At 64.6% G+C, this 48,269-nt stretch carries 51 protein-coding genes, 1 pseudogene and 1 riboswitch; of the genes and pseudogenes, 24 read left to right on the forward strand and 28 right to left on the reverse strand.

What is annotated here, in order from left to right:
* The first annotated feature begins 104 nt into the window (after positions 1 to 104).
* A riboswitch (TPP riboswitch) is annotated at positions 105 to 217 on the forward strand.
* From RFM68_RS23655 to RFM68_RS23670, 4 genes and pseudogenes are all read left to right on the forward strand, one after another.
* Positions 208 to 816 carry a YkoF family thiamine/hydroxymethylpyrimidine-binding protein gene (locus tag RFM68_RS23655; protein WP_320235431.1) on the forward strand — a complete coding sequence of 203 codons (609 nt, stop codon included), beginning with the start codon at positions 208 to 210 and terminating at the stop codon, positions 814 to 816. It overlaps the preceding riboswitch by 10 nt.
* A gap of 139 nt (positions 817 to 955) precedes the next feature.
* Positions 956 to 1,783 (forward strand): ABC transporter permease, encoded by an 828-nt coding sequence (locus RFM68_RS23660; protein WP_320235432.1) that lies wholly within the window; start codon positions 956 to 958, stop codon positions 1,781 to 1,783.
* Positions 1,780 to 2,556 (forward strand): ABC transporter ATP-binding protein, encoded by a 777-nt coding sequence (locus RFM68_RS23665; protein ID WP_320235433.1) that lies wholly within the window; start codon positions 1,780 to 1,782, stop codon positions 2,554 to 2,556. The genes RFM68_RS23660 and RFM68_RS23665 overlap by 4 nt, the downstream gene beginning before the upstream one ends.
* Positions 2,553 to 3,561, forward strand: a pseudogene (locus tag RFM68_RS23670) (ABC transporter substrate-binding protein). Before RFM68_RS23665 ends, RFM68_RS23670 begins: the two are co-directional and overlap by 4 nt.
* Before the next feature lie 83 nt (positions 3,562 to 3,644).
* Here RFM68_RS23670 and RFM68_RS23675 read toward each other — a convergent pair.
* The 3 genes from RFM68_RS23675 to RFM68_RS23685 all read right to left on the reverse strand — a co-directional run bounded on the left by RFM68_RS23675 (position 3,645) and on the right by RFM68_RS23685 (position 6,352).
* Complete coding sequence (locus RFM68_RS23675) at positions 3,645 to 4,613, reverse strand: tetratricopeptide repeat protein (RefSeq protein WP_320235434.1); 969 nt, start codon at positions 4,611 to 4,613, stop codon at positions 3,645 to 3,647.
* Positions 4,610 to 5,482: a DUF2167 domain-containing protein gene (locus RFM68_RS23680; protein WP_320235435.1), complete on the reverse strand. Its 873-nt coding sequence runs from the start codon at positions 5,480 to 5,482 to the stop codon at positions 4,610 to 4,612. The genes RFM68_RS23675 and RFM68_RS23680 overlap by 4 nt, the downstream gene beginning before the upstream one ends.
* A 225-nt stretch (positions 5,483 to 5,707) precedes the next feature.
* Entirely contained in the window at positions 5,708 to 6,352 is a 645-nt protein-coding gene (locus RFM68_RS23685) for a LexA family transcriptional regulator (protein ID WP_320235436.1), read from the reverse strand.
* Between the two features lie 199 nt (positions 6,353 to 6,551).
* On the opposite strand from RFM68_RS23685, the gene RFM68_RS23690 reads away from it, so the two are divergent.
* From RFM68_RS23690 to RFM68_RS23710, 5 genes are all read left to right on the forward strand, one after another.
* Entirely contained in the window at positions 6,552 to 7,076 is a 525-nt protein-coding gene (locus tag RFM68_RS23690; protein WP_320235489.1) for a hypothetical protein, read from the forward strand.
* Between the two features lie 128 nt (positions 7,077 to 7,204).
* Complete coding sequence (locus RFM68_RS23695) at positions 7,205 to 7,999, forward strand: GcrA cell cycle regulator (RefSeq protein ID WP_320235437.1); 795 nt, start codon at positions 7,205 to 7,207, stop codon at positions 7,997 to 7,999.
* Between the two features lie 257 nt (positions 8,000 to 8,256).
* Positions 8,257 to 8,853 (forward strand): DUF6456 domain-containing protein, encoded by a 597-nt coding sequence (locus RFM68_RS23700; RefSeq protein ID WP_320235438.1) that lies wholly within the window; start codon positions 8,257 to 8,259, stop codon positions 8,851 to 8,853.
* Positions 8,854 to 9,030: 177 nt separating this feature from the next.
* The gene (locus RFM68_RS23705; protein WP_320235439.1) at positions 9,031 to 9,609 is read left to right on the forward strand and encodes a hypothetical protein; all 579 of its coding nucleotides are present in this window, start codon (positions 9,031 to 9,033) and stop codon (positions 9,607 to 9,609) included.
* On the forward strand, positions 9,606 to 9,836 hold the full coding sequence (locus tag RFM68_RS23710) for a hypothetical protein (protein ID WP_320235440.1): 231 nt from the start codon (positions 9,606 to 9,608) through the stop codon (positions 9,834 to 9,836). The genes RFM68_RS23705 and RFM68_RS23710 overlap by 4 nt, the downstream gene beginning before the upstream one ends.
* A gap of 251 nt (positions 9,837 to 10,087) precedes the next feature.
* On the opposite strand, the gene RFM68_RS23715 is transcribed toward RFM68_RS23710, so the two are convergent.
* The 4 genes from RFM68_RS23715 to RFM68_RS23730 all read right to left on the reverse strand — a co-directional run bounded on the left by RFM68_RS23715 (position 10,088) and on the right by RFM68_RS23730 (position 12,986).
* Positions 10,088 to 11,320, reverse strand: a complete 1,233-nt coding sequence (locus RFM68_RS23715) for a DUF763 domain-containing protein (protein WP_320235441.1) — start codon at positions 11,318 to 11,320, stop codon at positions 10,088 to 10,090.
* 352 nt (positions 11,321 to 11,672) lie between these two features.
* Positions 11,673 to 11,957 carry a hypothetical protein gene (locus tag RFM68_RS23720; RefSeq protein ID WP_320235442.1) on the reverse strand — a complete coding sequence of 95 codons (285 nt, stop codon included), beginning with the start codon at positions 11,955 to 11,957 and terminating at the stop codon, positions 11,673 to 11,675.
* 218 nt (positions 11,958 to 12,175) lie between these two features.
* The gene (locus tag RFM68_RS23725) at positions 12,176 to 12,517 is read right to left on the reverse strand and encodes a hypothetical protein (protein WP_320235443.1); all 342 of its coding nucleotides are present in this window, start codon (positions 12,515 to 12,517) and stop codon (positions 12,176 to 12,178) included.
* Positions 12,518 to 12,668: 151 nt separating this feature from the next.
* Positions 12,669 to 12,986 carry a hypothetical protein gene (locus tag RFM68_RS23730; protein WP_320235444.1) on the reverse strand — a complete coding sequence of 106 codons (318 nt, stop codon included), beginning with the start codon at positions 12,984 to 12,986 and terminating at the stop codon, positions 12,669 to 12,671.
* Positions 12,987 to 13,208: 222 nt separating this feature from the next.
* On the opposite strand from RFM68_RS23730, the gene RFM68_RS23735 reads away from it, so the two are divergent.
* Positions 13,209 to 13,562, forward strand: a complete 354-nt coding sequence (locus RFM68_RS23735; protein ID WP_320235445.1) for a cupin domain-containing protein — start codon at positions 13,209 to 13,211, stop codon at positions 13,560 to 13,562.
* Between the two features lie 57 nt (positions 13,563 to 13,619).
* Here the strand turns inward: RFM68_RS23735 and RFM68_RS23740 are convergent, their stop codons facing one another.
* From RFM68_RS23740 to RFM68_RS23760, 5 genes are all read right to left on the reverse strand, one after another.
* Positions 13,620 to 15,731, reverse strand: coding sequence for an acyltransferase family protein (locus RFM68_RS23740; protein ID WP_320235446.1), 2,112 nt, complete (start codon positions 15,729 to 15,731; stop codon positions 13,620 to 13,622).
* A gap of 132 nt (positions 15,732 to 15,863) precedes the next feature.
* On the reverse strand, positions 15,864 to 16,079 hold the full coding sequence (locus RFM68_RS23745; RefSeq protein WP_320235447.1) for an alkylphosphonate utilization protein: 216 nt from the start codon (positions 16,077 to 16,079) through the stop codon (positions 15,864 to 15,866).
* Positions 16,080 to 16,138: 59 nt separating this feature from the next.
* Entirely contained in the window at positions 16,139 to 16,636 is a 498-nt protein-coding gene (locus RFM68_RS23750; RefSeq protein WP_320235448.1) for a RidA family protein, read from the reverse strand.
* 393 nt (positions 16,637 to 17,029) lie between these two features.
* A complete protein-coding gene (locus RFM68_RS23755; protein WP_320235449.1) occupies positions 17,030 to 17,260 on the reverse strand; it encodes a hypothetical protein in 231 nt (76 codons plus the stop codon).
* Positions 17,261 to 17,292: 32 nt separating this feature from the next.
* Positions 17,293 to 17,475, reverse strand: a complete 183-nt coding sequence (locus RFM68_RS23760; protein WP_320235450.1) for a hypothetical protein — start codon at positions 17,473 to 17,475, stop codon at positions 17,293 to 17,295.
* 387 nt (positions 17,476 to 17,862) lie between these two features.
* Between RFM68_RS23760 and RFM68_RS23765 the strand changes: the two genes are divergently transcribed.
* The 3 genes from RFM68_RS23765 to RFM68_RS23775 all read left to right on the forward strand — a co-directional run bounded on the left by RFM68_RS23765 (position 17,863) and on the right by RFM68_RS23775 (position 20,046).
* Positions 17,863 to 18,798, forward strand: coding sequence for a hypothetical protein (locus RFM68_RS23765; protein ID WP_320235451.1), 936 nt, complete (start codon positions 17,863 to 17,865; stop codon positions 18,796 to 18,798).
* A gap of 675 nt (positions 18,799 to 19,473) precedes the next feature.
* Positions 19,474 to 19,596, forward strand: a complete 123-nt coding sequence (locus RFM68_RS23770; RefSeq protein ID WP_263497842.1) for a hypothetical protein — start codon at positions 19,474 to 19,476, stop codon at positions 19,594 to 19,596.
* Between the two features lie 135 nt (positions 19,597 to 19,731).
* Positions 19,732 to 20,046, forward strand: coding sequence for a hypothetical protein (locus RFM68_RS23775; protein ID WP_320235452.1), 315 nt, complete (start codon positions 19,732 to 19,734; stop codon positions 20,044 to 20,046).
* Positions 20,047 to 20,435: 389 nt separating this feature from the next.
* Here RFM68_RS23775 and RFM68_RS23780 read toward each other — a convergent pair whose 3' ends face one another.
* Positions 20,436 to 21,365, reverse strand: a complete 930-nt coding sequence (locus RFM68_RS23780; protein WP_320235453.1) for a LysR family transcriptional regulator — start codon at positions 21,363 to 21,365, stop codon at positions 20,436 to 20,438.
* A gap of 134 nt (positions 21,366 to 21,499) precedes the next feature.
* Between RFM68_RS23780 and RFM68_RS23785 the strand changes: the two genes are divergently transcribed.
* The 4 genes from RFM68_RS23785 to RFM68_RS23800 all read left to right on the forward strand — a co-directional run bounded on the left by RFM68_RS23785 (position 21,500) and on the right by RFM68_RS23800 (position 25,898).
* Entirely contained in the window at positions 21,500 to 22,921 is a 1,422-nt protein-coding gene (locus RFM68_RS23785; RefSeq protein WP_320235454.1) for an MFS transporter, read from the forward strand.
* A 274-nt stretch (positions 22,922 to 23,195) separates the two neighbouring features.
* Entirely contained in the window at positions 23,196 to 23,504 is a 309-nt protein-coding gene (locus tag RFM68_RS23790) for a hypothetical protein (protein ID WP_320235455.1), read from the forward strand.
* Positions 23,505 to 23,778: 274 nt separating this feature from the next.
* Positions 23,779 to 25,143 carry an NfeD family protein gene (locus RFM68_RS23795; RefSeq protein ID WP_320235456.1) on the forward strand — a complete coding sequence of 455 codons (1,365 nt, stop codon included), beginning with the start codon at positions 23,779 to 23,781 and terminating at the stop codon, positions 25,141 to 25,143.
* Positions 25,140 to 25,898 carry a slipin family protein gene (locus RFM68_RS23800; RefSeq protein ID WP_320235457.1) on the forward strand — a complete coding sequence of 253 codons (759 nt, stop codon included), beginning with the start codon at positions 25,140 to 25,142 and terminating at the stop codon, positions 25,896 to 25,898. Before RFM68_RS23795 ends, RFM68_RS23800 begins: the two co-directional genes overlap by 4 nt.
* Before the next feature lie 193 nt (positions 25,899 to 26,091).
* Here the strand turns inward: RFM68_RS23800 and RFM68_RS23805 are convergent, their stop codons facing one another.
* From RFM68_RS23805 to RFM68_RS23815, 3 genes are all read right to left on the reverse strand, one after another.
* Entirely contained in the window at positions 26,092 to 26,592 is a 501-nt protein-coding gene (locus tag RFM68_RS23805; protein WP_320235458.1) for a hypothetical protein, read from the reverse strand.
* Positions 26,593 to 26,729: 137 nt separating this feature from the next.
* Positions 26,730 to 27,116 carry a VOC family protein gene (locus tag RFM68_RS23810; RefSeq protein WP_320235459.1) on the reverse strand — a complete coding sequence of 129 codons (387 nt, stop codon included), beginning with the start codon at positions 27,114 to 27,116 and terminating at the stop codon, positions 26,730 to 26,732.
* 38 nt (positions 27,117 to 27,154) lie between these two features.
* Entirely contained in the window at positions 27,155 to 27,364 is a 210-nt protein-coding gene (locus RFM68_RS23815) for a hypothetical protein (protein ID WP_320235460.1), read from the reverse strand.
* A 151-nt stretch (positions 27,365 to 27,515) separates the two neighbouring features.
* Here RFM68_RS23815 and RFM68_RS23820 point away from each other — a divergent pair, with 151 nt between their 5' ends.
* A complete protein-coding gene (locus tag RFM68_RS23820) occupies positions 27,516 to 27,833 on the forward strand; it encodes an SgcJ/EcaC family oxidoreductase (protein WP_320235461.1) in 318 nt (105 codons plus the stop codon).
* A gap of 369 nt (positions 27,834 to 28,202) precedes the next feature.
* Here RFM68_RS23820 and RFM68_RS23825 read toward each other — a convergent pair whose 3' ends face one another.
* Genes RFM68_RS23825 through RFM68_RS23835 form a run of 3 tightly spaced genes read right to left on the reverse strand, consistent with a single transcriptional unit; the run spans position 28,203 to position 31,974 of the window.
* On the reverse strand, positions 28,203 to 30,497 hold the full coding sequence (locus RFM68_RS23825; RefSeq protein WP_320235462.1) for a xanthine dehydrogenase family protein molybdopterin-binding subunit: 2,295 nt from the start codon (positions 30,495 to 30,497) through the stop codon (positions 28,203 to 28,205).
* Positions 30,494 to 31,477 carry an FAD binding domain-containing protein gene (locus tag RFM68_RS23830; protein ID WP_320235463.1) on the reverse strand — a complete coding sequence of 328 codons (984 nt, stop codon included), beginning with the start codon at positions 31,475 to 31,477 and terminating at the stop codon, positions 30,494 to 30,496. The genes RFM68_RS23825 and RFM68_RS23830 overlap by 4 nt, the downstream gene beginning before the upstream one ends.
* Positions 31,474 to 31,974 carry a (2Fe-2S)-binding protein gene (locus RFM68_RS23835; RefSeq protein WP_320235464.1) on the reverse strand — a complete coding sequence of 167 codons (501 nt, stop codon included), beginning with the start codon at positions 31,972 to 31,974 and terminating at the stop codon, positions 31,474 to 31,476. Before RFM68_RS23835 ends, RFM68_RS23830 begins: the two co-directional genes overlap by 4 nt.
* A gap of 485 nt (positions 31,975 to 32,459) precedes the next feature.
* Here RFM68_RS23835 and RFM68_RS23840 point away from each other — a divergent pair, with 485 nt between their 5' ends.
* Positions 32,460 to 33,059 carry a TetR/AcrR family transcriptional regulator gene (locus RFM68_RS23840; RefSeq protein ID WP_320235485.1) on the forward strand — a complete coding sequence of 200 codons (600 nt, stop codon included), beginning with the start codon at positions 32,460 to 32,462 and terminating at the stop codon, positions 33,057 to 33,059.
* A gap of 46 nt (positions 33,060 to 33,105) precedes the next feature.
* Here RFM68_RS23840 and RFM68_RS23845 read toward each other — a convergent pair whose 3' ends face one another.
* On the reverse strand, positions 33,106 to 33,378 hold the full coding sequence (locus RFM68_RS23845; RefSeq protein ID WP_320235465.1) for a hypothetical protein: 273 nt from the start codon (positions 33,376 to 33,378) through the stop codon (positions 33,106 to 33,108).
* Between the two features lie 222 nt (positions 33,379 to 33,600).
* Here RFM68_RS23845 and RFM68_RS23850 point away from each other — a divergent pair, with 222 nt between their 5' ends.
* Positions 33,601 to 34,431 carry an aldo/keto reductase gene (locus RFM68_RS23850; protein ID WP_320235466.1) on the forward strand — a complete coding sequence of 277 codons (831 nt, stop codon included), beginning with the start codon at positions 33,601 to 33,603 and terminating at the stop codon, positions 34,429 to 34,431.
* 93 nt (positions 34,432 to 34,524) lie between these two features.
* Here the strand turns inward: RFM68_RS23850 and RFM68_RS23855 are convergent, their stop codons facing one another.
* From RFM68_RS23855 to RFM68_RS23870, 4 genes are all read right to left on the reverse strand, one after another.
* Positions 34,525 to 36,126 (reverse strand): bifunctional AfsR/SARP family transcriptional regulator/alpha/beta hydrolase, encoded by a 1,602-nt coding sequence (locus tag RFM68_RS23855; RefSeq protein WP_320235467.1) that lies wholly within the window; start codon positions 36,124 to 36,126, stop codon positions 34,525 to 34,527.
* Between the two features lie 492 nt (positions 36,127 to 36,618).
* Positions 36,619 to 36,765 carry a hypothetical protein gene (locus RFM68_RS23860; protein ID WP_320235468.1) on the reverse strand — a complete coding sequence of 49 codons (147 nt, stop codon included), beginning with the start codon at positions 36,763 to 36,765 and terminating at the stop codon, positions 36,619 to 36,621.
* A 38-nt stretch (positions 36,766 to 36,803) separates the two neighbouring features.
* Positions 36,804 to 38,006 (reverse strand): ABC transporter substrate-binding protein, encoded by a 1,203-nt coding sequence (locus RFM68_RS23865; RefSeq protein ID WP_430694918.1) that lies wholly within the window; start codon positions 38,004 to 38,006, stop codon positions 36,804 to 36,806.
* Positions 38,007 to 38,562: 556 nt separating this feature from the next.
* On the reverse strand, positions 38,563 to 38,862 hold the full coding sequence (locus tag RFM68_RS23870) for a hypothetical protein (RefSeq protein ID WP_320235469.1): 300 nt from the start codon (positions 38,860 to 38,862) through the stop codon (positions 38,563 to 38,565).
* 147 nt (positions 38,863 to 39,009) lie between these two features.
* On the opposite strand from RFM68_RS23870, the gene RFM68_RS23875 reads away from it, so the two are divergent.
* Both RFM68_RS23875 and RFM68_RS23880 read left to right on the forward strand, forming a co-directional pair.
* On the forward strand, positions 39,010 to 39,909 hold the full coding sequence (locus RFM68_RS23875) for a VOC family protein (protein WP_320235471.1): 900 nt from the start codon (positions 39,010 to 39,012) through the stop codon (positions 39,907 to 39,909).
* Between the two features lie 37 nt (positions 39,910 to 39,946).
* Positions 39,947 to 40,549 carry a sulfotransferase family protein gene (locus tag RFM68_RS23880; protein WP_320235472.1) on the forward strand — a complete coding sequence of 201 codons (603 nt, stop codon included), beginning with the start codon at positions 39,947 to 39,949 and terminating at the stop codon, positions 40,547 to 40,549.
* Positions 40,550 to 40,703: 154 nt separating this feature from the next.
* Here RFM68_RS23880 and RFM68_RS23885 read toward each other — a convergent pair whose 3' ends face one another.
* Both RFM68_RS23885 and RFM68_RS23890 read right to left on the reverse strand, forming a co-directional pair.
* A complete protein-coding gene (locus tag RFM68_RS23885; RefSeq protein ID WP_320235473.1) occupies positions 40,704 to 41,480 on the reverse strand; it encodes a DUF2270 domain-containing protein in 777 nt (258 codons plus the stop codon).
* A 123-nt stretch (positions 41,481 to 41,603) separates the two neighbouring features.
* Entirely contained in the window at positions 41,604 to 41,810 is a 207-nt protein-coding gene (locus tag RFM68_RS23890) for a hypothetical protein (RefSeq protein WP_320235474.1), read from the reverse strand.
* A gap of 279 nt (positions 41,811 to 42,089) precedes the next feature.
* On the opposite strand from RFM68_RS23890, the gene RFM68_RS23895 reads away from it, so the two are divergent.
* Positions 42,090 to 44,309: a cation:proton antiporter domain-containing protein gene (locus tag RFM68_RS23895; RefSeq protein WP_320235487.1), complete on the forward strand. Its 2,220-nt coding sequence runs from the start codon at positions 42,090 to 42,092 to the stop codon at positions 44,307 to 44,309.
* Between the two features lie 140 nt (positions 44,310 to 44,449).
* Here the strand turns inward: RFM68_RS23895 and RFM68_RS23900 are convergent, their stop codons facing one another.
* A complete protein-coding gene (locus RFM68_RS23900) occupies positions 44,450 to 45,559 on the reverse strand; it encodes a helix-turn-helix transcriptional regulator (protein ID WP_320235475.1) in 1,110 nt (369 codons plus the stop codon).
* Between the two features lie 185 nt (positions 45,560 to 45,744).
* Between RFM68_RS23900 and RFM68_RS23905 the strand changes: the two genes are divergently transcribed.
* Positions 45,745 to 46,194, forward strand: coding sequence for a cupin domain-containing protein (locus RFM68_RS23905; RefSeq protein ID WP_320235476.1), 450 nt, complete (start codon positions 45,745 to 45,747; stop codon positions 46,192 to 46,194).
* 221 nt (positions 46,195 to 46,415) lie between these two features.
* On the opposite strand, the gene RFM68_RS23910 is transcribed toward RFM68_RS23905, so the two are convergent.
* Positions 46,416 to 47,624 (reverse strand): MFS transporter, encoded by a 1,209-nt coding sequence (locus RFM68_RS23910; protein ID WP_320235478.1) that lies wholly within the window; start codon positions 47,622 to 47,624, stop codon positions 46,416 to 46,418.
* Positions 47,625 to 48,269: the final 645 nt, after the last annotated feature.

The raw sequence follows: 48,269 nt of genomic DNA on the forward strand, positions 1-48,269 counted from the left end.
ATTTGAACGATTCGCTTCTGCATCTCTTAGAGGGAGATGAGGCGCCCGGCCCGATTGCTCTCGCAAAAAAAGCTTTCCGATTCGCTCAACCGGTGCTTTAACGCCCGTATCCACAGGGGTGCTCCGTACGGTCGGGGCTGAGATGGGGGCGGCAAGCCTCCGGACCCTAAAGCTGATCTGGATAATACCAGCGGAGCGAGGCGGGCCATGTTTTCCGGCGCACAGATTTCCCTATATCCGATGGCTGACGATTTCGTCGGCGTCATCCTTGGCGCGCTCGGCGCGCTCGAACCCTACCGCGACAGGCTGAGGATCGAGACCGACGACATCTCGACGCTGCTGGTCGGGCCGCCCGAAGTGCTGTTCCCGGCGATGCGCGACCTGTTCGTGGCGGCGGCGAGAAGCGGCAGGCACTGCGTGCTGTCGGCCGCCGTCTCGCGCGGCTGCCCCGGCGAACCGGACGACCCGATCTGCCGCTCCGATGAGATCGGCGGCCCGGCGATCCCGCTCGACGAACGCAAGCTCGCCGCGCTCGGCGCGGTGCAGGCGACGCCGTCCGCGGACCAGCCGGTGGCGGCGCAATTCTCGCTCTATGTGATGGGCACCGGTGACCACATGGACGAGATCTGCGGCTGCATCGATTTCCTGAAAAACTCCGGTGTCTTCGAGCGCTCGAAGCATTTCTGCACCAAGCTGCGCGGCGATGCCGGCGCGGTGTTCGCCACGCTGAACGAAGCCTTCTGCCGCTTCGGGCCGAGTGCGGGGCATGTGACGCTCGACATCACCATCTCGGCAAACAGCCCGACCGCGGTTTGAGCCCGCGGTTCAAGCTGTCGAGGAGATTGTCGTGGTTGTTTGGTACGATCCATCCGGGGGAAGTGTCCCCAATCCTACTTCGCAAGTAGGGCATACGTCGGCGACTGGCGAAGCCCGTCGCGACAGCCAATCTCCCCCCTTGAGGGGGAGATCAGCCTTCACCACGGCCTGCGCCAAAGCTGCCCCTGCTGCCCTCGCTTTCGCCCTTCTCCTCATCGCCTGGGAGCTCTACGCCCGGCTCGGCGGCATCGCGCCCACTGTCCTGCCCGCACCCTCCCGCGTCCTGCAGCAGGCCTGGGAGAACCGAGCGGCACTGGCGCAAAACACGGCTCCCACCATCCGCGCCACGCTGGCCGGTTTTGCCTGTTCGCTCCTCGCTGCCTTCATCCTCTCCGCGCTGGTCGATTTCCGGCCCCGCTTGCGCCGCGCGCTGTTTCCGCTGCTGATTGCCAGCCAGACCTTGCCGCTGGTGGCGATCGCGCCGCTCGTTGTCCTTTGGTTCGGCTTCGGGCTCTTGCCAAAAATCCTGCTGGTGGCTTTGGTCACTTTTTTCCCGATGATGGTGGCGCTGGTCGAGGGCTATACCGCCACGAGCACGGAAATCGGTCAGATGCTCGCCGCCATGGGGGCAGGGCGCTGGCGCATTTTCTGGCTGGCGCGGCTGCCCTCGGCGCTGCCCTATTTCTTCGCCGGCTTGCGCATCTCCATCACCTATGCCGTGGTCGGCGCGATCTTTGCCGAATATGCGGGTGCCGCGAAAGGGCTGGGCATCTACATGCTCGGCGCCAAGAACAATTTTCGGCCCGACCTGGTGCTCGCCGCCGTCGGCGTCAGCTCGGTTTTGACGCTCGTTCTGTTCGGACTTGCCGTGCTGGTGCAGCGCCTCGCCATGCCCTGGGAAAATGCAAGGAGCGAGAGGGCGGGGCGCGAGGGCAGGTCCGAGCCTTCGAATGAGGATCGGCCATGACCCGCCTCGAGCTCCGCAACGTCCGCAAAAACTTCGGCCCGCTCGAGGTTCTGGCCGGTATTTCGCTGCGTGTCGGCGCGGGCGAGTTCGTCTCGATCCTCGGCCCCTCCGGCGCCGGCAAGTCGACGCTGTTCCAACTGCTCACCGGCGCCCTCAAGGGCGAGGGCGAGATGCGCTTCGACGGCGCGCCGCTCGACAACACCCGCTTCGCCTTCATGCCGCAGCGCGACGCGCTGATGCCGTGGCGGCGCGTCATCGACAATGCGACGCTGGGCCTGGAAGTGCAGGGCGTGAAGCGCCGGGTCGCGCGGCAACGTGTGGCGCCGCTGTTCGCCGAGTTCGGCCTCGCTGGCTTCGAGCGCGCCTGGCCGTCCGAGCTTTCCGGCGGCATGCGCCAGCGAGCGGCGCTCCTGCGCACCGTGGTGCAAGAACGCGACATGCTGCTGCTCGACGAGCCTTTTGGCGCCCTCGATGCGCTGACCCGCGCCGCCATGCAACGCTGGCTGGAGACGATGTGGGAGAGCCATCGCTGGACGGCGATGCTGATCACCCACGAAGTGCGCGAAGCAGTGCTTCTGTCCGACCGCATCTATGTGCTGTCGGCGCGGCCCGCGCGCGTCGTACGCGAGATCGCGGTGCCGCTGCCGCGCCCGCGCACCCAGAGTGCCGCACTTGCCCGTGAGGCGGCCGCGATCGAAGCCGGCATCCTCGACACCCTGCTTGGCCAGCCGCCGACCCGAATTCCCCGATCATCCGATGGAGAGACGAAATGACTGACCTGACCCGCCGCCAGGCGCTGTTTCTGGCTCTGGCCGCCGGCCTGCCGCTCGCAGGGGCCGTCTCACGCGCCCGGGCCGCCGCGCAAAAAATCACCGTAGCGCTCGACTGGACCGTCAACACCAACCACATCGGCCTGTTCGTCGCCCGCGACAAAGGCTTCTATCGCGACGCCGGATTGGAGGTGGAAATCCTGCCCTACGGCGACACCGGCTCGGGCACGCTGGTCGCCAATCGTGTCGCCGATTTCGGCGTTTCCGGTTCGCTCGGCCTGTTGACCCAGAAGAGCGCGGGCGCCGACCTGAAGGCCGTCTACGCCGTCGTCCAGTCCGAGACCGGCCGCGTCGTCTTCAACGCCGACCGCGCCGCGATCACGAGCCCCAAGAATCTCGATGGCCTGACTTATGGCGGCTTCGGCAGCGCCTGGGAAAACGCGCTGATCTCCACCATCATCCGCCATGACGGCGGCAAGGGCGTCTTCAACACGGTGACGCTCGGCACCTCGGCCTACGAGGCTTTAGCCAACGGCGCGGTCGACTTCACGCTGGAGGTCTCGACCTGGGAAGGCGTCGAGGCGGAGCTCAAAGGCCTGAAGCAGCGCAGCTTCCGCTACGCGGACTATGGCGTGCCGGACGAGCACACCACGCTGATCGTCTCCAGCAACGCCTTCCTCGCGGCCAACCGACAAGCGGCTGCGGCCTTCGTGCAGTCGACACGGCGCCTTCGCAGTCGACCACGCGAAAGAGGCGGGCGACCTGTTGATCGCGGCCAACAAGGACACGCTGACAAATCCGGCGCTGGTATACGCCTCGCTGCAGGCGCTGAACGATGCCCACTTTCTGAAGAGCGCGACCGGCGCCATCGGCACGATGGAGAAGGCAAAGATGGAGGCGATGGGCGGCTATCTGTTTGCCTCGGGGATACTCCTCGATGGCGACGGCAAAGCGCTGAAGGAGAAGCCGAATTTGGCGACTTATTTCAAGAATGAGTTTTTGGGGTAGGGGACGTCGAAACCGCCAATTTCCCCGGCGGGGAGGTTGGCTGTGCGGCGGCCGGTGCCAATCGCCAACGCATGCTGTTCGGTCTATTTCGCCCCAAGACCGTCAGCCGTCTTCAGGTCGGCCTCCGCGCGTTCGCGGTTGCCTTTGGCCTTCCACGACCTGCTTCGGGCGTTGTAGAAATCGGCGGATTTCTGATTGAGCGCGATCGCCTGGTCGTAGTCGACAATGGCCTGGTCGTGATCACCCTTATGCGCCCAGGCGAGGCCCAGCGCGTAGTAGGCATCGGCCATTTTCGGATCCAGATCCACGGCCCGAGCGTAGTCGGCGATGGCGCGGTCGTCGTCGCCCTTGAATGACCAGGCGACGCCTCGGCTATAGTAAGCGTGGACATCGCCGCCTGTCGGGTCGACGCCCATTCCCTGCGTAAAGTCGGCGATGGCGCGATCGTAATTGCCGCTCTGTCCCCAGGCCTCGCCCCGGGCGTAATAGGTGGCGGCTTGTTTCGGGTCGATATTAATCGCACGATTGTAGTCGGCGATTGCGCGCTCGTATTTGCCCGTGGATGCCCAGGCTGCGCCTCTGTTCTGGTAAGCTTCGACGCCGTCGAAACCTAGGCTGATTGCCTGGCCGAAATCGGCGATAGCCAGGTTGACGTCACCCTTTCTCCACCAGAAAATGCCGCGATTGTAAAAGGCGGTGGCATATTCTGGATTCATATCTATCGCATCGTCGCTGTCGGCGATGGCGCGGTCGTAATCACCTTTTGCCGCCCAGGCATAGGCGCGCTTGAAATAAGCTATCGCGCGTTGGTCGGTGCGCCCAGTCTTGTCCTCGACAATAGATGTGCAGGCTTCGAGCCGGCGGGCCGGGTCGGTCGCATTGCCGATGCAGGCCGCATAGGTCAGATTGGCGGCGATCCCCATGGCGCCATGGACGTCGAGCGCGACAAGACCGGCCAGCAGCAGCAACAGCGGGAAGCGCCATTTTCGAACCAATTGTATCAGCCGACTTTCATCCGCCTGACCTGCCATTGCCCGGTTCTCCCGGATCAACTACCGGTCTTCTTCCTGCTGAACAGCCTTCTCAGCCACACCAGCGGCAACAGCACGAGGAAGGCGCCCTTCTTCAGCACCACCAGCGCCAGCGCGATGAGCCCGGCGCCGGCGGCCCCGCCATATTTGACGCCGAGCATCGTCGCCAGCACGCCCAGCGCGCCATAGCCGGCCACCTTGTCGCCGCTGGAGAATTCGAAATAGGAGCTGCCGGCCTTCGGCTTGTAGGCGGCCGCCGATGCCTCGACGATCTTCTGCACGGCATCGCTTGTGACGTTACCGTTCACCGGCACGATCTTGATCGGGACATAGCCTTGCCGGTCGAAGATCGAGACCGAGATGTTGATCGTCCGGTCGCCGCCCCAGTTCAGGATATTGGCGTAGTAGAGGATGTTTTTGCCCTTATCGATCTGCGGATAGACCAACCAGCCGTCGAAGCGGATATCCTGGCCCAGCCGCTGCGACTGCGCCTTGACCGAGTCCTTGAAGCTCTCCTCAAGGGATCTGATTTCTTCGTTGCGGTCGGCGCTGTCCCAGTCCGCCAGGCTGACATAACCGTCCGACACCGGCTTTTCGACGGTCAGGTTATCGATCTCCGGCGTGAAGCCGAAGATCAGCTGGTCGATCGAGCCGCACTGGTCACGGTCCCAGCCGAACTCCTTCACCACCAGGTCGCAGCGATCCTCCGGCTTCAGGTAGATGGCGCCGCCGCCAGCCGGAGTGATTGTGCCTCTGGCGGCGCTCAGAGGCTGGGTAAAATTTTGCGGATGATAGTCCGTGTCCTCGGCATGCACGATGGCCGGCTGAGCCAGGAAGCAGGCATGCGCCACCAGGACGAAAATCAGATTTTCCCTGACCGATTTGTTCATGACCCCCTCCCGGCAGACCGGGCCCCAACCTCACGCACCCGTGATCTAAGAGGATTTCGAAGACAAGTACAAGACGGAAAGGTTCTTTTTTTGTTCTTGGCATCCGGGGCAACACGATAATCCTTCGTGCCAGCCTTACTTGACCTCATGCCAACGCGTATCGGACATCTGCGATAGGCAGGCGCGAAGGCGCGCGGCGTTTCACATAGCTGCTCCGCGCCCACCTCACATATCGATCATCGACCGCTTCACCCGCCCGATAATGGTGATCGCGCCTTCCAGCTCCGGCGGGGGAATATCCAGATACGACGCCGGCTGGAACGGCGGATTGTCGTTCGGCCGCCAGCGCTTGTAGGTGGCGCGGCCGGTTTCGTCGGAGATCACGTAGCAGCCATTGGTCACCAGCCGCTTGTCGCGCAGGTTGACGAAGATGATCGAATCCGGCGGCGAGATCTTGTTCATCGACGGCCCGTCGACGCGCAGCGCGATCCATTCGCCTTCCTCGAGGTCGGCGGTGGGGATGGTCGGATAGTCGGAAAGGTTGACGACGCTGTCCTGGCCACCGAGCTCGCCGGCGCTGATCCACGACACCATCGGCACGTCGACAGTGACGGCCGAGGGCAGATGGCTGACCGCCGCCGCCTCGGCGCCATCCGCCCCCAAACCACCGTTGAACAGCAGCCAGCCAGGGTCGACGCCGAACAGCCGGCCATATTTCTCCGCCGCCTTGCGCGACAGCGGGCGGTTGCCGTTCTCGTGGCTGATCAGCGTGTTCTTGTTGATGTCGCGCAGCGCCCGCGCGGCATCGCTGGGCGAGGCATAGCCGGCCTGGGCGCGCGCCTGCTGCAATCTGTGCCGAGAATCCATCATCGTACAAAATGCCTGAAAATTATCGTCCAAAGTGTACGATTTCGCTTGCGCGTCATTCGTACATAACGTACGCTTAGCGCATGAATGAGCATCCCGCAAGCATTTCCGCACTGCCTGTGATTCCGGCGCTGCCGATGAGCGTCTCAGGGCTTGTCGATTCCTGGCAGAGCACTTTCGCCGCCATGCAAGGGGAGGCGGCATGAACGCGCGTCCCTCGACTTGTCAATTCCAATCGTCCGGACAGTCCTCCCCGGTCCGGACGCATTCCGGGGCGCTTGCCCCGGATCCGGCTGAACCGCCCGCACCCCGGTTCACCGGAACGGCCGGAGCCGTTCCTCCCCCGGCTCCGGCCCCCAATTCGGGCACAAGCTGCATCCGCACCGAGGACGGCACCGTCATCCTGTTCGACCGGGTGACGGGCCGGGCGGTGTCGGGCCTGACGCGGGCCGCCGCCGAGGCCGCGCTGCTTCGACTGCCAGGTGCGGCGCCAGAGCAATTCCAGGAAAAGTGCGAAGCGGTTTTCCGTCAGGAATTGCGCCAGGACAACGAGACGCAATTCCAGGAAAAGTGCGAAGCGGTTTTCCGCCAGGAATTGGGCCAAGACAACGAGACGCAATTCCAGGAAAAGTGCGAAGCGGTTTTCCGCCAGGAATTGGGCCAAGACAACGAGACGGAGCGCCTTGCCGTTTCCGTGAAACGGCGAAGCGATCCAGGCGCCGACTGACCTCCAACCCTTTCGCTGACCTGACTTGCGGCCTCGCGGCCGAACCCTGGCGCTTGGCCCGAGCCCAACTCTTCGCAACTCCAAGCCCTTCGCAAGCCCAAGCCTTTAGCAATCAACGGAATGAGAAGATGGCAGCCGCCTACACTGAAAAAGAAATCGATGAGATCGCCGCCTGGCTGAAGGAGGGGCTTTCGGCCTCGCGCATCGCCGGCCGCTTCAGCGCGCTGCGCGGCAGCCCGGTCTCGCGCAACGCCATCATCGGCATCGTCCACCGCAACGCCGGCCTAAGCGCCATCGGCTTCGCCAACCCCAAAGGCGGCCGCTCCGGCGGGAGACCGAGGAAGGCCGCGCTGCTGCAGGCGCAGGGCAGGGCTGGCCGGCGGGGCGGGGTGGCCGCTGGAAGTGTCACACTCTGCGAGCCGGCTGCTCTTTCCAGGCATGTCGAGCTGGTGGAAGGTCGCGGCGCGGAAGCTGCCAATCTCCCCCCAAGAGGGGGAGATGCCCGGGAGGGCAAAGGGGGGCGCTGTCCCGCCGACGTATCAGTCGTTGAGCCCGTAACCGCCCGCACCCTCAAGCCGAAAAAACCTAACACCCGAAAACCCGCGCGCACCTTGCCTCCCGCTTGGCTTACCACCGGCGAGCGCGAAAAATCCGAAGCGCGGCGCTACAAGCTTCCCGCACCGCCGCCGCCGATGCCGCCCGGCCGCCAGCCGCATGTCGCGGCGATGCGCTTCCTCGATTGCCTGTTCGGCCGCTGCCGTGCGCCGGTCGACCTCGCTTTGCGCGAAGAGCCGGAAGACGACCCGGCCGGCGCGCGCCCGGGTCCGGACATGCTCTGCTGCGGACTGAGGACCGCAGGAGCGCGGAGTTATTGCGCGCATCATCATGCGCGGTTCCACGGCCATCGCGGAAGGGGGATTTGACGAGCGCGGCATTGGAGCTGCCAATCTCCCCCCTTGGAGCCCTCTTGGAGGGAGATGGCAGTTCCGCCTGCGGCGCTTTTCCTGCAGCGTCGGCGATTAGCGAAAGCCGCGAAGAGATTGATCTCCCCCCAAAAGAGGGGGAGATGCCCGGTCCACCCTCCGTAGCTGCAGCGCAACTGCTGCGGAGGAAGGGCAGGGCAGAAGGGGGCGCCGCGCGCCAACCTCCCCAATTATCCTCTGAAACCAAGGACCCACGCATGCCCCGCAAAGCCTCCAAGAAACCCCAACCCCCGAAACTCCCCAAGGGCGAGGCCGAGCAGGTGCGCATCCGCCGAGATGTCGGCCATGACTTCGCGCTCAAGCAAGACGCCTTCGGCCGCCAGCGCCTCACCCCCGGCACGGCGGAAGCGCGCCGCGTCTACGAAGTCTCGAATGGCGGCTACACCTCCACCGGCGGCGTCGTGCGGCTGCGCAATGTCGATCCGCTTACCGGCATCACCTCGCTGTCGCGCCAGCAGCGCGAGGCTGGCCAGCGTTTTCGCGACGATTTCGAACGCTCCCAGCGCGAGGGCCTGCAGCCGCAATCCTGGAGCGAGCGCGTCGACGGCGGCCGGGTCGGCGGCGGCATCCCCGACCGCGTGCTGTCAGCCGGCCGAGCCTATGCCCACGCAGCGGCAGCGCTCGCCCATTGGGAGGTGGCCGACGTGGTGCGCAAGATCTGCCTCGAAGGCCAATCGGTGAAGGCGCTCGCCGAGCGCGCCGGCGAGGGGCGCGACGTGGTGGTCAAGCTGCTGAAGGTCGGGCTGGATCTGCTGGCGGTGCACTATGGGATGATGGGGAGGAGGGCGGGATGAACATTAGAAAGTTCTGGTTGATCGCGGAATAACCATGAGGAGAGAATATACGTCCAATTGGCGAAATATGCTTGTTGCCATGATGAATTGGTATTGCTGCAAGATCAGTAACGGGCTCAGAATGCAGTGTCGCCAGCCATCGATTGTCCTTAGCTTTTGGTCATAGCAGGCATTGAAATGACCAGCCAGATCGAATTGCTCCCGTATGTTTCTATGCATACCGACGGCAAACCGGATTTGTGGCGGCACATCATCATGCCTGGGCATCGATCGGCACCGACGGGGGTCGGTGAAGTCACCTTGAGGGTCCGGCCGGACATCGGTGAGGACTGGTTCTTGACGATAGCGAAGGGCGGCTGGGCGTGCTCGAAGTCGGTCCTGATAACAAATCGCGAAGGCCGGAAGATCATAGCCATTTGCTATGAAGGGTTGATCGTTTTCGGCTATCTCGACGATCCATTTTCTTTCCGGGACCTTCAGATTGTGGGTTGCTTCCTGCTGGAGCCGATGATGGACGCGTCTGCAATTGTTGGCGTCGGATATTCAACAGTTGGCCTGATAGAAGGCGGCTTGAAGGTCGAATATGTAGAGCACAACGCCTTTGATATCTCGAAAGTTGAGAAAAAGGACGAGTTTCACATTGTTATTGATTCCGACGATCCAATATTAGGTAAGGAGTATATTGCGGTCGAATTCGATCTTAATCGAAAGACAGCAGTTACCAGAAACCCGCCTTTGATGAAGACACCCCAATGAAATACCCCGATGGAACCCTTGCCAGGCTTGGCGACAAGATCCTCGTCTGGGAGGGGAACGAAGGCGTCGTGGTCTGCTCCATGGATACCGACGAATATTCCGAGGAGTACCCCAGGGAAGTCCTTGGCTATCTGGAACGAGGGATCATGGTCCTGTCCGAAAAGGCGGGGCTAATTCATTATGTGAATCCCGAAATCGACATGCGCCTGCTGGAGCGGAAGAAATGACGTCCGCCGAAGCAAGTTCGGGCACAGCCTCGTTGCGTCCAAAAATCACACGCTCGGCGCTGCCCCTCATCCGCCCTTCGGGCACCTTCTCCCCGTAAACGGGGCGAAGGAGAGGCGCGGCGCCGGCGACAGCCTCTTTCTCCCCGTTTACGGGGAGAAATGCCCGGCAGGGCAATGAGGGGCGGCGCTGACCTTTGGTGTTATTTGCGGAGAGCGCGCCTCAACTGCCCTTCTTCAACGGCGTTGGACCTTCATGGAGGCGGCTCCCACCCAAACACGCTCCGTCCGCCCAGCAAATGCGACTGGTCCATTTCCCCCGCCACGATCTCCTTCAAGCTCGGCCCCGTCACATACCGCTCCATCCTTCGCGACTCTTCGTCCAGCCGCTTGAGCGCCTGCAACTCCTCGTCGCGCCCGAGTCTCGCCTTGCCCACCGCCGATTTCAGCACCGAGATCGTCTCGTCATAGACCTTCAGCGGCACGGGGAAGGGGTGGCGGTCCTTGCCGCCGTGGGCGAGGGAAAAGCGCGCCGGGTCGGAGAAGCGGTAGGGCGTGCCGTGCACCACTTCCGAGACCATGGCCAAGGCCCGCACCGTGCGCGGCCCGACGCCGGGGACGAGCAGCAGCTCGGGGAAATCCTTCGGGCCGCTTTCGATCGCGGCGGAAATGTTGCTATGCAGGCGGTGCATGACGATGTCGCTCTCGCGCACGTCGTGATGCGCGGGCATGACGAGGTTTGGCAACAGCGGTTGCGCGGCGGGTTCTTGCTCGGGCCGCGGCTCCAGCACGGCAAGCTCGGTCAGGATCTTTTCCGGGCTCATGGTCTTCAAAAGCTCGATCTGGCCGCCGCGGGCTTTCTCGGCACGGCGGTCGGTGAGGTTGACGATCACGCCCTGCGTCTCGCCCTCGATCGCCGCATGCGGCTGGTCGACGAAGCTTTCCAGCCCCTCCGACAGCCAGTGGTAGCGGCGCGCCTGGCGGGCGTCGCCGTTCATGCCTTGCTGCACCACCACCCAGCGCCCGTCATCGGTGACGATGAAGCCGTGCAGATAGAGGTCGTAGCCGTCCTGCACGGCGGCGCTGTCGACCTTGGCGACGAGGCGGCTGGCGGTGGCGAGAGCATCGCCGTTCAGGCCGACGCGCTCGCCGATGGCGATGAGCTCGCCCGGCGTCTTGCGCGAATGCGCGCCGCGCCCGCCGCAGACATGGATGCCGAGTTCGCTCGCCATCGGGTTCAGCCCGCGCTTCAGCGCGCCGATGACCGAGGTGGTGATGCCGGAGGAATGCCAGTCCATGCCCATGACGGCGCTGAAGGACTGGAACCAGAAGGGATGCGCCAGGCGGCGCAGAAGCTCGTCGCGGCCGTAATGGTGGATGATCGCCTCGCACAGCACGGCGCCGAGCTTCGTCATGCGCTCGCCCAGCCATTTCGGGACCCGCCCGCCATGCAGCGGCAGGTCGGCGCTGCCGCTTCGCTGCGTCACGTGGTTTTCTCCGTGGATGCCGGCGACTTAGATGGCATTTTGGCCGGGATTTGCAAGGCGGAGCCTCTCGCTTCGTCATCCTAGGGCGGAGCAAGGAGCGAAGCGACGCGCGCAGACCCTAGGATCCATGCCGCGACCTGCGAGCGTTGCAACGGTGCAGAATTCTGATGGGCCGCATTTCTCGGCCTGCGTCACAGGATCCTCGGGTCAAGCCCGAGGATGACGAAGGCGCTTTCGGCTTCGCCCTCTTGGTAACGAAGGGCCGGCCTCGTCAATACCCATACATCGCCCATCTTCCGGTATGGTGACGCCGGTGCGTCACCGTACCGTATGGCAGCGATACGCCTGCCACCTAGTACCTGTGGTGGTGGTGCCTATAGTGGTGCCTGTGATGGTACCGGTGGTGGTACATGTAATAATGATACCTGTAATAGTGCCGATGGTACCGGTAGTGCGGGTAGCGCACGACATAGCCGGGGTAATAGTCGTCGTAATAGTCGCGGTAGCCGCCATAATACGGGCCATAGTCGTCGTAAGGGCCGACGCCGATGCCGAAGAACACCCGCGCATCCGCCGGCGCAACCGTAGCCACCGCCGAGGCGATGGCGATCACCGAGGCAAGTAGAAGCTTTTTCATGGCAACCTCCTCCTGAAGGTTGCATTGACAACGCTTTACGGGCCGAAAAGCTGCTTGGCGCCTGCGCGAAAATTACCGGGATTTGAAGCCGTGCCTGCTACCTGGCGGTCGATACGGCCAGAGCGTTTCACCGTTTCACGGAAACGGCGAACCGCTCTAACTCTTGTTTTTACGCAATTCCGGACGGAAAACCGCTACGCACTTTTCCTGGAATTGCTCTAGCCGCAGACGCGTACCTCGCGGCTGAACCTGCGGTCATGGCTGCGGCGCGTCACCGTTTCCATCCGGCAATGGCGGCCGTAGCGCACGACATGATAGCGGGTCGGCGGGGCGACATAGCCGCCGTCATAGTCGTCCTCTTCGCCGGGGCCATAATTGAGATAGGGGCCGCCCCAATAGGAGCCATAGACTGGAGCGTTGCTGTAGCTGTCGTAAAAATCGCCGAAGGGGCCGTAGTCGAAATAACTGCCGCCAAGGAATACGTTGCCGGCATCCGCCGGCGTGACGATGGCAGCCGCCGAGGCGACGGCAACCACCGAGGCGAACAGAAACTTTTTCATGGCAACCTCCTCCTGAAGGTCGACCCACGATAACGCGCGGCGCGCCGAAAGCTCGCGCCGCCGCAGGGATCAGCAAGATTTGAAGGCTTCGCGAGCACCCGAAGCGCGCGGAACGGCCAAAAGCCGTTTCGCGCGATTCAGACAGGCTCGTTTAGTAGCCGTTGTAGCCGTTACCGCACACCCGCACTTCCTCCATCACACGGTGGTGGTGGCGCCAGTGGCTCACCAGCTCGGTGCGGCAATTATGGCGGTGATGGTAGCGAACCACATAGCCGCCATTGTCATAGTTATCATTATAGACATGACGGTAATAGCGGTGCGGGTAATAGCCGCCATAATAATCGTCGTAGTAACCGTTGTCATAGCCCGGGCCGACGCCGATACCGAGTTCAACACTGGCCGCGCTGGCCGGCGCGATCGCAAACGCCGAGGCGATGGCGATCATCGAAGCAAGCAGAAGCTTTTTCATCGCTGCCTCCTTGAGGTTCGATGGATGATGCCCCTTCTACGGATAAACGGTTTCGAAGCCGGCGATGTTCCCAGGAAAATGCGCTGCGTTATATCTCTCCACTTGGCCACACGGGGGAGAATAGGGCGCATCACCATACCGTCGCGCCGTGTCGCGGCCTCGCCTGCGACCCGCAGTCCGATCCGCTATCTACCAATCCCAACTCAAACGCAGGAGCTCTCCATGACCAAGCAGACCATCCTCAAATTCGGTGCCGTCGAACATGCCGAGGGCGGCGATCTGCCGGGCTGGATCGCGGTTGAGGGGTCGCCGACCATGCAGACCGCTGTCCAGCACACCACAAAGGACGGCAAGGTGATGTCGGGCACCTGGCGCGCTTCGCCCGGCACTTATCACGCCACCTACACCGACTATGAATTCGTCCACATGATCGCCGGCCGCATCGTCATCACGCCCGACGGCGGCGAGCCGGTCGAGGTCGGCCCAGGCGACGCCTTCGTCGTCGAAGCGGATTTCAAGGGCACCTGGAAGATACTCGAGCCGGTGACCAAGCATTTTGTCGTTGTGGTGGGCTGAGGGCGCGGCGCCGAAGCTGCTGATCTCTCCCTTGCGGGAGATCATGCGCTCCGCCACCTACCTTCCCACCTTCGAAATCACCCTCTTCTCCACCTCCGGCTCCAGCGATTCCGCGAAGGGCGTGGCCAAATGGTGCTGGTCGCGGAAGGCGAGCTTGCCGTTGATGAAGACGTGGCAGACGGTGGCGCTGCAGAAGCGGTCGGTGAGGTCGACGTAGGAGGCGCCGGGCACGCTGTCGACGATCTCGCGTTCCACCGCCGCCATCTTGTCGTTGGCAGCATAGGCGCGCGTCTGGTCGCAAAGCGAGGGTGTCTTGTCGCGCCACAGCGCCCGCGCCACGCAGGTGTCGACATTTTCGTTGTTGAACGGCACGTCGCGGATGAAGGCGACCTTCAGGCCGGCCTTGCTGAGACTGGTGAGCGTGGAGCGCAGGCCGGCACGCCAGTCGGCGTCCTGGCTCTCCGTGTCGCCGGCGCGGCCCGCCATCTTGCGCCCGCTGGTCAGCGCCAGTTCCGAGATCACCACCAGCGCCGGCCTTGCCTCGATGATCTCGTTGATCGCCTGCTCGCGCCAGCGGTCGCATTCCGCGTAGGCGCGCTTGAGCTCGGACGACCAGACGCTGATGCGCGAGGCGCGGCAGGAGTTCTTCAGCCAGGTCACCACCCGGTAGCCGTTTTTCCGGCCCGCCTCGATCAGCGGCGTCGACCAGTGGTCGGCGTGGGAGTCGCCGAACAGGGCGATGATGCGCTGGCCATCGCCGAACACGCAGGGTTTCGGCGTCGCCGTCTCGTAGTCCTGAACGCAGCCCGCTTTGGCGCGGGCCGTGGAAGGCTCGGCGGCGCTTGCGGCGATGATGCGCTGCTCCGCATCGAGATCGTGCACGGCCAGCCTGGCATTGCCATAGGCGGCTGCGACGCCGGTGCCGGTCAGGAGGAGGGCCGGCACCAGCGCCCGCGCCGCATTGGCCATCAGCCAGCCGTTGCGACGGATCGGGTTCTCGATGAGGTGGTAGCTGAGGGCCGACAGCGCCAGCGTCAGCGCAAGGCAGGCGAGCCGTTCGGCCGGTGTCAGCTCCGGCGCCAGCATGCCGGCGTAGACGATGACCGGCCAATGCCAGAGATAGAGCGAATAGGAGAGCTTGCCGATCCACTGCAAAGGCGGCAGCGCCAGGGCGGCATTCACGTAATTCCAATCGGAATTGCGCATGTCGTCCCTGGCGCCGGCCGCTCCCGCCTTGAGCAGAAGGACCGTACCGGCCACCGGCAGAAGCGCCAGAAAGCCGGGGAAGGGAGCGTCCTCGCTGAAGGTGAGATAAGCGGTCCCGATCATCGCCAGGCCGGCCAGGCTCAACGCCCGCCCCAGCCGCGGACGCTCCTGCAGCAGCCGTGCCGGCGCCATCGATGCGAGGCCGCCGGCGGCAAATTCCCATGCGCGTAGCGGCGAAAAGTAGAAAGCCCAGGGCTGCGACACGCTCGTCAGCCAGGCGCAGAAGACGAAAGAGACGAGGCCGACAACACCGATCGCAACGACGATGGCGCGCTTGCCGGGCTTCAGAGCAATTCCAGGAAAAGTGTGAAACGGCTCGGCTCGGCGACTTCGCCGTACCCTTCCATTCGGAATTGCGTCAAAACGAAAAGCTGGAGCGGTTCGCCGTTTCCGTGAAACGGCGAACCGCTCCAGCCATGCGGCCAGCATCAAGAGCGCCGGCCAGGCGAGATAGAACTGCTCCTCGACCGACAGCGACCAGTAATGGATGAACGGGTTGCTCGTTGCGTCATTGGCGAAATAATCGAACGACCAGCGGATCAGCCATAGATTGATCATATACGCCGAGGCGAACATCGCACCCTTGGAATAGAGCGCCTGTTCCTCCGGCGAGAGGATGACCGCGCCGGCGGCGAGCGTCGCGGCGATGACGAAAAGAGCGGCCGGCAGCAGGCGCCGCGCGCGCCGGGCGTAGAAACGCAAAAGGTCGAGCCGGCCGGTGTCGGCAATCTCGGCGGCGAGATGGCGGGTGATCAGATAGCCCGAAATGACGAAGAAGATGTCGACCCCGGCAAAGCCGCCGGGCAGGGCAGTCAGGCCGAAGTGAAAGGCGATCACGCCCGCCACGGCCAGCGCCCGCAACCCTTCGATGTCGGGCCGGAAATCCTGCGCTGATGTCGACACGAATACGAACCTCGCAATGGTCGTTCGTATCCCGCCTGCGGCAAAGCCTCGACCCTATGCGCCGATATCGCAATGCAACAAATCTAACGCAGCGCAACATAAGGGGAGGAGATGGGAGCCCGGCCCCGAAAATCACGCCTTCTTCAAAAACTCCGTCTTCAGCACCAGGCCCTTCACCTGCTTGGTGTTGCATTCGATCTCGCCGGGATTGCCGTTGAGGCGGATGTTCTTGACCAGCGTGCCGCGCTTGATCGTCTCGGACGTGCCCTTGACCTTGAGGTCCTTGATCAGGGTCACGGAGTCGCCATCCTTCAGCGGCGTGCCGTTGCTGTCTCTTACGTCTATCATGGCGTGTCTTTCATCGGTTGGATAGCCTGCGCCCGCCTATCGCGCCGACCGCGGCCTGGTCAAGCCGCGCTGGAACTGCCGATCATCACCTCGGCCTCGATCTCGACAGGGAAATTCAGGGGCAGGGCGGCGACGCCGATTGCCGTGCGGGCGTGGCGGCCGATCTCCGGCCCGAAGACCTCGAGGATGAGCTCCGAAAAACCGTTCATCACCGCCGGCGTCTCGGTGAAGCGCAATGCCGAATTGACCATGCCGTGCACGCGGCACCAGCCGGTGATCCGGTCGAGGCTGCCGAGCTCGCGTTTCAGGCTGCCGAGCATCGACAGCCCGACCTTGCGGGCCGACGCCCGCGCCTCCTCCAGCGACACGCTTTCGCCGACGGCGCCGAACGGACCGGCAAGCGAGCCGTCCGGCTCCTGCGGCCCGTGGCCCGAGATATAGGCCCGGTCGCCCCGCACGTTCACCCAGGGAAAGGGCAGCACCATGCCCGCCGGCAGTTTCAAGGGCGGCGGCAGCACGATGCCGAGGGCGGCAACTTTTTCGTCGGCACCCGGCATGGCATGGCCTCCCTCGGAACTCGTCTTGCAGCGCCATTGCAGCACCACGGCCGAGCTTTTCGCTTCGCCGTCCATTCGTCAAGGATGACTTGGATCTGAAGAAGTTGGATCTGAAGAAGATTGACGTGGGGTGACAATGACCTGGGGACTTGGCCGTGCGCTTGGCCCGCGCGGACCGCGGCCTTGCGATCCGCACCAGCAGGCGCCGCCCGCCGGCGGCGCTGAGCCCCAGCCCTAGGCTGGCCGGGTGGCTATTGGCTGGGCCGTTCGACCGCTGCTCTTTCCTCGCCGATCCCGGATGGTCGACCGCTTGGGACTGCCAGAATGGCTACCTTTTGACTTGCGCGGTTCCGGACCAAAACCGCCGAGCACGTTGCCTGAAATTGCTCACATCTAGAAGTGCAGGTCCAGCGGCCGCGGATAGGCTTGGCCCGGGTCGGCGTCCTTCGACGTTAGGCCCGCCGAAGGCACGATGCCGCCGGTGGCCTTCTCATCGAGCAGCGGCCGGCTCTTCTCGTGGCCGGTCTTTGTCTCGGTCCCCAGGATTTTCGTCTTGGCCTCCGCGGCTTGCGACAGGGCAAGCGTGAGGAGAAGCGCCGATAGCGCCGACAGGATGATTTTCATTGACGATGTTCCCGCTTGGCTTTGCCGCCTCCTCACTGTTTGAAACCGGACCCGTCGAGCAGGGCGACCTGCTTGCCGTCGATGTAGAAGCGTATCGCGTGCGCGTCGTTGTCGATGTCGATGCGCGTCGGCTGGGTGGCAAGCGCCACCGGGGCCGGTCGCACATACTTCGACGGAAATTTGCCGACCGGCGCATATTGAAAGAGCAGCGCCAATGCTATGCATCCGGCAGCAAATACAATGAGGGCCAGTCTGGAAGGATTGTTCGAGGTCATCAGGTCGTTCCTTCAGGTTGAGGTGGCGTTGCGGTTCGGTTGCTCCAGGCTCGCTCAGCCTGGTTTCGCCGTTGCTCGGTTAGAGCAAGTCACAGCTCTGCGAAGGAAGGGAACGACGTGCGCGGCCCCACATTCAGCGCCTTTTCCCGACAGTCTGCCCCTTGCCCGTCGTGAGCTTAGCGCAGGTCCGCGAGCCGAGAAGGCAGCACTTGCGGAATGCCGTGGAATTCTCTGGAATTCCTGGAATTTTAGCTTGTGGAAAAGTACAATGGGAGGATGTGCCGGGGCATGTTATGGCTGATAGCGGGCAGCAAGAGGGGCAGCCGCATGGCACAGCATATCGCGCAAAAATTGCGGCTGACTTCGGCACTGCTGGGAACCGTCACCCGCAAAGAACTGGCCGCGGCGTTCCGCGCCGTCAATCCGAGGACCGCGTTCGATCTCGGCCGCGCCGACAAATGGCTGCAGGGCCGCGCCCAGCCGCGCGAACACAGCGTCTATGACGACTGGGCGAAGCTGCTTGACCTGGAGCAGTCGGGCGCCTGGCTCGCCGACAGCGACCTGACGGATTTCACCGCTGCAATTTCGGCCCGCCACGGCGTCGACAGGGCAGAGCTCGAACGCCGCGCAAGCGCCCAGTCCGAGGCTGCGTCAGGGCACAACGACAAGGGCATCGGCTCCGCCCTTGCCGGGACCTATGCCTGCTATTCGCGCGCCTGGTCGCCCTATTTTCGCGGCCAGCTCATCAAGGGCCGCCTGTCGATCGAGGCGGGGCCCGGCGTGCATGGACTGACGGCCACCTATCGCGAGACGTTGCCGACCGGGCAATTGGAGCTTGGCGGCCCGGTCACGCCGGCCAAGCGCGCCCTTTACGTGCATCTGAAGGAGGTCGGCGGCGACGCCCAGTTCTTCATCAGCCTGTTTTCGCAGTCGCAGCCGGGCAGTGTGCTTGGCGGCTACATGTGCGGCACCGCCATTATCGGCCCCGAGGCGCTGCCGTCGCTGACAAGGATCCTCATCGTGCGGCTGCGCGATCCGGCGGCCGGCGCGGCAGCGTCGGGCGGGTACCTGCTGCCCGACCAGTCGATATCGGCGGATCTGGCTTCCCTCGGCATCTCCATCGGGCAGCCGGAGCAGGTCGACCGGCAGCTCACGCGATTCCTCGTCGGGGGCAGCGACGGCGGCGTCCATCAGGTCCCGCCGGCCGAGTTCCGCGCCATCCTCGACGTGTTCGACCGCCATTGGCTGCGGCACGCTGGATAACCCGAGACCATCGTGAAGCCGCATATTGCAAACCGAAGCTTGCCAGACGTGACGGGCTTTCGACGGTGACCGCCACCGTGCTGTCCTCCGGCTTTTCGTTCTGAAAATCCCAAGGGCTGAGATCCCAAGAGGGCGCCGGCGATCTCAGGCAGTTTTAAAGCAAGCGATTTTAAAGCTGGACGCCGGCCCGGCCAGGAGCGGGCGGTACACTTCGCAGGTGCCCGCCCGTCCGGCGCCGCCGCCAAGCTGCTGAAACCCCGTCCGTCCCCAACAGCAACGGTCATGGCGTGACCAGTGGCTGCGGAGTGCCATTGGCATGGTGTCCTGTCAACGCCGCCGAGGGCGGCGTGGAAGCGCCTTTTAGCCGCCTTTTCCTGCCCGAAGCGGCCTTTTCAACCACGCTGAAGCCGCGGCGAAAGACGGCGAAATGGCGGAATTCCGGCTTTCCAGCGGCCTGGAGGCTTCGCCGGACGTATATGCCTATCTGCTTGAATAAGCTGATTTTTCGCCGGCTGGTACTTCGCCTCAACCCCGACTTTTTTTGGGTGCAATTCGGCGGTGCAGCATTGGTGACCCGCGACGGTCCCCTGAGGCATCGGATGCTACTGTGAGACGTTTCATGATGTGCTCATCAAAGACGTGATATACTGCCAGATGGCGAACGGGGAGGTTGCGATGGCCAATCGGTTGTTCGAGGTTCTTGCCAGACGGCGGTCATGGCTGGATCGGGTCGCATTGGGGCTGCTTGTCTTCCTGGCGACACTGGTCGCCGCGCTGATGGGCGGCGCCAGCACCTAAAGCAATTCCAGGAAAAGTGCGCAGCGGTTGGGCTCGGCGACTTCGCCGTAGCTTTCCGTCCGGAATTGCGACGACCAAGAAGCAAATTCCGGAAAAGTGCGAGGCGTTCAAAGCAAAACGGATCGCCTCTTTCCTTTGTCCGATCGCCTTGAATTCAAACGTGACGGGCCGCAGCTTGACCGGCCTCGGCCGCTCGGTGAGGTCGACGACGCGGACCCACCTATCGGCACCGGCGCGCAACGTCACTTTCTGGCCAAGCGCCTTCTCAGCCGCCTCGAAAGGCGTCTTTGCTTCGGCCGCATGGACCGCGATGATTGCCTCGCCGTCTATTTCCTCGACGCGATAGGTTTTCATGCGCGCCTCCCGGGGCGCTTTGCCTTTCGTTTCTCTCGCGTGGATGTCTTTATATTAGAAATCACAAATACAACGCAAGGTCCCCAGGTGCCGTGATCAGGGAAGCCGGGCAGGGCTAGTCCTGCAGAACGGAGGGCGCGCTGTAGCCGCGCAAGCCGGTTCCGTTGCAGGCCTGGCAGGGAACCCGTTGGCCCGGGCAATTGTCGTGCAACGCGCCTGGCGGACAGCACGTGCCGTTCGACGCCACCTGCTTTTCGCATTCGAACACCTTGCCGGCGCCCAGGCACCGGGGGCAGGTGAACTTCCTGAATTCGCTCAAGCGAGCCTCCGGCTGTTTCCCAAGCGCCCGGCAACGCGCTGACCATGCCGCGGGTTCCATGACGGACGCGGTTTTGTCCTGCGCGTGACATTATATGTTAGTGGTGGCTAATGTTCTAGAAATATCGGCTGCAACGCGCGGTTGGTTGGAAGCGGCGTGACGAATGTCAGCGCTTGGGTTCCTCGCTCCCGCCAAAGCGGAGGCGAGGAAGGCCGCACACCTCTTTCACCAGCCCGCGCAGCCAGCGATGCGCCGGATCGGCATCGAGCCTCGGGTGCCACAAGAGCGAGATCGTCAGCGCCGCAAGCTTCACCGGCAGCGCGAAGGTGAACAGGCCCTCGCGCAGCGTGCCGGTATAGCGCTCGGGCACGGTGGCGATGAGATCGGAGCCCCGCGCCAGCGCCAGCGCCTCGGCAAAGCCGCCGACCACGGTCGCGATTGTCCGCGTCAGGCCGACGAGCTCCAGCGCGTCATCCACCGGCCCGCGGTCGAGGCCGCGCCGTGAAATCAAGATGTGGCGGCCGGCGGCAAAGCGGGCGGCGGTGATCCTGCCATCGCTCAAGGGATGGCCGGCGCGGACCACGCCGACGAAGCGGTCGCGGAACAGCGCCTGCGCGCGCACCTCCGGCCCGGTCGAGCCGCCGACCACGCCGGTCTCCAGATCGACCGTGCCCTCGCGCATCGGGCCGCTATCCTTGTCGGGCTTGGGCACGAAACACAGTTGCACGCCCGGCGCCTCTCGCAACACGCGGGCAATCAGCGCCGGGCCGAAATTCTCGACGAAACCGTCGCTGTTGCGCAAAGTGAAGCTGCGCGTGAGCCGCGTGAGGTCGAGCCGCTCGGCGGGCCGCAGCACGGCTTCCGCCTCCTTTACCAGCCGGCCGACCTGTGTGCCGAGCTCGACGGCATGCGGCGTCGGCACCAGGCCGCGCCCGGCGCGCACCAGAAGCGGATCGCCGGTCGTCTCGCGCAACCTTGCCAGCGCCCGGCTCATCGCCGAAGGGCTGAGCTTCAGCCGCCGCGCGGCCTTGGCGACGCTGCCTTCGGCAAGCAGCACGTCCAGCGTGACGAGCAGGTTGAGATCGGGTCGCGGCATGACGCGACCATAGCACGGATACGTCGAAGCGATATGGCGTTTCATGCACTGATTAAGTGCAAACGCTGCGCGTTCCGCCATATCAGCCGCAGGCTTATCTTTCCCCGGCAAGTTCAACCGACGGAGAAGAAATCATGGCCGACATTGCCGAAACCCTCGTCGCGCCCGAGCGCCATTCGACAACGGGCGCGCTGGCCAGCCTGTCTTTGGCCATGCTCATCTCCTCGCTCAGCACCAGCATCGCCAACGTCGCGCTGCCGACGCTGAGCCTGGCCTTCGCCGCGTCCTTCCCGGCGGTGCAATGGGTGGTGCTTGCCTACCTGCTCGCCATCACCGCGCTGATCGTCAGCGTCGGGCGTCTCGGCGATCTCGTCGGCCGCCGGCTGCTGCTCATCGCCGGCCTTGCGCTGTTCAGCGCCGCTTCGCTGGCAGCCGCGCTGGCGCCGTCGCTGGCGCTGCTGATCGCCGCGCGCGCTATGCAAGGGTTGGGCGCGGCGGTGATGATGGCGCTGGCGATAGCTTTCGTCGGCGAGACGGTGCCGAAGGAGCGGACCGGCAGCGCCATGGGCCTGCTTGGCACCATGTCGGCGATCGGCACGGCGCTGGGGCCGTCGCTCGGCGGCGTGCTGATCGCCGCTTTCGGCTGGCGCTCGATCTTCCTCGTCAGCGCCGCGCTGGGCGGCGTCGCGATGCTTGCCGCCTGGCGCTTCCTGCCCGGCGACTCCAAGCGCGAGGCGAGGGGAGCCGCGCGCTTCGATACGCTGGGTACGTTGTTGCTCGCCGCCACGCTTGCCGCCTATGCGCTGGCTATGACCACGGGCCGCGGCCATTTCGGCGGCCTGAACGTGGCGCTGCTCGGTGCGGCCATCATTGGCGCGGCGCTGTTCGTTGCCGCCGAGGCCAAGGTTGCGTCGCCTCTGGTCAAGCTCGCGCTGTTGCGCGACCGGGTGCTGGCGCCGAGCCTTGCCATGAACGCGCTGGTCTCGACGGTGATGATGGCGACGCTGGTTGTCGGCCCGTTCTTCCTGTCGCGTGCGCTCGGCCTCAGCGAAGCGGCGACCGGGGCCGCGCTGTCGATCGGACCTGTGGTCTCGGCGTTCTGCGGCGTCATTGCCGGGCGCGCCGTCGACCGCCTCGGCGCGGCCGCGATGGTCATCGCCGGCCTGGCGCTGATGGTCGCCGGCTGCGCGGCACTTGCCGCGCTGCCGGGCCTTTTCGGCGTCGCCGGCTACGCGGCGGCGATCGTCTTGCTGACGCCGGGCTACCAGCTCTTCCAGGCGGCCAACAACACCGCCGTCATGGCCGATGTCGACAAGTCCGAACGCGGTGTAGTGTCGGGCATGCTCAGCCTCTCGCGCAATCTAGGTCTCGTCACCGGCACGGCGGTGATGGGCGCGGTGTTTGCCTTCGCCGTGGGCACGAAGGATATCGCCGCGGCAGCGCCGGCAGCCGTCGCAGGCGGCATGGGATTCACCTTTGCGGTGGCCGCGGGACTGGTGCTGGTCGCGGTGGCGATCGCGGTCGTCGGAGATTGGCGGAGGCGCCAGAGTGCCTGATCTCCCCTCGCGGGGAGATTCCAGGCTTCCGCGATCACGCAATTTCATCGGTGCATGGGAGGCCTATCCTCGGCAGCCGGCGGAGCCCATTTCGCCTTCGGCCGGAGCCTTGGTTACCCCAACAAACCCACCCACCGCGGCTCCGGCCTCATGTCCTCCCATCTCTCGATCGAGCGCCGGCAGCGGACGGCCTTGTCCGCCTCGTACAGGAACCAAAGCGGCGAACATCGGTTTATCCCGGCGAAGGGATGATTCAGGAATTAGGAATAGAGCAATGAAAACAGTGCTCCTTGCTGCCCTGGCGCTCTGTGTCGCCGCACCCGTCGTCGCTTCCGCGGCCGAGGCCGATGTCGTCATCAGGACGCATCACAGGCATTACTACCACCACCATCCCGCCGTCATTATCAACGAGGAAGGCCACCGCCTGCATCACCGCCATCACGGCACGGTCGCCTTCTATGACAACGGCGAGCGCGGCTGGCGCTATCGCCATCACCGCCGGGACACTGTCATCGTCACGGGTTCGATCGGACACCGGCACCATCATCGCCCGGTCGTCGTCGAGGGCGGCTCCGACTACTGATGTCCCGCGGCCCGGCTCGTGCGCGATGAAGCACGGGGCCGGGTGCGTTCTCCCGGGAGGTTGCGCATGCAATGCCCGACCTCCTCTTGTCTCGTACGGCGTTGCGACATCTGAGGCGACCCGTCCGGCTTGCCGGCCATCTCCCCGCCGCAAGGGGGAGATTGGATCTCGCGACGGCTTTCGCCGATTCAATCTAGCAGGTGGAGCGCCTCGGCCGCCCTCATTGGACTTCGCTCCAACACAACCCCATATTGTACCCAAGGAGCTTTTGAGCGTGAGACACGCGCGGGTGGCCCTTCTGGCAGCGGCCTTCGTGGCCGCGGTCCTTTTCCCCTTCTCGTCGGCCGGAGCGACGGCTGAGAGGGTTGCTTTCAGCATAGCGATCGACGGCGCCATCGGTCCGGCGAGCGCGCGCCAACTGAAGGAGGCGCTTAAGGCCGCGGCCGAGCGGAACGCCGAGGTCCTCATCCTTCAACTCGACACGCCGGGCGGCTTGGTCACATCGATGCGCGAGATGATCGCCGACATCCTGGCCTCCCCTGTTCCCGTCATCGGCTACGTCGCGCCGGCCGGCGGCCATGCGGCAAGCGCCGGAACCTATATCCTCTACGCCACCCATGTCGCGGCGATGGCGCCCGGGACCAATCTGGGCGCGGCGACGCCCGTCGAGATCGGCGGGCTGCCCTCGCTTCCCGGCGGCGAGAAGGACAACAAGGGCAGCGAGCAGCCATCCGCGGACCCGATGATGGCCAAGGTGACCAATGACGCGGTGGCGCTCATCCGCTCGCTCGCCGAGCTGCGCGGACGCAATGGCGACTGGGGTGAGAAGGCCGTGCGCGAGGCGGCGAGCCTCTCGGCAAGTGCCGCGCTGCAGCAACATGTCATCGACTTCGTCGCCCGCGACACGACCGAGCTCCTGCAACTGGCCGACGGCCGCACCGTCGACGTGGCCGGCAAGAAAGAGGTGCTGGCGACCAAGGGCCTGGCCGTCGAGATGCTGGATCCCGGCTGGTTCATCCGGCTTCTCTCCGTCATCACCGATCCGAACGTCGCCGTCCTCCTGATGTTGATCGGCTTCTACGGCATCGTGTTCGAGGTCACGAGCCCCGGCGCTGTGGCGCCGGGCGTCATCGGCACCATCTGCCTGGTGCTCGCCCTCTATGCGCTCGATCTGCTGCCGATCAATTATACCGGGCTCGCCCTGATGCTGCTCGGCGTCGCCTTCCTCATCGTCGAGGCCTTCAATCCGACGGTCGTACTGGGGCTCGGCGGCGCGGCCGCCTTCCTGCTCGGCGCGGCCATGCTGCTCAAGGTCGAGGGGCCTGGCTTCGCCATATCCTGGGCGATCATCGGACCCGCCGCCGCGCTGACGCTGGGGCTCGCGCTGCTGGCCGGCGGCTACCTCTGGGCGGCGCGGCGCAATCCGCCGCGCATCGGCGGCGATGCCATGCGCGGCCTCCCGGTGCAGATTCTCGACTGGGAAGGCGGCGAGGGCCATGTGCTGGCGCTCGGCGAACGCTGGCGGGCGAAGGCCGACGGGCCGCTGGCGCCCGGAGACAGCGTCGAGGTGGCCGCCGTCAGCGACCTTGTGCTGACGGTGCGACGGCGCAACTCAGGAAACGACGGAGCAAAACAATGACAATCGGTTATGTCGCCTATCTGGTCCTCGCGCTGCTGGTGATCATATTCCTGTCGGCGGCAATCCGCATCCTGAGGGAATATGAGCGTGGCGTGGTTTTCACGCTCGGCCGCTTCACCGCGGTCAAGGGGCCGGGTCTCATCCTGCTCATTCCGTTCATCCAGCAGATGGTGCGGGTGGACCTGCGCGTAGTGGTGCAGGACGTGCCGCCGCAGGATGTCATCTCGCGCGACAACGTGTCGGTGAAAGTCAACGCCGTGCTCTATTTCCGCATCGTCGACGCCGAGCGGGCGATCATCCAGGTCGAGGATTTCCTCGCGGCCACCAACCAGCTGGCGCAGACCACGCTGCGCTCGGTGCTCGGCAAGCACGAGCTCGACGAGATGCTGGCCGAGCGCGACAAGCTCAACAGCGACATCCAGGAGATTCTCGACCAGCGCACCGATGCCTGGGGCATCAAGGTCTCCAATGTCGAGATCAAGCATGTCGACCTCAACGAGAGCATGGTCCGCGCCATCGCCAAGCAGGCCGAGGCGGAGCGGCTGCGGCGCGCCAAGGTCATCAACGCCGATGGCGAACAGCAAGCCGCCGCAAAGCTGGTCGAGGCTGGCAAGATGCTGGCCGAGGAGCCGCAGGCGATGCAACTGCGCTATTTCGAGGCCCTGCACGACATCGCCGGCGAGCGCTCCTCCACGGTGGTGTTCCCGCTGCCGGTGGATTTGCTTGGCCAATTCCTGAGCGGGCAGAAGAAGTGAGGCGCTTCCCCTTCCCACAAGAGGCACAACAGGAGTAGGGGGAGCGTTGCTCCGGCGCCTCGCCAGCTTTCCAGCGTTCGAGATTGGCGAAAGCGGTTGGGCGCGTAATCTCCTTGGGGAGATGGCCGGCCGGATAGAGGGGGTGATGCCCGTCGGCGTCTCAGGAATCCCTCTGAGGGGAGAGCTCCGCGCCTCAATCCGCCGCGCCGCCCGAACCCTTGCCGCACGCGGCCAGTACCTTGCCGATCGCGGTGCCGGAACCTTTCAGCGGAAACGTCGCTTCGCCATATTTGTCGGCTGAGACCGTCACCTCGCCCTTGCCGCGCAAGAGCGCCAGCAGCGGGTCGGACGGGCCGGAGAGCTCGGCGGTGAAGTAGTTGTACATCGCCTCGAGTTCGAGCTTCTTCGTCAGGCTCTTGTCGCCGGCCTTGAAGGTGAAGGATCCGCTGATGCCGGGTTCGAGCTGCCCGCCCGCGGTGCCGAGATCATAGCTCAGCACCGGTTTCTCGAAGCAGGCCAGCATCAGATGCGCATCCCCCTTCTGCCCGCCGCAAACCGAAGCCGTCATCACGCTGCCGCCCTCGTCCTCTTCCATCTTGGCGGACCAATTGCAGGAGGCGGCATGGGCGGGCAGGGTGACGAGCAAGGCGGCCGGGAAAAGTGCGAGGACGAGCTTTGTCGAGATGCGCTGCATGATCTTTCTCCATCTGGTGGTTGCGGATCATACAAAACAAAAGATCGGGTGGCACCACTTGCGGCGCGCGAGAGCTGCACTTCAGAGCGCTGGCCAGGGCAACGGGCCTCTCTGCCCGCCACCACGCGGGATTGCGATCACCCCTGGGCCGGCTGGAACAGTTCCACCAGATTGCCGGAAGGATCGACCAGCAGAATTTGTGAGCCGCCCGGACCCGTCACGATTTCATTGCGGAAGCTGAGGCCAGCCTCCCGCAGCCGCGCAACCTCCGCCGCAAGATCCTCGACGATCAGGTGGATCCGGTTCCAGCCCCCGGGGCCTGGCCGCTCGCCGTCGGGCATCGGCCGGCCCGCCGAACTGGTCGGGCCGCTGAGCAGCAGCCGAAGGGCTCCGCGCGTGACGTCCGCGAAGGCCGGCGCATGGTTCGAAAGCGGCTTGAAGCCCAGGTGCTTCGTGTACCAGGCCACGGCGTCCTCGACGTCGTCGACCATGTATCGGACATTTACAGTCGCGGACGCGGCCATCGTCTTGCCTCGCTGATCTCTTTCAGGGCCAAGCCCGACTACCGCCAGGCTGCTTCATTCTTCAGCTCATAGTCGCGGAACGCCTTGATCAGACCTCCCAGGACCTCCGCCGAGGTTTCGAACATCGCCTTCAACTGGGGCTCGTCGACCTTTGTAATGTCTTCCCGCAGGTGGTCCTGAATCTCCCGGAATGCCTTTTGCATTTTCTGCGTGTGGTGCCGCGGATCGCGGTCGGCTGCGCTTGCCATGGTCCATCTCCATTCGCTCTGTTGCAAACGCGGGCGGTTGCGCGCGGGTTCCGTCGGCGGGCATTGCCGGCGGCGGCAATTGCACCACGTAAGCGGCAGATGCTCCACGTATTGGTCGCGATCCGGCCGTTGTAGCAAGGGAGACGAACCAATGACCGATGACGAAACCGCGATCCGCCATGTGGTCGAAACCTGGATGGCGACAAGCCGGAACGGCGATCTGGACACCGTGCTTGGCCTGATGACGGACGATGTCGTGTTCATGGTTCCCGGCGAGGAGCCGTTCGGCAGGCAGGCGTTCGCGGCGGCCGCCATGGGCATGGGTGAGACCAGGATCGACGGCACCAGCGAGATCGTCGAGCTCCGGTTGCTCGGCGACTGGGCCTTTATCCGCAACGGCGACGCCGCCCGGTGGCGAGCCGGTGCCGCGGTCGGGCTATACGCTGACGATTTTGCGGAAGGAGCCTGATGGGCAATGGCGCCTGGCAAGGGATGCGAATTTGCTGGCGGCGAAGGAGTAAGGTGGCGTCGTTGGAGCTGCCGATCTCCCGCACAAGGGGCAGGGCAGTCGCATATGATTCTTGCGAAGAAGGACCCCCACCCTAACCCTCCCCACAAGGGGGAGGGAACGCTGCCGCGCGCCTTTAACGCTGCCGCGCGCCTTTATTGACCATATCAGCGTCGAACTTTGGCAATTTGCCGAGATCAGCGTCCGCGAGGTCCCCCTCCCCCTTGTGGGGAGGGGTTAGGGGTGGCGGTATTCGTAGGGCGAAAGCCTCGGCCTTCCATATGCGATTGCCCTGCCGCAAGGAGGTTACGCGCGTCCAACGACGGCTCCCTAAATCAACTTCTCCAGCGTGATCGGCAGATCCCGCACCCTTTTCCCCGTCGCGTGGAACACCGCGTTTGCAATCGCCGGCGCCACGCCGACGATGCCGAGCTCGCCCACGCCCTTGCCGCCGAGCGCGGAGGAGTGCGGGTCGGGAATGCCGACCGAGATCGTCTGGATGTCGGCGATGTCGGCATTGGTCGGCAGCATGTAGTCGGCGAAATTGCCGTTGACGATGCGGCCGTGGCGGCGGTCGACGATGCCTTCTTCGAGCAGCGCCTGGCCGATGCCCATGATGATGCCGCCCTTCCACTGGCTTTCGGCCAGCTTCGGGTTGTAGAGCCGGCCGGAATCCAGCGCCGATACCACACGCGACACGCGCACCGTGCCGAAATCCTCGTCGACGCGCACCTCGACGAAATGCGCGCACCAGGAATGGCGCGAATAGTCGCCCTCGGTGTGCGGGATCGCCATGGCGATGGTGGTGTAGTTGTTGTAGCGCTGCTCGGGCGTGAAGCTGGCCGGAACGGTGTCGCCCTTGGCCTCGATCCTGTCGCGGCCGATGGCCGACAGGAACTCGGCGATCGAAAGCTCCGGCCCTTCACCACGCGGCGAGGCGATGCGGCCGTCCCGCACCGAAAGCGTGTTCGCCTGCAGCCCATGGAAGGGTGAGCGCGGGTCGGAAAGCGCCAGCCCGATCAACTCGTCCAGTGCCTGGCCCGCCGCCTTGTAAACGGCGCCGGTCATGACGCCGGCAAGCCGCGAGCCGCCGGTGACGCCCGCGCGGGCGAGGCGCGAGTCGCCGAGCTTCACCGACACCTGCTCCACTGGCACGCCGAGCGTCTCGGACGCGGTCTGCGCCAGGATCGTGTAGGTGCCCTGGCCCATGTCGATGGAGGAGCTTTCCACCTCGACCGTACCGTCGGCGAGGATCTTTACCACCGCCTCGCCATGGGCGCGCCGCACCGGGTAGGTGCCGGCGGCCACGCCCCAGCCGATGAGCTGGTGGCCGTCGCGCATCGAGCGCGGCTCGCGCGAGCGCTTCGCCCAGCCGAAGGCTTCGGCGCCGGCGGCGAAGGCCTCGCGCAATTGCCTTGTCGACCAGGCCTTCTTCGCATGTGGATCCTGTTCGGCATAGTTGATCAGCCGCATCTCTAGCGGATCGATGCCCAGCTCATAGGCAAGCTCGTCGATGGCGCATTCGATGCCGAAGGCGCTCGGATTCTCGCCCGGCGCCCGCTTTGCACCCGGCACCACCGTGTTGACCCGCACGACGTTCTGCTTCGAGGAGAAATTCGGCGTGGCGTACATGATCGAGGTGACGGAGCCGAGCGGCTCGACCCACATGCCGTCGACGGCCGTCTCGTTGACGCCGCGATGCACGATCGACTGGATCTTGCCTTGCATGTCGGCGCCGATCGCAACCGTCTGCCGCGTCGCGGCACGGCCGCCATAGGAGGTGAAATTCTGCGGGCGGTTGAGCACCAGCTTCACCGGGCGTCCGAGCATCTTTGCCGCCGCAGCCGCCACCGCGCTGTGCGCCAGCGCCAGCGCCTTGGAGCCGAAGCCGCCGCCGATATAGGGCGAGACCAGCCGCACATTCTCGAACGGCACGCCGAACCACTCGGCATAGGTGCGCGCCATGCCGTCGAGCCACTGGCTGGGCTCCCAGATGGTGAGCGCGTCGCCTTCCCAGCGCGCGATCAGCCCGTGCGGCTCCATCGCCGCCTGGAATTCGCGCGGCGTGTTGTAGGCCGCGCAGATGCGCACCGGCGCCTCGGCGAAGGCGGCTTGCGCGTCGCCCCATTCCTTGGTCATGGCGTCGATCGGGATGCCGTCGCCGGCCTTGCCGTCGCTCAGATCGACGATGGCCGGGATCTCGTCATACCAGACCTTGACCAATGCCGCCGCCGCCGCCGCCTGCTCGAAGGTCTCGGCCACCACCGCCGCGACATGCTGGCCGGAAAAGGTAACGTCGCGGGCGAGGGGACAGTAGGTCGACCGCGCCGGCGGGTTGCCGAACCAGTCCGACGCGCCTTTCAGTTCCATGATGGTATCGGGCGTCAGCACCGCAAGCACGCCGGGCGCTGTTTCGGCCGCGCGTGTGTCGATGGCGGTAACCTTGCCGGCGGCGATGGTCGCGCCGACCAGCACAGCATGCGTCAGCCCTTCGAGCTTCTGCTCGAAGGCGTAGTGGGCGGCACCGGTGATCTTGGCCGGGCCGTCGACGCGCGACAGCCGTCCGCCGACCGCTTCGAGGCGCGCGCTGTCGGACGCTGCGTGTTTCATGTCATGAACGGTCATGCCGTCTCTCCCAATTCGAGAATGGCTCTGGCGATGACGCGCGGCGCCAGCGCAATCTTGTAGTGGTTGGCGCCATGGTCGACGGCGCCCTCCATGGCGAGATCGCTCGCCTCGCGGACCGTGGCTTCGTCGAGCGCTTTGCCCTTCAGCGCCTCCTCGACAGCGCGCGCCCGCCACGGCTTCGTCGCGACGCCGCCGAGCGCGACGCGGATGTCGCGGATGGTGCGGCCATCGCCTTCGAGCTCGATCCCGACGGCGGCACTTGCCGCCGCGAACTCATAGGACTGGCGGTCGCGCACTTTGACGTAGGTCGAGCGTCTGGCCGCGGCCGAGCCGGGGATCTCGATGGCCGTGATCACCTCGCCGGGGCGGATGTCGTGCTCGCGCTCGGCCGTGGCGCCGGGTGCAAGAAAGAAGTCCTCGACCTTGAGTTTCCGTTCGCCGAGATCGACCTCCGCATCGAAGGCGACGAGCGCCACCGCGAGATCGCCCGGATAGGTGGCGATGCAGGCCTCGCTGGTGCCGAGCACCGCATGGCCGCGCGTCACGCCGCCGATCGCCGAGCAGCCGCTGCCGGCCAAGCGCTTGTTGCAGGCCGGGAAGTTCTGCGGATCGCGGAAATAGGGGCAGCGCGTGCGTTGCATCAGATTGCCACCGATGGTCGCCATGTTGCGCAGCTGCGCCGAGGCCGCTTGCCAAAGCGCTTCCGACACGGCGGGGAAGTGGCTCTTCACCGCGGCGTTGTCGGCGACATGGCTCATCTTCGTCAGCGCGCCGATGATCGCTCGATCGGCACTGACATCGATGGCGTCGAGCCCCTCGATATGGCTGATGTCGATGACGGTCGAGGGTTCGGCGACACCGCATTTGGCGAGGTCGACCAGCGTCGTGCCGCCGGCGAGCAGCATGGCGCCGGGCAGCGCCGAGGCGTTGCGCGCGGCTTCGATATTGTCGGCGCGGACGTAAGCGAAATCTCTCATGAGCGCAGCTCCTGTGCGGCCTGGCGGACGGCGGCGACGATGTGCGGATAGGCGCCGCAGCGGCACAGATTGCCGGCCATGTATTCGCGGATTTCCTCGTCGGAGCCGGCGTGACCCTCGCGGATGCAGGCCACCGCCGACATGATCTGTCCGGGCGTGCAATAGCCGCACTGGAAGGCGTCCTGTTCGAGGAAGGCCGCCTGCACGGCGTTGAGCGTGCCGTCCTCGCCGGCCAGCCCCTCGATAGTGGTGATCGCGCGGCCTTCGACCTGGGCGGCCAATGTCAGGCAGGCCAGCACTCTTTGGCCGTCGACATGGACGGTGCATGCGCCGCACTGGCCCTGGTCGCAGCCTTTCTTGGTGCCGGTAAGGTGCAGCCGGTCGCGTAACGCATCGAGCAGCGTGACACGCGGCTCGATGTCCAGCGCGTGCTCGCGGCCGTTGATGGTGAGATGGATGGAAAGCGTGGTGGGACTGATGGTGACTTGGTCATTCATGGGCGTCGGGCTCCGATTGCTGGACGCTAGGCGGATGGAAATGGGGCTTGGGAGGAGAGGGGCAAGGGCAACGGTGGCAGCGAGGCAACCTCTGCATTCGTCATCCTCGGGCTTGACCCGAGGATCCATGCCGCGACGTTTGCCGAGGAACGCAGCGAGCCAGAATTCTGCACCGTGGCCGCGCTCGCTGGTAACGGCATGGATCCTAGGGTCTGCGCCGCGTCGCTCCGCTCCTTGCTTCGCCCTAGGATGACGAACTCACGGGGGAAGTTGTTATCCGCAAGCGACGCAAAAGGCGCCCCGACTCTCCAGCGGGCAGGGGAAGCTTTCCGTCCTTCGACACGTGACATACGGCTTCCCCTGGTTATATGATAAAAGCACTCCACTAAATCGGAGGTGCCTCCGTTTATTTAACTGGGGTCTGGCCAGTCATGGTTCAACCCCCCATATTGCGCTGAGTGGAGAAAAAAGTGCCCGACCAGGAAATGACCGCTGAGGCGACGCGCGATGCGCCGGCGCCAAAGCCGTTGCGCGCCGATGCGCAGCGCAACCGCGACAGGCTGGTCGAGGTGGCGGCGCAGGCTTTCGCCACCGACGGCGTCGACGCCTCGCTGGAGGACATCGCCAAGCGGGCAGGGGTCGGCATCGGCACGCTCTACCGGCACTTCCCGACGCGCGAGCACCTGGTCGAGGTCGTCTATCGCCGCGAGGTGGAAGGGCTCTGCCACGCCGCCGAGGAACTCGCCCGCGAGCATCCGGCCGATGTCGCGCTGGAACTCTGGATGCAGCGCTTCGTCGACTACATCGCCACCAAGCGCGGCCTGGCGACCAGCCTGCGGCTATTGCTCACCACCAACTCGACGCTGTTCTCCGACACCTCCGGCCGCGTCTCGGGCGCCATGCGAGGCCTGGTCGAGGCGGCGGCCGCCTCGGGAAAAATCCGCGCCGACGTCGACGCCTCCGATGTCATGCACGCGCTCGGCGGCATATACTCGGCACCGAACACGCCCGACTGGCGCGAACGGTCGGGACGGCTGGTAAAGCTGTTGATGGATGGGCTGCGGTTCGGGGCGAAGAACCAGTAGCGACGGGTGCTCTACGAATAATTCTCCCGCTAGCGTCTCAGGTCGCCTAGCCCTTCTCTTCAACCAGGATGACCAGCGAATCCGGTACCACGCCGTCGAATTCCATGGCATCGGCGGCTGCCTTGCTCTGCATCAGGGCCGCAAGCTTATCCATATCCGGAACGTCCATCATCACCGCCACCCGCTCAGGGTTTTGCGGATCGACGAAGGTGCGGATGTTGGTTATGCCAAGCGCGCCGAATATCTCCTTGCGCTTCGGTGACGTGAGCCAGTGCTTGGCGCCTTTTGTGATGTTGTGGTGGCCGATGACAGTTGGCATGAAATCCTCCCGAGGTGACGCCGGCGGGCCAAATCGACCGCCTTGTTGCGATCCACCGCCAGCCATAGGCGCGTTTTCCGTAGACCTGTCAATTAGCGATTGCTGATGGACGGGAGGACCCCGACGGCTACAAGGTCGCCCATTTTTCCGCGCATCAACTCGTCATTCCAAATCTGGAAACTACATAGGCGGGGCCAACCCACCGTCCAGAAGGAACGATTCATGCCTGAACAGCTCAAATTGAACGACGGCGCCTCAATCCCCCAGATCGGGCTTGGCGTGTGGCAGGTCGATCCGGACATCACGGCCAAGGTCGTGCGCTGGGGCATCGACGCCGGCTATCGCCTCATCGACACCGCCGAGGGTTATCGCAACGAGGAAGGCGTCGGCAAGGCGATCCGTGCTGCGGGCGTGCCGAGGGACAAGCTGTTCATCACCTCGAAGTTGCGCAACGGCGCGCATCAGCGCGATGCGGCGCTGCGCGCCTTCGACGATACCATGCAGAAGCTCGGCATCGATGAGATCGACCTCTTCCTCATCCACTGGCCGGTGCCCAGCCAGGACAAATATGTCGAGGCCTGGAAGACGCTGGTCGAACTCCAGAAGGCCGGCCGCATCAAGTCGGTCGGCGTTTCGAACTTCAACCAGGACCATCTGAAACGCATCATCGGCGAGACCGGTGTGACGCCCGTCGTCAACCAGATCGAATTGCACCCGCGCTTCCAGCAGCGCGACAGCAGAGATTTCCACAAGCAGCACGACATCCACATCGAAAGCTGGAGCCCGCTTGGCAGCGGCCGGCTGCTGGCCGATCCGACGCTGGAGACGATCGCCGGGAAGCACGGCAAGTCGGTGGCGCAGGTGATCATCCGCTGGCACCTGCAAGAAGGGCTGATCGTCATCCCGAAGTCGGTTCATCAGGACCGCATCGCCGGCAATTTCGACGTCTTCGGTTTCGAGCTGGATGGCGAAGATATGCAGACCATTCGCGGCATGGACACGCGTGATGGCCGCACCGGGCCTGATCCGGCAACGGCGGCGTTTTTGTTCTGAGAGCGCTGCGCCCCTTTTGGCGGCGCGGCGCGCGAGCTGCCAATCTCCTCCCAAATGGGGAAATCAGTAGTTCTACCGACGACGTGCCGGCCCTCATCCGGTGAGGGCAGAGACGGTCTTTCGTGATGTCGATTCGGCGCAGGTGACGAAGCTCCGTATCTCGTCGATCAGGCGGTCGCAGTCTTCGCCCCAGATCACGTGGTCCCTGCCGGCCAGTTCGACGTATCTGGCACCCTGGATGTGCATTGCCAGGTAACGCCCTTCCTCTGGGCGTACCCAGCGGTCGCCCGTCCTCTGCACGACCAGCGTCGGGACGCGGATCGCGGGCAGGATGTCGCGAACGTCGACTTCGGTACCCCAGCGCCAGAGCGCGATTGCATCGGCGGGCGAGGCCGAGTTCCTGAGATAGGCGGCAAACCACTCGCGTTCGACCATGTTTTCGGTCAGGCTGGGCGCTGCGTTGCTCATGTCGGCGGGCTTGCCCCATTGCCTCTCGACGGCGGCCACATCGTCGTCCACCTGCGCAACGGTTCTCGCCCAGGGATAGTCCTTCGACCACGTACCTTTGGCGTAGGTTCCGGTGAGCACCAGCGCGGCGGTCCGCTCGGGATAGGTGGCGGCGAAGAGCATGCACATCGGACCGCCCTCCGAGCTGCCGAACAGCACCGCTCGGCTGGAGCCGACTGCGTCCAGCACGGCGCGCACATCCTCCATGCGCTCCTCCAGCGTCGGCAGGCCGACATTGCGGTCGGACAAGCCAGTGCCGCGTTTGTCGAGGCGGATCAGGCGCGAGAAGGCACCCAGCCGGTTGAGCACATGCGCAAACCGCGGTGAATCCCAGGCCATGTCGAGATTGGAGACCCAGCCCGGCACATAGACGACGTCGATCGGGCCGTCGCCGGTCACCTGGTAGGCGATGTTGATCCCTGCCGATTTGACATAGTGGGTGGGCGGTGCCATCGGCTCGCCGCCGGAAAGGCTCCCGCTGGCATTTGCCCCGGAACCGGCCGCCGGCTCGGAGACCGCAGCCGGACGCGTCGAGTGGGGCGATGAACTCATCCGACGTGCCCTCAGCGTCTCGTACAGCTCACGCGTTTCCTGTTCGGGCGGCAGCGCGAGGTCTCGCTGCAGCACGTCGCGACAGAGGCCATACTGCTTAAGGGCAAGGTTGATGCGGCCCTGCGCGGCATAGGCCCTCATCAAGGCCCGGTGGATATCTTCGCGCAGAGGCTCCATTGCGAGCAGTCGCGCAGCCGTGCGCGCGCAGGATGAAAGGTTGTTCGATGCGCTGTAATGCGCCACCAGCCTTTCCAGCGCCGTGACGGCCATCGTCCTCAGGCGCTCGCGCTCAACTCGAAGCCAGTCCTCGAACGGCTCCTCTTTCAGGCCAAGACCGTCGAGCAGGTCGCCGCGGTAGACCGCGAGTGCCTGCTCGAGATGTTCGGGCGACGAGCCTGTCGCCAGCGTCTCGAATCGGGCAACGTCGAAGTTGATATCGTCGAGACGCAGGGCGACACTGGCGCCGTCTGTCAGAAACCGTCCGCTGCCGCACTTGTGCATGGACTTTCGGATGGCCGAAACGGCTTGCCTGAGGCTCATCCGCGCCTGCGTTTCGCCATTGAGGCTCCACAGCAGCGCGGCAAGCTTCTCGCGCGACTGTGCCTGTCCGGCTTGCAGGGCGAGATAGGCCATCATTGCCCGCGCCTTGCGGCTCAAGGTTGGAGCCGTCGCGCCAGTACCGGCGAGGTCAAATCCGCCCAGGAGATAAAGATGAGGCCCGATCATCGGATTGCGCCCCGCCCACGGTTCTGGGCAATTCTTTCGCTTAGACCACGCTAATTCAACCGCTATTTCTCCCAAGCCGTCTTTTTCACGTTTCGATCACGCTGCCTTCTCCAGCTTCATCACGGTCGCACCGGAGAGTTGGTCGGACCTAAAACACGGGAGAACCCAATGCTGCCCTTCAGCCCGACCGACTGGCCCTTCCGGCAAGATGACGATTTCTGCCGGCGCCAGGGCAACTCACCCGCAATCTTTCGTCACGACATCGCCCAGGCGCGGTACCTGGAGCGGCAGCTAGCCCAACGGCTTACCGCTGTTCCTAGTGGAATCAGACGCTTAGTATCCGCCGTGCGGGTCTCCTAAGGGCGGAAGGCAGCCGCTGGCCTCGTCAATCCGAACCAGTAATTAGCGCCACGCGTCGACCTTCCCACTGATGTTAGGCTGGTGGCGTTTCGGAACCGCAACAAGGCTGCCGATCGTCGCTTTGGTGATCCACCACACGAGGTCGCTCAACAGCGCCACATGGAGCTGGCCATAGGCAATGGTCGGCATCGGAGCTGCATTGGCGCGAGGCCGTCGCTGGCCTCAAATTAAATTGGTTGCTGAGGAACCGGCGCTTTCATGTTGTTGAAGGACATCGGGCCGGGGTACTCCTCGGAAGGCAGGCATAGAACCTTGACACCAACGATATCGTCCCAACCATTGGTGATGATGTCTGTCGCCTTCTCCTGGTCCTTGAGGGTCGGAAATACCGGGTCGACATCGTACCCCTCGTGGTCGAGATGTCCGAGCCTTTCGCGCCAATCGATAGGAACCGTTCCACTGCGCACGAGGTCCGCGAACCGGATAGGATAGCAATGGCCTTTCAACCAGGCGAGTTGCGCCTCGTCTGAATAAAGATACTCCATCCATAGCCGAGCAGCGTTTGGATGCGGAGCATAGGCGCTGATCGCCTGGACATAGACACCCCCAACGACGGCGGTCCTTGGCCTGATGACTTCGATTCTCGTTGTCCCTTTCAGGCGCTCGCGGTCACCCAGCGCGAGGTAATCCCAGCGAATGAGGATCGGCGTGCGGCCGTCAGCAAGCGAGTTGGCATCGCCAATGATGGGAACGAGATTGCCCGTCTCATAGAGATCAGCGAAGAACTTCAGACCCTGATCAGCGGCTTCTTCGACGTTTCCCGCCGCCGACAAGCCTGCGGCGAACACGCTCTGGACCGCTTGATTTGAAGAAATATTGCCGGCGAGGCCGACCGAGTTCCTATACTCCGGCGCGGCAAGATCCGCCCAATCCCGAGGCATCTTGGCGACCAGGTCAGCGTTGATCTCGAACGCAAGGACTCCGTAAAAGCCGCCATACCAATACCCTTGTGCATCCTTGGCCACTGCCGGGATCGTGCCCCACGTTGACGCTTTGTACGGCTGCAACAAGCCGTCTTCCTTTGCCGATGAGGCGAAGGACATGCCAAGGTCGACTATGTCAGGTGTTTGGGGGTCGGTCTTGCCTCGCCCTGCCTTGATCGCCTCTATCTGAACGGCTGAGCCGGCACGCGGCCGGAGTTCGTTGATTGTCAGACCGTATCTCGCCTTGAACCTGTCTATCAAGACGCCGTATGCGCCCCAGTCGCGCGGCAACCCGATGACGGTAAGCTGCCCTTCTGCCTTGGCGGCCGCAACCAGGTCCTCCATCGCGTCGGCGGACGCCAGGGCGTCGCAAACCGACACGGCACCCGTTGATAGGGCGGCGGCTCCAGCCAGACCTGCTGTCTTGAGCGCATCGCGGCGACTCATCGGTCGCTGACCAGCGGCAGGTTCAACCCTCATTGTGTGTTCGTCTGTTGATCCATGTTTCATGGTTCGTTTCCTCCGTCGGCTTGCGTTCGATGCAAGTTCCTCCGCGTCGACCTTCTTGGCATCGATCGCGGTTTTGAAGGTGGGAGCGAGCAGCGGGTTCGCGACGTCCTCTGACCCATAATGGCATATTGGGGGACTGCGCGATACGCGGTCGCATGAGCAAGGCGTAGATACCTGGAACTAAGCTGCGGCGATGACCACGAGACCCGGATGCTCGTCCGAAATGGGTCAAGCCCGGGGGAGTTCCCTTGAAGGTCCGCTATGAGGCAGTAACTGACCCGGAGATGTCCGGCAGGGATCAAGAGCAGGCATTCAACAGGGTACCAAGCGTCTGATTTTATCCACTAGGATCAGTCCACCAATGCTCGCGAGCCGGCTTCTTGCCTTGATGGCGTTGGTCCGCGCAACGCTCTCTCGCCGCCGCGCCGGGCGAGGACCCGCCTTGTCGCTTCGGCTTTGAAAGCCCGCCTTCCAATCGACCGCGGGCTTCACCCTAAATCCCCGAGCCATCCACCAGCGGCACGTCCTCGCCCTCCCAGGGGCTCGGCATCGAGCCTCGCCCGGCAGACGGCAGCGGCATCCAGCATCTGAGCTCGGGCTCGGCATATTCGACCACGCGGCCGGGCGAGGAGTCCGAGGCCCGCCAGCCTTCCTCGCCGAACTGGTCGGCGCGCGACCAGTAGGCCATGTCGACCTCTGCCGGCCCCTGCTCGGAGGAGCGCACCGTCACCAGGATGCGGCTGCCGTCCCGTGGCGCGCTCGCCATGTTGCGCCAGTGGTCGGTGTCGTCCATGCGAATTCCTCCTGCTCAAAGCAATTCCAGGAAAAGTCTCCGGCAATAGTCGCCGCCCGCCGGGAAGGGGTCAACCCGAACTTCGGGCGCGACAGTCATTTCATTCACAGCTAATATGCTTGCCGACCGCAATCGGACAGAACGACGATGGACGAAGGATTGCTGTCTCAAGCCACCCGTCTCGGGCCGGTCTATCTCAAGGTGACCGACATCCCGGCCGCCTTGACCGTCTGGCGCGATACGCTCGGGCTGGCGCTGGTCGGCGAGGATTCCGCTCAGGCGGAGCTCGGCGTCGGCGCCCGGGTTCTGATCGTGCTCCATGCCGGTGCGGAAGTCGCCCTGCCGCAGAAGTCGCGCGATCTTTTCCACGTCGCCATCCACGTCACGACCCGGCGCGACCTCGCGCACGCGGCCGCCCGCCTCAAGGCATCGGGCTTGCGATACAGCGCCCAGGATCACCTTGTTTCGGAATCGCTCTACGTCTCCGACCCGTCCGGCAACGGCATCGAGATTTGCTTCGACACGCCGAAGCGTTTCCTGCGTCGCGAAGTGTCGCCCGACGGCCGTGTGTCGCTGATTGCCACCGACGGCAGCGCGCATTCCGGGCTCGAGCCGCTGGTCCTATCAGGCTTGCTGCGCGACCTCGGCGATTCCGGCCATGTCGAGCCGAATATGGCGCGCGACGCCTTCATCGGCCACATCCACCTGCGCGCCCGGGCGCCCGAGACGCTGATGGACTTCTATCTCGGCGTGCTCGGCTTCCGGCCGCATATCCAGTCCAGGACCTTCGGCATGTTCGACTGCGGCACCCAGCGCCGCGCGCATATGATCGCCTTCAACGTCTGGGCGCGCGACGAACTGCGCGAGCCGCCGCCGAATGCCGCCGGCCTCGACCATTTCACCGTCGAGCTTGGCTCCGCGCAGGAGGTTGCCGCTGTGGAGCGCAGGCTCGAAGCGGCCAATGTGCCCGCGAAAACGGACGGCGGCGTGATTTCGACCGCCGATCCGGAGGGTAATCGCTTGCGGCTCGTGGTCCGGGGAGATTGATCGCGCGCTTGACGAGGGCAACGTGGGGGAGAGGAAAATGTCGCTTGGAGTGATAGGAACCGGCTTCGGCCGGACCGGCACGGATTCGATGCGCGAGGCGCTGACCATTCTTGGCTTCTGCCCTTGCCATCATATGTCGGAAGTGATGGCGCATGCGGAGCAGAAGCGGCTCTGGCGGGCGCTGGCCAAGGGAGCCGCGCCCGACTGGGACAGGCTCCTTGCCGGTTACAAATCCTGCGTCGACTGGCCGTCGGCGCATTACTGGCGCGAGCTGATCGAGACCTACCGCCAGGCGCGGGTCATCCTCACCTGGCGCTCGCCCGAAAGCTGGTGGGAGAGTTTCCAAAAGACCATCCTGTCGGGCATTGCCGGCAGCAAGGACCAGGACTCGCTGGGCATCGCCCTTGTCGCAAAGCAGGTCTTCGGCGATCGCCCGCAGGACCGCGCGCATGCGATCGCCGTCTATGAGGCAAATGTCGAGGCGGTGCTGAACACCGTGCCGGCGGAGCGCCTTCTGGTCCACAAGCTCGGCGACGGCTGGGGGCCGCTTTGCGCCCATCTCGGCGTTCCCGTGCCGGACCAGCCCTATCCCGCCCGCAACACCACGCAGGAGTTCCGCACGGCGTTTTCGCTGAACTGAAGGCAGTAGGCAGTAGGCAGTAGGCAGTAGGCAGTAGGCAATAGGCAATAGGCAATAGGCAATAGGCAATAGGCAATAGGCAATAGGCAGTAGAGGAGCGTCCGCGCCGTCTGGTTTTCCTATTGCCTATTCCCTACTCCTATTCCCTCCACAATCACACATGCACGTCGCCGAAGGACAGCTCGCCGTCATCGGCGCGGACCAGGAAAGCGGCGGCAAGCAGGGCGAGATAGCAGGCGGCCACCCCGCACACCACGACGACGCCGGGGATGGGACCGAACGTCGCCACCCGGAACGTGTCGATCAGCGTAGCGCCGAAGCCGATGGGCGAGCCTTCGCGTGACAGGCTCGGCGTAGTGATCTTCAGGATCCAGGCGAGCAGCAGGATCGTGTACATGAAGATGTAGTTGCGGCGCAGCCGGCGGATCAGCGCCGCGCGCTGCGAGATCAGGAAGCGCGGCGAGCGCAGGCCTTCACCGAGGATCGCCAGCCAGTTGGAGGCATAGTCCGGCTGCGGCGAGAAAATCTGCGCGAAATAATAACGCTCGAACTGGCGCACCCGGGCGCGGTAGACATCGAAGAAGCGGTAGCGCCGCGCCTCGATCCACAACAACAGGGTGATCAGGAGCATGGCGAAGAGCAGCACGCCATGATGGGCGCTCGGCGTCGACAGCGACACCGAAAGCATCGCCGCCACGACGGTGATCGACCAGTTGCTGGTGCGGTCGAGCCGGTCGCGCCAGCCGGCCATGCGGGCGATCTCGGCGCGGTGGAAATGCGACAGCGTCGTGGTGAATTCGGCGGAACTGAGCTTCAGCGCCAGCGTGTCGGAAGCGCGCGGCGGTGCAGCCGCTTCGGTGGATTTTGCCGGCACGGCCGCCTCTGTCGACTTTGCCGCGTCGGTGGATTTTGCGGCCTTGGTCTGGAACATTCTCTGCCATGCGCCTCCCGCCGCCATGGCCGGCCGCATCCTGACTTTAAGAACAGCCGGCCACACCCCGATTGCCATAACGTGCGGCCGGCCAGAATGTTCCCGCCTTTTCAGGCGGATAAGTCAGGATGCAAGAGGCGGGCGGCCACCATTTATGGGCCGCGGGAAGGGCAGCACATCGGCGATCGGCCTGGCATGCTGGGCTGCCGCCACCGCCTCGATCACCAGGTCGAGCGCCGCAAGCGCCGCGCGGCTCGTTTCGTCGTCGCCGCGCAGGTAATGGCAGGCCCGGTCGAGGTGCAGGTGGGCGGCGGCAAAGTCGCTTTTCATTAGCTTCTCCTTATTGCCCGCCGTGTCGCGACCATCGCCGAGTCGCTTTACCGGGAAGCAAAGATCGGCGGCGGTATTTGATTAGAATTGTAGGGAGAGTTCCTCTCCCCCATTTCATGGCAGGGCGGGGAAACGGTTGCCGCTGACCGTGCAACCGATCCTCGCGCCAAACCGTTATGCCGACGCAAGGAATGAGGGGTGCATAGTTTGTCCAGCATGCTCAATCGGCGCCCGTCGCTGTCGGTCCGGATCGCGCTTGGCGCTGCGGCGCTCGCGCTGATGCCAGCCGTCGCCTACGCCGCTGAGAAAACCGGCATGTCCAGCGAAGGCATTTTCGTCGCCGAGCTGATCCTGCTTCTGGTCGTCGGCCGCGGCATCGGCGAGGTGCTGGAAACGCTGGGACAGCCGGCGGTGATGGGCCAGTTGATCGGCGGCATCCTGCTCGGGCCCTCGCTGCTCGGCTGGGTCTGGCCGGCGGCCGAGCGACTGATCTTCGCCGGCGACCCCTCGCAGAAGTCGATGATCAACGCCATCGCCCAGCTCGGCGTGCTGATGCTGCTCCTGCTCACCGGCATGGAAACGGATCTCAGGCTCGTGCGCCGCGTCGGCCGCGCCTGTTTTTCGATCTCGGCCGCGGGTGTCGCCGCGCCGTTCGTGCTCGGCTTTATCGCCGCCCAGTTCATGCCCGACACGCTGCTTGCCGCCGGCAGCGGGCGCATCGTCGCCGGCCTGTTCCTCGGCACTGCGCTCTCCATCTCATCCGTCAAGATCGTCGCCATGGTGGTACGCGACATGAACTTCATGCGCCGTGACCTCGGCCAGATCATCGTCTCCTCGGCCATCATCGAGGACACGATCGGCTGGGTGATCATCGCGATCACCATCGGCATTGCCACCAAGGGACGGATCGAGATCGGCAGCCTGGCCTTCACTATCCTCGGCGTGGCGGCCTTCATGGCGTTTTCCTTCACGCTTGGACGGCGCATCGTCTTCGACGCCATCCGCTGGACCAACGACACCTTCCGCTCGGAATATGCGGTGGTTACCGTCATCCTCGCCATCATGGGCGCCATGGCTTTGATTACCGACCTGATCGGCGTGCATACCGTGCTTGGCGCTTTCGTCGCCGGCATATTGGTGGGCGAGTCGCCGATCCTGTCGCGCCACATCGAAGGGCAACTGCGTGGAGTTATCACCGCCCTCTTCATGCCTATTTTCTTCGGCGTTGCCGGCCTGTCGGCCGATCTCACCGTGCTGGTCGACCCGCAGCTCGCGCTGCTCACCGTGGCGCTGGTGGTGATCGCCTCTATCGGCAAGTTCGGCGGCGCCTTCATCGGCGCCGAGGTCGCCGGCATGAGCCGCGCCGAAGGCATCGCGGTGGGCTGCGGCATGAACGCGCGTGGTTCCACGGAGGTCATCGTCGCCTCGATCGGCCTGACGATGGGCGTGCTCTCGCACAATCTTTTCACCATGATCCTCACCATGGCCGTCATCACCACCTTGGCCATGCCGCCGACATTGCGCTGGGCGCTGCGTCGCCTGTCGATTGGCGAGAACGAGAAGAAGCGCCTGGAGCGCGAGGAGATCGACCAGCGCGGTTTCGTTGCCAATCTGGAGCGGCTTCTGGTGGTGGTCGACGAGGGTGTGGTCGGCCGCTTCGCCGCCTATCTTGCCGGCGTCATCGGCGCCGGCAAGCCGACGACCGTGCTGCATTCCAGCGGCGAAACCGATGCCGAGCCGACCGAGGGGCTGCATCTGGACGAGATCGAGAAGGGGGCCGAAGACAGCCGCGAGGCGGCCAAGAAGTCCGACGAGACGCCGGTGCGCGAAACGCCGGTCACCCGCCGCCAGCATGAGGAGCTTTCGGCTGAGGCGGTCGTCAGGGAGGCGCGCAAGGGCTACGGCATGCTGGTCGTCGGCCTCGGCCGCGCTGTCACCTCCAAGGGCGGCTTCTCGCATCGGCTGAACGAAGTCGCCGGCGCTTTCGACGGGCCGCTCTGCCTGGTGCTGAAGCCGGCAACCGCCGGCCGCCAGATGCCGCGACTTGGCCCCGGATCAGGCAAGATACTGGTGCCGGTGAACGGCACCGCGAATGCCCGACGCGGCGCCGAGCTGGCTTTAGCCATCGCCGCCGTCACCGGCGCGCCGGTCAAGATGCTCTATGTCGCGCGCGTCGGCCGTGACGAGCTGCGCGACACCGTCTCGCACCGCCGCAGGGAGGCGGTGCTGAAGGACATCGTCGCGCTTGCCGACCGCTATGGCGTCGAGATCGAGACCGCCATCCGCTCGAGGGCCGCCGCCGCCGATGCAATCACCCGCCAGGCCGGCAGGGGCGTGGCGCTGATCGTCATGGGCGTGGCGCGGCGTCAAGGCGACGAGCTCATCTTCGGCGAGACGACGACGGCTGTCCTGCAGCGCAGCCCATGCCCGGTGGCGCTGATCTCAGACGAGCGGCTCCGCCGCGACGAAAGCGACCGCGAGGCGGTGCGCACGGGATGAGGGTCCGGGTGAGGGTAGGGATTAGCTAATCTCATCCCCTTGAGGGGGAGATGCCCGGTCCACCCTCCGTAGCTGCTGCGGAGGACGGGCAGAGGGGGGCGCTGTCCCTGCCGGCCACGCAAAGCCTGGCTGCGCTCCGGCTATTGTCGGTCGTAAAGTCCACTGGTCGCCATGAGGCGCACCAATTCCGCCTGTCGTCGCGTCTCCGTCTTTTCGAATACGTGCTGCAAGTGGGTGCGCGCCGTGGTCAGGCTGACATCGAGCTCATCCGCGGCCGCCTGCAGCCCTTCGCCGCGTGCGATCGCCATGGCCACGGCTGCCTCGGCCGGGGTCAGCCGATAGAGATTGCGCAACTGGTCCTGCGCGCTCCGCGGCGCGCTGTCCGGATCGGCCACGAACACGATCGCGGCAGGGCGATCCGTGACGAACCACGATGACTCGATCGTCAGCGGCGCCACCAGCACACTCAGCGGTCGCCGCGGCACCGGCCGCGCAAGCGCCATCACGCCGCCCGCAGTGTCCGATCGCTCCGCGGCCGTGGCGATCAACCGCCGGAACTGCGCGGTATTCGCCGCTGTATTTGTGCGCAGCGCCGCCTTCTCGATCCTGATCCCGTCGGCCTCGGTGAGCAGCGCTTCGGCCGCCCGGTTGGCGAACAGGATCTCGCCGTTCGCCGCCACGATCAGCACGCCCTGGGCGACGCGGTCGAGCGCCTCGACATTGGCACTCCTGGCGATCTCTGAACGCGAGAGTCGCAGCCCCACGCTCGCCGCGCGGACCAGATGCGGTCCGATGCGGCGCAGCCGGTCGAGATGCTCGGGCTCGAACTCGCCGGCCGTTCTGGCGCGCCCACAGGTGAACACGACGCGCATGTCCGGTTCGTTGGCCAGCACGACCCCGATCGGGTGGCACATGTCGCCGGGCCGGCAGAAGTCGTTGTAGAACTCGGAGCGCTGGTAGACTTCGCGCGGCAGGAGGTCCCACACCGGAATCAAAGTGCCGGCCTGCAGCCTGGCGATGCGCGGCAGGAACACATTGGTCTTGTAGTAATACTGCCCGTAGGTGAGGTCCGCCTCCGGCGGCATGCGTACCGAGCTCGCTTCGCTGCGCAAACTCCTTGCGTTCTGGAACGTCAGCTTGGTGGCGGCGCCTTCGAGGAAATCCGACAGCGTCTCAAGAACCTGCGGCCAGCGGCCGGGTTCGACCGCCGTATCGTAGATCTGCCCGACCAGTCCATCGAAGTCGTGCATGCGAGCCGGGTTTCACCGCTCCCTTATCCGACGGGAATTGCAGTTTGCCGCAAGCCGGTTTCACTGACAACCATTTCCCGCCGGTCCCGCGCCACACCTCATATGTTCATACGAGGCGAGCGCCCGAGGTTAACGTGTAGCTATCGTGGCGCCATCAAGCTCAACACCAATCCCATGTGGCGAAAATGCAAACGCCGGTAGCACCTGGTACTCAAGCCGATTGGAACGGTACACACTACGAAGCGCTTCTGACGCCGCGTGAGACCGGCGGAAAATTCGGGGCATTTGCATCCGATGCCGGTCCGGGCGATGGACCGCCGCGCCACCGCCATCCCAAGTCCGACGAAGTCTTCGTCATTCTCCAAGGGCGGCTACGCTTCTGGTGTGCCGGGGAAACTTCCGAACGCAGCGCCGGCGACGTATTCTACATTCCTGCTGGCGTTGAGCACACGTTCCTTGTCGTAGAACGTGCACGATGGATCGCCATCCTGTCCCCGGGCGGGCTCGAAAGCTTTTTCCCGACGGTTGCCGCACAGGAGTTGGAGATTCCGCGCGATCTCGCGGCAATCAAAGCGATCGCGGCCAAATTCGATATGGAGATCACCGGGCCGCCTTTGATCGCCGCCGGTCCATAGGCGCCGCATTGGACACCAGCCGGTGAGGCCGAGATCGAGACCGCGATGCGCTCGAGGGCCGCCGCCGATGCCATCGCCCGCCAGGCCGGCAGGGGAACGGCGCTGATCGTGATGAGGGGGAGATGCCCTGTCCATCCTGCGTAGCTGCAGCGCAGCTGCTGCGGAGGACGGGCGGGGCAGAGGGGTGCTGTCCCGCCGGTGCTCAAAGGCTTGGTTTCTCCTCACGCCATCTGAAGCTTCTGCCGGCTCGGCTGCGGCGGGAAGGCGATGGCGATGCCCGCCGCGCCGAGACCGATCAGCGCCGAGCCGATGAACATCCAGTGATAGCTGGCATAGGCATCGTAGATCATGCCGCCGGCAAGCGGGCCGAGCGACATGCCGAGGCTGGAAAGCATCGTGGCCGCGCCAAGGATGGTGCCGATGATGCGCAGGCCGAAATATTCGCGCGCCAGCACCGCGTAGAGCGGCATCACGCCGCCATAGGTGGCGCCGAAGATGATGGCCAAAAGGTAGAACTGCTCGAGCTGGCCGACGGTCAGGTAAGCGGCGATGACCAACCCCTGGATGGCGAGCCCGGTGACCAGCACCGGCTTGACGCCCAGCCTGTCGCCGAGCACGCCGTAGAGCACGCGCCCGCCGAGGCCGGCCAGCCCCTCGACGCTGTAGATCGAGACGGCCGCCATCGGTGCCACGCCGCAGGACATGGCATAGCTCACCATGTGGAAGATCGGGCCAGAATGCGCCGCGCAGCAGGCAAAGAAGGTCAAGCCCAGCACGATGAATTGCGGCGAGCGCAGCGCCTGGCCGACACTCATGCCGGGATCGTCGGCGACGGGCGCCGGCGTGCCGTCGGCAGCCGCGACCGCCGCTGGCGGCTGGCGCACCAGGAACACGGCGGGCAGCAAGAGCACCCAGGCCATGACGCCGATGTCGAACATGGCGGTGCGCCAGTCATAGGCAGTGATCAGCCAGCGCGCGAAGGGCGAGATGGTCATCGGCGCGACGCCCATGCCGGCCGAGACCAGCGACACGGCGAGGCTGCGGTTGGTGTCGAACCAGGCGGTGGTGAGCGCGATCATCGGCGCGAAGAAGGCGCTGGCCGCCAGCCCGACGATGACGCCGTAGCTGAGCTGGAAGACCAGCAGCGACGTGGCGCGGCTTGCAACCACCAGCGACAGGCCAAGCAGGACGGCACCCGCAAGCACGACGGGCCTGGCGCCGACCCGGTCATAGATCGCGCCCCAGGCGAAGCCGCCGAGACCCATCACCAGGAAATTCAAGGTCATGGCGCTGGAAATGCCGGTGCGCGACCAGTTCGTGTCGAGCGACATCGGCTCCAGAAAGATCGCCAGCGAAAACATGGCGCCGAGCGCCACACAGGTCATCAGCGCGCCGGCCGCGACGATGACCCAACGATAGGAATGGTTCATGGTTCTTCTCCCATGCCGCAAGGCATCCTGTTTGATGCGGCACGGTTTTTCCAGGTCCACCGGGCCGCTTGCGTCCGAAGGACGACAGCGCGGGACCCGATCCTACAATCTGGTTGCATTTTTTATCCGGATTTTTTTGGGGTCAGTGATCGCCGATCGCCCGAGAGATCAGCACTCTACGGCGCCCCCTCTGTCCTGCCCGTCCTCCGCAGCAGCTGCGCTGCAGCTAAGGAGGGTGGACCGGTTATCTCCCTCACAAGTGGGGAGATTGGCAGCTTCGTCGCCGGCGCTTTTCTTGCGACGTTGGCGATTGGCGAAAGGCCGCGCGACATCTGATCTCCCCCCAAGTGGGGGAGATGTCCGGCAGGACAGAGGGGGGCGCGTCCCGCCAGCGTCTCAAAGTGTCAGCAACCTGCGGCACCCCTCATTGACCGCACACCGGTCCTTTCTAGACTAATCCCCCGCAACAGGAGGCGCCATTCATGGAACTCTATCGCGGCCGGCTCATCGATCACCTTCACCTAGTACCTGTGCACAGGGGATTTGACGGTTTCGATGGGTTGTAGCCTGGGCAGGCTGTCGGGGTCGAGGAGCAGTTCAATGCTGCGCGCGACGCCGGGCTGCCTGCGGATCCATCCAGCGCGC

Source organism: Mesorhizobium montanum (genome assembly GCF_033977145.1).
GTDB lineage: Bacteria > Pseudomonadota > Alphaproteobacteria > Rhizobiales > Rhizobiaceae > Mesorhizobium > Mesorhizobium montanum.

Excerpts from the sequence above, each read along its gene's own strand:
- RFM68_RS23690 (WP_320235489.1), top strand. The coding sequence starts at position 6,552 with ATGAACGCGCGTCCCTCGACTTGTCAATTCCAATCGTCCGGACAGTCC.
- RFM68_RS23680 (WP_320235435.1), bottom strand. The coding sequence starts at position 5,482 with ATGAACAAATCGGTCAGGGAAAATCTGATTTTCGTCCTGGTGGCGCAT.
- RFM68_RS23830 (WP_320235463.1), bottom strand. The coding sequence starts at position 31,477 with ATGAGAGATTTCGCTTACGTCCGCGCCGACAATATCGAAGCCGCGCGC.
- RFM68_RS23870 (WP_320235469.1), bottom strand. The coding sequence starts at position 38,862 with ATGGACGACACCGACCACTGGCGCAACATGGCGAGCGCGCCACGGGAC.
- RFM68_RS23800 (WP_320235457.1), top strand. The coding sequence starts at position 25,140 with ATGACAATCGGTTATGTCGCCTATCTGGTCCTCGCGCTGCTGGTGATC.
- RFM68_RS23825 (WP_320235462.1), bottom strand. The coding sequence starts at position 30,497 with ATGACCGTTCATGACATGAAACACGCAGCGTCCGACAGCGCGCGCCTC.
- RFM68_RS23860 (WP_320235468.1), bottom strand. The coding sequence starts at position 36,765 with ATGCCGACCATTGCCTATGGCCAGCTCCATGTGGCGCTGTTGAGCGAC.
- RFM68_RS23845 (WP_320235465.1), bottom strand. The coding sequence starts at position 33,378 with ATGCCAACTGTCATCGGCCACCACAACATCACAAAAGGCGCCAAGCAC.
- RFM68_RS23840 (WP_320235485.1), top strand. The coding sequence starts at position 32,460 with ATGACCGCTGAGGCGACGCGCGATGCGCCGGCGCCAAAGCCGTTGCGC.
- RFM68_RS23905 (WP_320235476.1), top strand. The coding sequence starts at position 45,745 with ATGCAAACGCCGGTAGCACCTGGTACTCAAGCCGATTGGAACGGTACA.
- RFM68_RS23745 (WP_320235447.1), bottom strand. The coding sequence starts at position 16,079 with ATGATAGACGTAAGAGACAGCAACGGCACGCCGCTGAAGGATGGCGAC.
- RFM68_RS23725 (WP_320235443.1), bottom strand. The coding sequence starts at position 12,517 with ATGAAAAAGTTTCTGTTCGCCTCGGTGGTTGCCGTCGCCTCGGCGGCT.
- RFM68_RS23755 (WP_320235449.1), bottom strand. The coding sequence starts at position 17,260 with ATGAAAATCATCCTGTCGGCGCTATCGGCGCTTCTCCTCACGCTTGCC.
- RFM68_RS23780 (WP_320235453.1), bottom strand. The coding sequence starts at position 21,365 with ATGCCGCGACCCGATCTCAACCTGCTCGTCACGCTGGACGTGCTGCTT.
- RFM68_RS23850 (WP_320235466.1), top strand. The coding sequence starts at position 33,601 with ATGCCTGAACAGCTCAAATTGAACGACGGCGCCTCAATCCCCCAGATC.
- RFM68_RS23720 (WP_320235442.1), bottom strand. The coding sequence starts at position 11,957 with ATGAAAAAGCTTCTACTTGCCTCGGTGATCGCCATCGCCTCGGCGGTG.
- RFM68_RS23900 (WP_320235475.1), bottom strand. The coding sequence starts at position 45,559 with ATGCACGACTTCGATGGACTGGTCGGGCAGATCTACGATACGGCGGTC.
- RFM68_RS23655 (WP_320235431.1), top strand. The coding sequence starts at position 208 with ATGTTTTCCGGCGCACAGATTTCCCTATATCCGATGGCTGACGATTTC.
- RFM68_RS23865 (WP_430694918.1), bottom strand. The coding sequence starts at position 38,006 with ATGAGTCGCCGCGATGCGCTCAAGACAGCAGGTCTGGCTGGAGCCGCC.
- RFM68_RS23750 (WP_320235448.1), bottom strand. The coding sequence starts at position 16,636 with ATGCCGGGTGCCGACGAAAAAGTTGCCGCCCTCGGCATCGTGCTGCCG.
- RFM68_RS23855 (WP_320235467.1), bottom strand. The coding sequence starts at position 36,126 with ATGATGGCCTATCTCGCCCTGCAAGCCGGACAGGCACAGTCGCGCGAG.
- RFM68_RS23805 (WP_320235458.1), bottom strand. The coding sequence starts at position 26,592 with ATGCAGCGCATCTCGACAAAGCTCGTCCTCGCACTTTTCCCGGCCGCC.
- RFM68_RS23700 (WP_320235438.1), top strand. The coding sequence starts at position 8,257 with ATGCCCCGCAAAGCCTCCAAGAAACCCCAACCCCCGAAACTCCCCAAG.
- RFM68_RS23790 (WP_320235455.1), top strand. The coding sequence starts at position 23,196 with ATGAAAACAGTGCTCCTTGCTGCCCTGGCGCTCTGTGTCGCCGCACCC.
- RFM68_RS23880 (WP_320235472.1), top strand. The coding sequence starts at position 39,947 with ATGTCGCTTGGAGTGATAGGAACCGGCTTCGGCCGGACCGGCACGGAT.
- RFM68_RS23695 (WP_320235437.1), top strand. The coding sequence starts at position 7,205 with ATGGCAGCCGCCTACACTGAAAAAGAAATCGATGAGATCGCCGCCTGG.
- RFM68_RS23810 (WP_320235459.1), bottom strand. The coding sequence starts at position 27,116 with ATGGCCGCGTCCGCGACTGTAAATGTCCGATACATGGTCGACGACGTC.
- RFM68_RS23685 (WP_320235436.1), bottom strand. The coding sequence starts at position 6,352 with ATGATGGATTCTCGGCACAGATTGCAGCAGGCGCGCGCCCAGGCCGGC.
- RFM68_RS23705 (WP_320235439.1), top strand. The coding sequence starts at position 9,031 with ATGACCAGCCAGATCGAATTGCTCCCGTATGTTTCTATGCATACCGAC.
- RFM68_RS23735 (WP_320235445.1), top strand. The coding sequence starts at position 13,209 with ATGACCAAGCAGACCATCCTCAAATTCGGTGCCGTCGAACATGCCGAG.
- RFM68_RS23890 (WP_320235474.1), bottom strand. The coding sequence starts at position 41,810 with ATGAAAAGCGACTTTGCCGCCGCCCACCTGCACCTCGACCGGGCCTGC.
- RFM68_RS23710 (WP_320235440.1), top strand. The coding sequence starts at position 9,606 with ATGAAATACCCCGATGGAACCCTTGCCAGGCTTGGCGACAAGATCCTC.
- RFM68_RS23665 (WP_320235433.1), top strand. The coding sequence starts at position 1,780 with ATGACCCGCCTCGAGCTCCGCAACGTCCGCAAAAACTTCGGCCCGCTC.
- RFM68_RS23785 (WP_320235454.1), top strand. The coding sequence starts at position 21,500 with ATGGCCGACATTGCCGAAACCCTCGTCGCGCCCGAGCGCCATTCGACA.
- RFM68_RS23895 (WP_320235487.1), top strand. The coding sequence starts at position 42,090 with ATGCCAGCCGTCGCCTACGCCGCTGAGAAAACCGGCATGTCCAGCGAA.
- RFM68_RS23765 (WP_320235451.1), top strand. The coding sequence starts at position 17,863 with ATGGCACAGCATATCGCGCAAAAATTGCGGCTGACTTCGGCACTGCTG.
- RFM68_RS23820 (WP_320235461.1), top strand. The coding sequence starts at position 27,516 with ATGACCGATGACGAAACCGCGATCCGCCATGTGGTCGAAACCTGGATG.
- RFM68_RS23885 (WP_320235473.1), bottom strand. The coding sequence starts at position 41,480 with ATGTTCCAGACCAAGGCCGCAAAATCCACCGACGCGGCAAAGTCGACA.
- RFM68_RS23815 (WP_320235460.1), bottom strand. The coding sequence starts at position 27,364 with ATGGCAAGCGCAGCCGACCGCGATCCGCGGCACCACACGCAGAAAATG.
- RFM68_RS23875 (WP_320235471.1), top strand. The coding sequence starts at position 39,010 with ATGGACGAAGGATTGCTGTCTCAAGCCACCCGTCTCGGGCCGGTCTAT.
- RFM68_RS23835 (WP_320235464.1), bottom strand. The coding sequence starts at position 31,974 with ATGAATGACCAAGTCACCATCAGTCCCACCACGCTTTCCATCCATCTC.
- RFM68_RS23910 (WP_320235478.1), bottom strand. The coding sequence starts at position 47,624 with ATGAACCATTCCTATCGTTGGGTCATCGTCGCGGCCGGCGCGCTGATG.
- RFM68_RS23770 (WP_263497842.1), top strand. The coding sequence starts at position 19,474 with ATGGCCAATCGGTTGTTCGAGGTTCTTGCCAGACGGCGGTCATGGCTG.
- RFM68_RS23730 (WP_320235444.1), bottom strand. The coding sequence starts at position 12,986 with ATGAAAAAGCTTCTGCTTGCTTCGATGATCGCCATCGCCTCGGCGTTT.